The organism is Streptomyces sp. NPDC057565 (assembly GCF_042801455.1).
Taxonomy (GTDB): domain Bacteria; phylum Actinomycetota; class Actinomycetes; order Streptomycetales; family Streptomycetaceae; genus Streptomyces; species Streptomyces yanii.
Genome location: NZ_JBHVFU010000048.1, coordinates 1 through 56,712, shown reverse-complemented (window position 1 = coordinate 56,712; position 56,712 = coordinate 1). Strand labels below are relative to the sequence as shown.

Annotated in this window: 51 protein-coding genes (1 of these 51 only partly in view); 39 read left to right on the top strand and 12 right to left on the bottom strand. The window is 70.9% G+C overall.

Annotated elements, in window-relative coordinates:
- A protein-coding gene (locus tag ACFU8W_RS40630) for a tetratricopeptide repeat protein (protein WP_384048879.1) crosses the window boundary here: on the top strand, positions 1 to 295 show its final stretch. 413 nt of this gene lie to the left of the window's left edge; the window shows 295 of its 708 coding nt (coding positions 414–708); the start codon falls outside the window, past its left edge; it ends in the stop codon at positions 293 to 295.
- 70 nt (positions 296 to 365) lie between these two features.
- Here the strand turns inward: ACFU8W_RS40630 and ACFU8W_RS40625 are convergent, their stop codons facing one another.
- On the bottom strand, positions 366 to 1,643 hold the full coding sequence (locus ACFU8W_RS40625) for a DUF1015 domain-containing protein (protein WP_384048876.1): 1,278 nt from the start codon (positions 1,641 to 1,643) through the stop codon (positions 366 to 368).
- Between the two features lie 72 nt (positions 1,644 to 1,715).
- Here ACFU8W_RS40625 and ACFU8W_RS40620 point away from each other — a divergent pair, with 72 nt between their 5' ends.
- The 4 genes from ACFU8W_RS40620 (at position 1,716) to ACFU8W_RS40605 (ending at position 5,933) form a co-directional block, all read left to right on the top strand.
- Complete coding sequence (locus tag ACFU8W_RS40620; protein WP_384048873.1) at positions 1,716 to 2,744, top strand: HAD hydrolase-like protein; 1,029 nt, start codon at positions 1,716 to 1,718, stop codon at positions 2,742 to 2,744.
- 275 nt (positions 2,745 to 3,019) lie between these two features.
- Positions 3,020 to 3,979, top strand: coding sequence for an iron chelate uptake ABC transporter family permease subunit (locus ACFU8W_RS40615; RefSeq protein WP_345513772.1), 960 nt, complete (start codon positions 3,020 to 3,022; stop codon positions 3,977 to 3,979).
- 5 nt (positions 3,980 to 3,984) lie between these two features.
- The gene (locus tag ACFU8W_RS40610) at positions 3,985 to 5,046 is read left to right on the top strand and encodes an iron chelate uptake ABC transporter family permease subunit (protein WP_345513771.1); all 1,062 of its coding nucleotides are present in this window, start codon (positions 3,985 to 3,987) and stop codon (positions 5,044 to 5,046) included.
- A gap of 77 nt (positions 5,047 to 5,123) precedes the next feature.
- On the top strand, positions 5,124 to 5,933 hold the full coding sequence (locus ACFU8W_RS40605; RefSeq protein WP_384048891.1) for an ABC transporter ATP-binding protein: 810 nt from the start codon (positions 5,124 to 5,126) through the stop codon (positions 5,931 to 5,933).
- A gap of 137 nt (positions 5,934 to 6,070) precedes the next feature.
- On the opposite strand, the gene ACFU8W_RS40600 is transcribed toward ACFU8W_RS40605, so the two are convergent.
- On the bottom strand, positions 6,071 to 6,418 hold the full coding sequence (locus ACFU8W_RS40600) for an SCP2 sterol-binding domain-containing protein (RefSeq protein WP_266987247.1): 348 nt from the start codon (positions 6,416 to 6,418) through the stop codon (positions 6,071 to 6,073).
- A gap of 42 nt (positions 6,419 to 6,460) precedes the next feature.
- On the opposite strand from ACFU8W_RS40600, the gene ACFU8W_RS40595 reads away from it, so the two are divergent.
- The 6 genes from ACFU8W_RS40595 to ACFU8W_RS40570 all read left to right on the top strand — a co-directional run bounded on the left by ACFU8W_RS40595 (position 6,461) and on the right by ACFU8W_RS40570 (position 12,533).
- Positions 6,461 to 6,760, top strand: a complete 300-nt coding sequence (locus ACFU8W_RS40595) for a hypothetical protein (RefSeq protein ID WP_384048870.1) — start codon at positions 6,461 to 6,463, stop codon at positions 6,758 to 6,760.
- A gap of 7 nt (positions 6,761 to 6,767) precedes the next feature.
- A complete protein-coding gene (locus tag ACFU8W_RS40590) occupies positions 6,768 to 7,583 on the top strand; it encodes a TlyA family RNA methyltransferase (protein WP_266987249.1) in 816 nt (271 codons plus the stop codon).
- A complete protein-coding gene (locus tag ACFU8W_RS40585) occupies positions 7,580 to 8,485 on the top strand; it encodes an NAD kinase (RefSeq protein ID WP_384048867.1) in 906 nt (301 codons plus the stop codon). The genes ACFU8W_RS40590 and ACFU8W_RS40585 overlap by 4 nt, the downstream gene beginning before the upstream one ends.
- Positions 8,486 to 8,581: 96 nt before the next feature.
- Positions 8,582 to 10,327 (top strand): DNA repair protein RecN, encoded by a 1,746-nt coding sequence (gene recN, locus ACFU8W_RS40580; RefSeq protein WP_384048864.1) that lies wholly within the window; start codon positions 8,582 to 8,584, stop codon positions 10,325 to 10,327.
- Positions 10,328 to 10,467: 140 nt separating this feature from the next.
- A complete protein-coding gene (locus tag ACFU8W_RS40575) occupies positions 10,468 to 11,247 on the top strand; it encodes a hypothetical protein (RefSeq protein ID WP_384048861.1) in 780 nt (259 codons plus the stop codon).
- A 185-nt stretch (positions 11,248 to 11,432) separates the two neighbouring features.
- A complete protein-coding gene (locus ACFU8W_RS40570) occupies positions 11,433 to 12,533 on the top strand; it encodes a glycosyltransferase family 4 protein (RefSeq protein ID WP_384048858.1) in 1,101 nt (366 codons plus the stop codon).
- A gap of 39 nt (positions 12,534 to 12,572) precedes the next feature.
- On the opposite strand, the gene ACFU8W_RS40565 is transcribed toward ACFU8W_RS40570, so the two are convergent.
- The 3 genes from ACFU8W_RS40565 to ACFU8W_RS40555 form a co-directional block, all read right to left on the bottom strand.
- Positions 12,573 to 14,216 (bottom strand): PucR family transcriptional regulator, encoded by a 1,644-nt coding sequence (locus ACFU8W_RS40565; RefSeq protein WP_384048855.1) that lies wholly within the window; start codon positions 14,214 to 14,216, stop codon positions 12,573 to 12,575.
- 95 nt (positions 14,217 to 14,311) lie between these two features.
- Positions 14,312 to 15,730: an FAD-binding oxidoreductase gene (locus ACFU8W_RS40560; RefSeq protein ID WP_384048852.1), complete on the bottom strand. Its 1,419-nt coding sequence runs from the start codon at positions 15,728 to 15,730 to the stop codon at positions 14,312 to 14,314.
- A 106-nt stretch (positions 15,731 to 15,836) separates the two neighbouring features.
- Positions 15,837 to 17,639, bottom strand: coding sequence for a glycoside hydrolase family 15 protein (locus tag ACFU8W_RS40555; RefSeq protein ID WP_384048889.1), 1,803 nt, complete (start codon positions 17,637 to 17,639; stop codon positions 15,837 to 15,839).
- A 405-nt stretch (positions 17,640 to 18,044) separates the two neighbouring features.
- Between ACFU8W_RS40555 and ACFU8W_RS40550 the strand changes: the two genes are divergently transcribed.
- The 14 genes from ACFU8W_RS40550 to ACFU8W_RS40485 all read left to right on the top strand — a co-directional run bounded on the left by ACFU8W_RS40550 (position 18,045) and on the right by ACFU8W_RS40485 (position 33,629).
- Positions 18,045 to 19,730: a CTP synthase gene (locus tag ACFU8W_RS40550; RefSeq protein ID WP_345513642.1), complete on the top strand. Its 1,686-nt coding sequence runs from the start codon at positions 18,045 to 18,047 to the stop codon at positions 19,728 to 19,730.
- 88 nt (positions 19,731 to 19,818) lie between these two features.
- Positions 19,819 to 20,445, top strand: a complete 627-nt coding sequence (locus ACFU8W_RS40545) for an NUDIX hydrolase (RefSeq protein WP_345513641.1) — start codon at positions 19,819 to 19,821, stop codon at positions 20,443 to 20,445.
- A 176-nt stretch (positions 20,446 to 20,621) separates the two neighbouring features.
- A complete protein-coding gene (locus tag ACFU8W_RS40540; RefSeq protein ID WP_384048848.1) occupies positions 20,622 to 22,685 on the top strand; it encodes a tetratricopeptide repeat protein in 2,064 nt (687 codons plus the stop codon).
- Positions 22,686 to 22,828: 143 nt separating this feature from the next.
- Positions 22,829 to 23,944 (top strand): alanine dehydrogenase, encoded by a 1,116-nt coding sequence (gene ald / locus ACFU8W_RS40535; protein ID WP_266990837.1) that lies wholly within the window; start codon positions 22,829 to 22,831, stop codon positions 23,942 to 23,944.
- A gap of 368 nt (positions 23,945 to 24,312) precedes the next feature.
- Positions 24,313 to 25,431, top strand: a complete 1,119-nt coding sequence (locus ACFU8W_RS40530; protein WP_384048845.1) for a ParA family protein — start codon at positions 24,313 to 24,315, stop codon at positions 25,429 to 25,431.
- Positions 25,428 to 26,033 carry a hypothetical protein gene (locus ACFU8W_RS40525; protein WP_384048886.1) on the top strand — a complete coding sequence of 202 codons (606 nt, stop codon included), beginning with the start codon at positions 25,428 to 25,430 and terminating at the stop codon, positions 26,031 to 26,033. The genes ACFU8W_RS40530 and ACFU8W_RS40525 overlap by 4 nt, the downstream gene beginning before the upstream one ends.
- Before the next feature lie 144 nt (positions 26,034 to 26,177).
- A complete protein-coding gene (locus ACFU8W_RS40520) occupies positions 26,178 to 27,365 on the top strand; it encodes a segregation and condensation protein A (protein WP_384048843.1) in 1,188 nt (395 codons plus the stop codon).
- Positions 27,362 to 28,018: an SMC-Scp complex subunit ScpB gene (gene scpB, locus ACFU8W_RS40515; RefSeq protein WP_345513638.1), complete on the top strand. Its 657-nt coding sequence runs from the start codon at positions 27,362 to 27,364 to the stop codon at positions 28,016 to 28,018. The genes ACFU8W_RS40520 and scpB overlap by 4 nt, the downstream gene beginning before the upstream one ends.
- Positions 28,018 to 29,136, top strand: coding sequence for a pseudouridine synthase (locus tag ACFU8W_RS40510; RefSeq protein ID WP_384048839.1), 1,119 nt, complete (start codon positions 28,018 to 28,020; stop codon positions 29,134 to 29,136). Before scpB ends, ACFU8W_RS40510 begins: the two co-directional genes overlap by 1 nt.
- Before the next feature lie 194 nt (positions 29,137 to 29,330).
- Positions 29,331 to 29,984, top strand: a complete 654-nt coding sequence (gene pnuC, locus ACFU8W_RS40505) for a nicotinamide riboside transporter PnuC (RefSeq protein ID WP_384048836.1) — start codon at positions 29,331 to 29,333, stop codon at positions 29,982 to 29,984.
- On the top strand, positions 29,981 to 31,060 hold the full coding sequence (locus ACFU8W_RS40500) for an AAA family ATPase (RefSeq protein ID WP_384048833.1): 1,080 nt from the start codon (positions 29,981 to 29,983) through the stop codon (positions 31,058 to 31,060). Before pnuC ends, ACFU8W_RS40500 begins: the two co-directional genes overlap by 4 nt.
- On the top strand, positions 31,057 to 31,788 hold the full coding sequence (locus ACFU8W_RS40495; RefSeq protein ID WP_266987277.1) for an NUDIX domain-containing protein: 732 nt from the start codon (positions 31,057 to 31,059) through the stop codon (positions 31,786 to 31,788). The genes ACFU8W_RS40500 and ACFU8W_RS40495 overlap by 4 nt, the downstream gene beginning before the upstream one ends.
- A complete protein-coding gene (locus ACFU8W_RS40490; protein ID WP_384048829.1) occupies positions 31,785 to 32,807 on the top strand; it encodes an ADP-ribosylglycohydrolase family protein in 1,023 nt (340 codons plus the stop codon). The genes ACFU8W_RS40495 and ACFU8W_RS40490 overlap by 4 nt, the downstream gene beginning before the upstream one ends.
- Positions 32,808 to 32,810: 3 nt before the next feature.
- Positions 32,811 to 33,629, top strand: a complete 819-nt coding sequence (locus ACFU8W_RS40485) for a DNA polymerase beta superfamily protein (RefSeq protein ID WP_384048826.1) — start codon at positions 32,811 to 32,813, stop codon at positions 33,627 to 33,629.
- A gap of 254 nt (positions 33,630 to 33,883) precedes the next feature.
- Here the strand turns inward: ACFU8W_RS40485 and ACFU8W_RS40480 are convergent, their stop codons facing one another.
- Both ACFU8W_RS40480 and ACFU8W_RS40475 read right to left on the bottom strand, forming a co-directional pair.
- The gene (locus ACFU8W_RS40480; protein WP_345513633.1) at positions 33,884 to 34,588 is read right to left on the bottom strand and encodes a DNA polymerase beta superfamily protein; all 705 of its coding nucleotides are present in this window, start codon (positions 34,586 to 34,588) and stop codon (positions 33,884 to 33,886) included.
- Positions 34,589 to 34,841: 253 nt separating this feature from the next.
- The gene (locus ACFU8W_RS40475) at positions 34,842 to 35,306 is read right to left on the bottom strand and encodes a Rieske (2Fe-2S) protein (protein WP_384048823.1); all 465 of its coding nucleotides are present in this window, start codon (positions 35,304 to 35,306) and stop codon (positions 34,842 to 34,844) included.
- 355 nt (positions 35,307 to 35,661) lie between these two features.
- Between ACFU8W_RS40475 and aroH the strand changes: the two genes are divergently transcribed.
- From aroH to der, 5 genes are all read left to right on the top strand, one after another.
- Positions 35,662 to 36,024 carry a chorismate mutase gene (gene aroH / locus ACFU8W_RS40470; protein WP_266987286.1) on the top strand — a complete coding sequence of 121 codons (363 nt, stop codon included), beginning with the start codon at positions 35,662 to 35,664 and terminating at the stop codon, positions 36,022 to 36,024.
- Positions 36,021 to 37,106 (top strand): prephenate dehydrogenase, encoded by a 1,086-nt coding sequence (locus tag ACFU8W_RS40465; RefSeq protein ID WP_384048820.1) that lies wholly within the window; start codon positions 36,021 to 36,023, stop codon positions 37,104 to 37,106. The genes aroH and ACFU8W_RS40465 overlap by 4 nt, the downstream gene beginning before the upstream one ends.
- 158 nt (positions 37,107 to 37,264) lie before the next feature.
- On the top strand, positions 37,265 to 37,981 hold the full coding sequence (cmk, locus tag ACFU8W_RS40460) for a (d)CMP kinase (protein WP_345513630.1): 717 nt from the start codon (positions 37,265 to 37,267) through the stop codon (positions 37,979 to 37,981).
- Complete coding sequence (locus tag ACFU8W_RS40455; RefSeq protein ID WP_327247158.1) at positions 37,978 to 38,634, top strand: lysophospholipid acyltransferase family protein; 657 nt, start codon at positions 37,978 to 37,980, stop codon at positions 38,632 to 38,634. The genes cmk and ACFU8W_RS40455 overlap by 4 nt, the downstream gene beginning before the upstream one ends.
- Before the next feature lie 67 nt (positions 38,635 to 38,701).
- Complete coding sequence (gene der, locus ACFU8W_RS40450; RefSeq protein ID WP_384048815.1) at positions 38,702 to 40,171, top strand: ribosome biogenesis GTPase Der; 1,470 nt, start codon at positions 38,702 to 38,704, stop codon at positions 40,169 to 40,171.
- Positions 40,172 to 40,281: 110 nt separating this feature from the next.
- Here der and ACFU8W_RS40445 read toward each other — a convergent pair whose 3' ends face one another.
- Both ACFU8W_RS40445 and ACFU8W_RS40440 read right to left on the bottom strand, forming a co-directional pair.
- The gene (locus tag ACFU8W_RS40445; RefSeq protein ID WP_384048812.1) at positions 40,282 to 40,608 is read right to left on the bottom strand and encodes a hypothetical protein; all 327 of its coding nucleotides are present in this window, start codon (positions 40,606 to 40,608) and stop codon (positions 40,282 to 40,284) included.
- A gap of 137 nt (positions 40,609 to 40,745) precedes the next feature.
- Entirely contained in the window at positions 40,746 to 41,528 is a 783-nt protein-coding gene (locus ACFU8W_RS40440; protein ID WP_384048808.1) for a hypothetical protein, read from the bottom strand.
- 355 nt (positions 41,529 to 41,883) lie between these two features.
- On the opposite strand from ACFU8W_RS40440, the gene ACFU8W_RS40435 reads away from it, so the two are divergent.
- The 4 genes from ACFU8W_RS40435 (at position 41,884) to ACFU8W_RS40420 (ending at position 45,712) form a co-directional block, all read left to right on the top strand.
- Complete coding sequence (locus ACFU8W_RS40435) at positions 41,884 to 43,167, top strand: glycosyltransferase (RefSeq protein WP_345513625.1); 1,284 nt, start codon at positions 41,884 to 41,886, stop codon at positions 43,165 to 43,167.
- Positions 43,164 to 44,051: a transferase gene (locus ACFU8W_RS40430; protein WP_384048804.1), complete on the top strand. Its 888-nt coding sequence runs from the start codon at positions 43,164 to 43,166 to the stop codon at positions 44,049 to 44,051. The genes ACFU8W_RS40435 and ACFU8W_RS40430 overlap by 4 nt, the downstream gene beginning before the upstream one ends.
- A 47-nt stretch (positions 44,052 to 44,098) precedes the next feature.
- Complete coding sequence (locus ACFU8W_RS40425; protein WP_384048801.1) at positions 44,099 to 45,058, top strand: helix-turn-helix transcriptional regulator; 960 nt, start codon at positions 44,099 to 44,101, stop codon at positions 45,056 to 45,058.
- Positions 45,059 to 45,496: 438 nt separating this feature from the next.
- Entirely contained in the window at positions 45,497 to 45,712 is a 216-nt protein-coding gene (locus ACFU8W_RS40420) for an I78 family peptidase inhibitor (protein ID WP_345513621.1), read from the top strand.
- Between the two features lie 95 nt (positions 45,713 to 45,807).
- Here ACFU8W_RS40420 and ACFU8W_RS40415 read toward each other — a convergent pair whose 3' ends face one another.
- Positions 45,808 to 46,839 carry a phosphatase PAP2 family protein gene (locus ACFU8W_RS40415; RefSeq protein WP_384048797.1) on the bottom strand — a complete coding sequence of 344 codons (1,032 nt, stop codon included), beginning with the start codon at positions 46,837 to 46,839 and terminating at the stop codon, positions 45,808 to 45,810.
- A 488-nt stretch (positions 46,840 to 47,327) separates the two neighbouring features.
- On the opposite strand from ACFU8W_RS40415, the gene ACFU8W_RS40410 reads away from it, so the two are divergent.
- Together ACFU8W_RS40410 and ACFU8W_RS40405 are read left to right on the top strand one after the other, a co-directional pair.
- Positions 47,328 to 49,052, top strand: coding sequence for an MFS transporter (locus ACFU8W_RS40410; RefSeq protein ID WP_384048794.1), 1,725 nt, complete (start codon positions 47,328 to 47,330; stop codon positions 49,050 to 49,052).
- A 73-nt stretch (positions 49,053 to 49,125) separates the two neighbouring features.
- Positions 49,126 to 50,382, top strand: a complete 1,257-nt coding sequence (locus tag ACFU8W_RS40405; protein ID WP_384048791.1) for an acyl-CoA dehydrogenase family protein — start codon at positions 49,126 to 49,128, stop codon at positions 50,380 to 50,382.
- Between the two features lie 41 nt (positions 50,383 to 50,423).
- Here ACFU8W_RS40405 and ACFU8W_RS40400 read toward each other — a convergent pair whose 3' ends face one another.
- Positions 50,424 to 50,867, bottom strand: coding sequence for a cell division protein SepF (locus ACFU8W_RS40400; protein WP_327247169.1), 444 nt, complete (start codon positions 50,865 to 50,867; stop codon positions 50,424 to 50,426).
- A 308-nt stretch (positions 50,868 to 51,175) separates the two neighbouring features.
- On the opposite strand from ACFU8W_RS40400, the gene ACFU8W_RS40395 reads away from it, so the two are divergent.
- Positions 51,176 to 52,393: a DUF5685 family protein gene (locus ACFU8W_RS40395; RefSeq protein ID WP_384048788.1), complete on the top strand. Its 1,218-nt coding sequence runs from the start codon at positions 51,176 to 51,178 to the stop codon at positions 52,391 to 52,393.
- Positions 52,394 to 52,426: 33 nt separating this feature from the next.
- Here ACFU8W_RS40395 and ACFU8W_RS40390 read toward each other — a convergent pair whose 3' ends face one another.
- Complete coding sequence (locus ACFU8W_RS40390; RefSeq protein ID WP_384048882.1) at positions 52,427 to 53,371, bottom strand: ABC transporter substrate-binding protein; 945 nt, start codon at positions 53,369 to 53,371, stop codon at positions 52,427 to 52,429.
- Positions 53,372 to 53,877: 506 nt separating this feature from the next.
- Between ACFU8W_RS40390 and ACFU8W_RS40385 the strand changes: the two genes are divergently transcribed.
- Both ACFU8W_RS40385 and ACFU8W_RS40380 read left to right on the top strand, forming a co-directional pair.
- Complete coding sequence (locus ACFU8W_RS40385) at positions 53,878 to 54,777, top strand: amino acid ABC transporter permease (protein WP_384048785.1); 900 nt, start codon at positions 53,878 to 53,880, stop codon at positions 54,775 to 54,777.
- Positions 54,774 to 56,624, top strand: a complete 1,851-nt coding sequence (locus tag ACFU8W_RS40380) for an FAD/NAD(P)-binding protein (RefSeq protein WP_384048782.1) — start codon at positions 54,774 to 54,776, stop codon at positions 56,622 to 56,624. The genes ACFU8W_RS40385 and ACFU8W_RS40380 overlap by 4 nt, the downstream gene beginning before the upstream one ends.
- Positions 56,625 to 56,712 lie beyond the last annotated feature (88 nt).

Below are 56,712 nucleotides of genomic sequence, written 5' to 3'. Positions count from 1 at the left end.
GAGCTCCGAGCTCGCATCGAGTGCCGTGCACCCGTGGACGCCGCGACTGCGCTATGCGTACGCCGATGCGCTGCTGGCCGCGGGGCGCGAGGACGAGGCGCGTGAGTGGTTCGCGAAGGCCCTGGAGGCCGACAAGGACGGTGCCACCGACGCGTCGGACCGGCTCGCCGAGCTGGACGGTGTCGAGTTCGTCGACGCTCTCGGTGAGAGCGACGACGAGGAGACGGTCGAGGCCGAAGCCGGCACCGACACTGATGCCGATGATGCGGATGAGGACGGGTCGGCGAAGGCGTAGGACATGAGAGAGGGCGGCATCCCGCAAGGGATGCCGCCCTCTTTTTTGTGTCCTGCGTCCGTGCCCGTCGTCAGTCGAGGGCGAGGCTCCGCAGGACCAGGCCCGTGGCCGACTTGGGGCCGAACGAGGTCGACTTGCGGGGCATGGTGACTCCCTGTCGGGCCAGGTCCCGGACGACTTCTTCGCGCACCGGATGCATCAGGACCGCGGTGGCGTTGCGGCGCTCGGCCTGCTCCACGGCTGCCTCGGTGTCGTGTATGTACGCGATGCGTTCCGGGCTGTCGGGGATCTGCCACACATGGTCGAGCAGCGTCGCGTGCAGCACCGTCGCATCGAGAGTGCGCCAGGCGAGTGGGCGGTCGGCCGGGATCGTGCGGGCCAGCAGTGCCTCGTCCGGGCGGTCGACGAGATGGAAGCGGCCGTCGCCTGCCAGCAGGAAGGCGTTGCCCTCGGCGGCTGCCTCGGCGAGGGCGTCGAGGGCAACGGGGAGTGGTTCCTCGATGTCGCGGACGCGGAAGGTGCCGTTCAACGCGGCCAGGGCGTCGGCGACGGGGAGGCGGTGCAGCAGCCGGTGGATGGCGCGGACCCGGAGCGGGTAGCGGGCCGTGTCGACGAGGAGGACCAGGCCGAAGTCCCAGGGGCCCGGGTCGGTGTGTTCCTGCTGCAGCCGGAGGTAGGTGGCCCAGCGGTGGTGGCCGTCGGCGATGAGCGCCTGGTGGCGGGCGAGGTCGGTCTCGATCTCGGACCGGTCGGCCGGGTCGGTGACCGCCCAGAGCCGGTGCCGGTAGCCGTCCTCGGTGGTCGTCGCGAGCAGCGGCGGCCGGTGGATGGTGCGCTCGATCACAGCGGTCGCGCCGGTCGGGTCGCCCTCGCTGCGGTAGGTGAGCAGGAGCGGTTCCAGGTGGGCGGCTGTGGTGCGCATCAGGTTGGCGCGATCCTCGACGACATGGGCCATGACGTCCTCGTGCGGCAGGACGATGCCGTCGGCGGGGGAGGAGAGCGCCAGTGCTCCCACAATGCCGCGCTGCAGGATCTCGCCGCTGCGCTGCTCGTAGACGTAGAGCGCGGGCTCGCTCTCGGGGACCAGTATGCCCTCGTCGAGCCAGCGGTTCAGAGTCTCGGCGGCCTGCTCCTGGCGGGCGGCGGGCGTGTCGGCCTGCGGCAGGATCAACCTGACGATGTTGTGCGGGTCCGCCGATTCCAGGTGGTGCAGCCCGTCCGGGCGCACGACGACGTCGTACGGCGGTGAGGTCACCGCCGCGAGACTGCCGACCCGCTCGGGGACGTAGCGAAGACCGCGGAACGGGATCAGGCGCAGTCCCTGGCCGGTGGGACCTGGTGTCTTCATTTCTGCATCGTATGTGCGTTGCGGCGATGCGCGATGATCGGGGGAGAAGCATGCAATGAGGAGCGTAAAGATATGAGTCAGGTGAGCAGGACCCGGCCGAGCGGGATCAGCACTGCGCTGAGCGAGGCGTACGACACGGCTCTGCTGGATCTTGACGGGGTGGTGTACGCGGGCGGCCACGCGATCGTGCATGCCGTCGATTCGCTGGGCGTCGCGCGGGACCGCGGAATGCATCTCGCGTACGTGACCAACAATGCGCTGCGTACGCCGGCTGCGGTGGCGGACCATCTGACCGAGCTCGGGGTGCCGGCCGAGCCCGCCGACGTGATCACCTCGGCGCAGGCGGTGGCCCGGCTGATGGCCGATCAGCTGCCTGCCGGGGCTCGCGTGCTGGTGGTCGGGGGTGAGGGGCTGAAGGTCGCGCTGGAGGAGCGCGGGCTGGTGCCGGTGGAGTCGGCGGACGACGAGCCGGTGGCGGTGGCGCAGGGGTACGGCGGTCCCGACATGGCGTGGGGGCGGTTCGCTGAGGCTGCGTACGCGATCAACCGTGGGGTGCCGTGGTTCGCGTCCAACACCGATCTGACGATTCCGAGCGCCCGGGGGATCGCGCCGGGCAATGGTGCGGCGGTCGAGGTCGTACGGATCGCCACCGGTGCCGAGCCGCAGGTCGCCGGGAAGCCGCTGCCGCCGATGCACCGTGAGACCGTGCTGCGGACCGGGGCGGAGCGGCCGCTGGTGGTCGGGGACCGGCTGGACACGGACATCGAGGGTGCGTTCAACGGTGGAGTGGACTCACTGCTGGTGCTCACCGGGGTGACGGACGCGGCACAGCTGGTGGCGGCCGAACCGAAGCACCGGCCGACATATGTGGATGCGGATCTGCGGGGACTGCTCACCGGGCAGCCCGAGGTGACGGAGAACGGCGGTGGGTTCGGCTGCGGTGGCTGGACGGCCGTGGTGCGCGGCGACGAGCTGGCGCTGGAGGGCGACGGGGATGTGCTCGACGGGCTGCGGGCGCTGTGCGGGGCCGCCTGGTCGTACGCCGGTGAGGGGGCGTGCCGGCTTGACGCGGGGAAGGCGGTGGCCAGGCTCGGGCTGTAGTCCGGCGGCAGCCGGACGACGCTGCGCGCGGGGCGTGGGCAACTGGGCGGGAGGGGCCGGGAGTTCGCCGGGGCGACGGATCCTTGCGGGATGAATCGGGCGTATGCGGCGTTCCGTTGTGTACGGGGAGCCGGGCGGCTCGACAACTTAAGAGGGTAGGCTAACCTAACCTCGTGTTGGTCGAGAGTCCGCCAGAGCCGAGCGCAGGTCCCAGGGCCGTGCCGGTGACATCCGCGCCCCCCGGGCGCCATGCGATCCGTGCCGCAGGGCTGTTGATGGCCGTGGTCGCGCTGGTGCTGGTATGCCTCGCGAGTGTCGCGATCGGTGCCAAGGCGCTGCCCCTCGCCGATGTCTGGCACGGTCTGTTCCACGCCTCGGGGACCCATGGCGATGTCCTCGTGCGGGAGGTGCGCATTCCGCGGACCGTGCTCGGGCTGATCGTCGGCACCGCGCTCGGCCTCGCCGGTGCGGTGATGCAGGCCCTGACCCGTAACCCACTGGCAGAACCCGGACTGCTCGGGGTCAACGCAGGAGCCTCGGCTGCTGTCGTGTCCGCGATCAGCTTCTTCGGCGTCACCTCGCTGACCGGGTACGTGTGGTTCGCCTTCCTCGGCGCCGCGGTCGTGTCGGTCGCGGTGTACCTGCTCGGTGGCAGCCGGTCCGCGACACCTGTACGCCTCGCCCTCGCCGGGACCGCGGCCAGCGCCGCGCTGTTCGGCTATGTCAACGCCGTACAGCTGCTGGACGCGGCGGCGCTCGACCGGCTGCGGTTCTGGACGGTCGGCTCGCTGGCCTCGGCGAACATGGAGACCGTCGGCAAGGTGTGGCCGTTCATCGCGGTCGGTGTCGTCCTCGCACTGCTCATCGCCCGGCCGCTGAACGCCCTGGAGATGGGCGACGACACCGCCAGGGCGCTCGGCGCCCACCTGACCCGCACCCGCGTCCTCGCGATGCTCGCCGTCACTCTGCTGTGCGGGGCCGCGACCGCCGCGTGCGGGCCGATCGTCTTCATCGGGCTGATGATCCCGCACCTGGTGCGCGCGATCACCGGCCCCGACATGCGGTGGATCCTGCCGTACGCGGCCGTGCTCGCGCCGGTGCTGCTGCTCGGCGCGGACGTGGTGGGGCGGGTGATCGCCCGGCCGTCCGAGCTGCAGGTCGGCATCGTCACCGCGCTGCTCGGCGGTCCCGTCTTCATCCATCTCGTACGCCGCAAGAGGATGGCCCAGCTGTGACGACCATGAAGACCCGTACGAAGGGCGGGGCCGGCACGGTTCGGGCCGTACGGACCGGCGGGGGGCTCTCCTTCCGGGTGGACGTCCGGGCGTTCGTGGTGATCGTGCTCCTCGCCGCCGTGGCAGCCGGGGCCGGGATCGTGCTCATCGGCAGCGGCGACTACACGATGACACCCGGCGAGGTCGTCAGCACGCTGTTCGGACACGGCACCTTCCAGCAGGAGTTCATCGTCACGGACCTGCGCCTGCCACGGGTCCTCGTCGGGCTCCTGGTCGGGGCGGCGCTCGGGGTCGGCGGTGCCGTGTTCCAGACCATCTCCCGCAACCCGCTCGGCAGCCCCGACGTGCTCGGCTTCGGCCAGGGTGCCACCGTCGGTGCGCTGACCGTGATCGTCCTCTTCCAGGGCGGGGCCGCCGCGGTCGCGGGCGGCGCCGTGGTCGGCGGGCTGCTCACCGGCGCCGCGGTGTACCTGCTGGCGTGGAAACGAGGGGTCCACGGATACCGGCTGGTGCTCGTCGGTATCGGCGCGGCCGCGATGCTCACCGCCGCCACCCAATATCTGATCACCAAGGCCAACCTGGTGGACGCAACCCGCGCCGTCGTCTGGATGACCGGCTCGCTGGACGGGCGCGACTGGGCGCAGGTCCGGCCGCTGCTGGTGGTGTGCGGCCTGCTCATTCCGTTGGTGCTCGGGCACGGGCGGGCGCTGCGCATGATGGAGATGGGCGACGACGCCGCGTACGCCCTGGGGGTACGGGTGGAACGCACCCGGCTCGTCCTGATGGGCTGCGCCGTGCTGCTCGTCGCCGTCGCCACCGCCGCCGCCGGCCCCATCGCCTTCGTTTCGCTGAGCGCCCCGCAGCTGGCCCGCCGGCTCACTCGCTCGCCCGGGCCCAATCTGGCGCCCGCCGCCTTCATGGGGGCCGCGCTGCTGCTCGTCGCCGACTGGATTGCGATGGACTCCTTCGGCGACCGGCAGCTGCCGGTCGGTGTTGTCACCGGCGTGCTGGGTGGCTGCTACCTGCTGTGGCTGCTCGTCTCCGAGCGCAGAGCGGGGCGGATATGAGAACCCGTCGGACGGTGAATCCGCCCCGTAGGACCAGCCCATCGATGACCCATCCCACCGACTCCCGGAGTACGACCATGCAGCGCCTCACCGCGGATTCGGTGACCCTCGGCTACGACCAGCGGGTCATCGCGGAGAACCTCTCGGTCGAGATCCCCGACAACTCGTTCACCGTGATCGTCGGCCCCAATGCCTGTGGGAAGTCCACGCTGCTGCGGGCACTGTCCCGGATGCTCAGGCCGAGCCGGGGGCAGGTGCTGCTGGACGGGCAGACGATCCATGCGATGCCCGCGAAGAAGGTTGCGAAGACCCTGGGGCTGCTGCCGCAGTCCTCGATCGCACCCGACGGCATCACCGTCGCGGACCTGGTAGCACGCGGGCGGTATCCGCATCAGGGGCTGCTGCGGCAGTGGTCGCCAGACGACGAACGCATTGTCGAGGAATCGATGGTGTCGACCGGTGTCCGCGAGCTGGCCGATCGCTATGTCGACGAACTGTCCGGCGGCCAGCGGCAGCGTGTCTGGATCGCGATGGCGCTTGCGCAGGAGACGCCGCTGCTGCTGCTCGACGAGCCGACGACGTACCTCGACATTCAGCACCAGATCGATGTCCTCGACCTGTGCGCGGAGCTGCATGAGACACGCGGGCGGACGTTGGTCGCCGTGCTCCACGACCTGAACCACGCCGCGCGCTACGCCACGCATCTGATTGCCATGCGCGGCGGCGAGGTCATTGCCGAGGGGGCGCCGGGAGACGTGGTCACGGCGGAGCTGGTGGAGCGGGTGTTCGGGCTGCGGTGCCAGGTGATCGAGGATCCGGAGACGGGGACGCCGTTGGTGGTGCCGGCCGCACGGGGCGCGCGCGTCGTGGATTCGGTGGGGGCCTGAGCGGGATCGCGCTGCCCGTCGGCGCGCTCTGTCCTCAATGGCCGGACGGGCTTGATTCCGCGGGCGTGATCGGTCAGCGCGGCCGGCTTGATGGTGTGGGTGTGGCCGGTTGCCCCAGTGGACTGGGGGTGGGTGTACTACAGCAGTGTTCTGAGGCGCATGAGGTCTCGGAGGCTTGCTTCCAGCCGGACCCGGCCCGAGGCCCAGGCCTTTGCGAAGTTCAGGTTCCCGTTCACCATGGCCACCAGGTCGTCGCCGTTCATCGCGAGCCGGATCTCGGCCTTCTCGCTCGGCGGGCCCTCGATCGTGTCGAGTACCTGGATCCGGCCATCCTTGAGACGGCCGGTGAAGGTGATACCGAGATCCTTGATGTGACAGCTCAGCGAGCGGTCCAGGGCAGCCGCGCTGCGCACGTCGCCCTCGGCCGTCGCGAGGTTGTCGGAAAGTCTGTCGAGTGCGCTGCGGCACTCCGCCATGGTCGCCATCGTGACTGACGGTACCCCAGGCCTTCGCGGTAGCGTTTCCGCATGAGCGACTTGATGCCGGAAGCCGGGGCTGCGCCCGGGGAGTCGGTGGAGACGGCCGGCCCCGCACCCGAGCCCGCAGCCCCCGCCCCCCTGGGCGTCACGCGCACCCCCACCGGGCACGCCGAGGTGGACGCGGGTCTGGAGCGGCTGGCCGATGCGGACCACCTCCCGGCGGAGGGACACATCAAGGTGTACGAGGATGTACACCGTGGGCTGCGCGATGCGCTGACCGCGCTGGATGCCCGACCCGCACCCGCACCGGTACCCGCACCGATGCCCCCGTACAACAACAGGAGCTGAACCGAACGTGGCAGGAGTGGCACGTCGCCGCCTCGACGCCGAACTGGTACGCCGAAAGCTCGCCCGCTCACGCGAGCATGCGAGCCAGCTGATCGCCGCAGGGCGGGTGACCGTCGGCGGCAACACCGCGACCAAACCAGCCACCCAGGTCGAGACCAGCGCCGCGGTCGTCGTCATCAAGGACGACAGCGACCCCGAGTACGTCTCGCGCGGCGGGCACAAGCTCGCGGGCGCCCTCGCCGCCTTCGTACCCCTCGGGCTGAAGGTCGAGGGACGGCGGGCGCTGGACGCAGGGGCGTCGACCGGTGGATTCACCGACGTGCTGCTGCGGGCCGGAGCCGGTCATGTCGTCGCCGTCGACGTGGGCTACGGGCAGCTCGCCTGGTCGCTGCAGTCCGATGAACGCGTCACCGTCAAGGACCGCACCAACGTACGTGAATTGACGCTGGAGGCGATCGACGGCGAGGCGGTGGACCTGGTGGTCGGCGATCTGTCGTTCATCCCGCTGGGGCTCGTCCTGCCTGCTCTGGCGCGCTGTGCCGCCCCCGACGCGGACCTGGTCCTGATGGTCAAGCCGCAGTTCGAGGTCGGCAAGGAGCGGCTGGGCAGCGGCGGCGTGGTACGCAGCCCCGAGCTGCGGGCCGAAGCGGTACGGGAGGTCGCGCGCCGGGCCTGGGGGCTGGGACTCGGAGTGCGCGGAGTGACCGCGAGCCCACTGCCCGGGCCTTCCGGCAATGTCGAGTATTTTCTCTGGCTGCGGGCCGGAGCGCCTGAGCTGGATCCCGCGGATGTCGACCGTGCAGTGGCGGAGGGGCCTCGTTGACGACGAATGCGGCACGAACAGTCTTTCTTTTGGCGCATACCGGCCGGCCGGCCGCGATCCGCAGCGCCGAGCTCGTGGTGCAGGGGCTGCTGCGCAGCGGACTCGGGGTACGGGTCCTTGCCGCGGAGGCCGCCGACCTGCCGCTCCCGACGGCCGTGGAGACGGTCGACGACGCGACGCCCGCGGCGGTCGACGGCTGTGAGCTGCTGATCGTCCTCGGCGGGGACGGGACGCTGCTGCGCGGCGCCGAGATCTCCCGGGCCTCCGGGGTGCCGATGCTCGGCGTCAACCTCGGCCGGGTCGGCTTCCTCGCCGAGGCCGAGCGGGACGACCTGGACAAGGTGGTCGACCGGGTCGTCACCCGGGCGTACCGGGTCGAGGAGCGCATGACGATCGACGTCCTCGTGCACAGCAACGGCGACGTCGTCCACACCGACTGGGCGATGAACGAAGCGGCCGTGCAGAAGGTGTCGCCCGAGCGGATGCTCGAAGTCGTCCTGGAGATCGACGGGCGCCCGGTCACCGGCTTCGGCTGCGACGGCATCGTCTGTGCGACGCCGACCGGCTCCACCGCGTACGCCTTCTCGGCGGGCGGGCCGGTGGTGTGGCCGGAGGTCGAGGCGCTGCTGATGGTCCCGATCAGCGCCCACGCCCTGTTCGCCAAGCCGCTGGTGACGTCGCCGACCTCGGTGCTCGCCGTCGAGGTCCAGCCGCACACGCCGCACGGGGTGCTGTGGTGCGACGGGCGCAGGACCGTGGAGCTGCCGGCCGGAGCGCGGGTCGAGGTGCGGCGCGGCGCCGTGCCCGTACGGCTGGCGCGGTTGCACCAGGCCTCGTTCACGGACCGGCTGGTGGCGAAGTTCGCGTTGCCCGTCTCGGGGTGGCGGGGCGCGCCCCACTGATCGCCTCGGTGCCGCAGATCTCGGCCCTCCGGCGCACGGGAGAGTGAATCCGCGGCCGGGGCCCGTCGCACACCGGGGTCCGGACCTCGTAAGGTCGTGTCCGTGTTGGAGGAGATGCGGATACGGTCGCTCGGAGTCATCGACGACGCGGTGGTGGAGCTGTCACCCGGGTTCACCGCGGTGACGGGCGAGACCGGCGCGGGCAAGACCATGGTCGTCACCAGCCTGGGGCTGCTGCTCGGCGGGCGCGCCGACCCCGCCCTGGTGCGGATCGGTGCCAAGGCTGCCGTCGTCGAGGGACGGATCACGGTGTCCGCCGGTGACGCGGCCGCGGTACGGGCCGAGGAGGCCGGGGCCGAAATCGACGAGGGTGCGCTGCTGATCAGCCGTACCGTTTCCGCGGAGGGGCGCTCGCGGGCCCATCTCGGCGGACGGTCCGTGCCGGTGGGCGTCCTCACCGAACTCGCCGACGAACTCGTCGCCGTGCACGGCCAGACAGACCAGCAGGGGCTGCTCAAGCCCGCGCGGCAGCGGCAGGCCCTGGACCGGTATGCGGGCGACGGCGTCGCCGTGCCCCACGCCAAGTACGCGGCGGCGTACCGGCGGCTGCGGGCCGTCGTCACGGAGCTCGACGAGCTGACCACGCGCGCCCGCGAACGAGCCCAGGAAGCGGATCTGCTGCGCTTCGGACTGGGCGAGATCGCCGGCGTCGAACCGCTGCCCGGCGAGGACACCGATCTCGCCGCCGAGGCCGAACGGCTCGGTCACGCCGAAGCGCTTGCCTCCGCGGCCGCCCTGGCGCACGCCGCGCTCGCGGGCAACCCGGAGGACCAGGAGGGCGTCGACGCGACGACCGTCGTCGCCGCGGCCGGGCGGTCGCTCGACGCCGTCCGCGCCCACGACCCGGCGCTCGCCGCGCTCGCCGACCGGATCGGCGAGATCTCCATCCTGCTCGCCGATGTGGCGGGCGAACTGGCCGGGTACGCCGACCAGCTGGACGCCGACCCGCTGCGGCTCGCCGCGGTGGAGGAGCGGCGCGCCGCGCTCACGGCGCTCACCCGCAAGTACGGCGAGGACATCGCCGCCGTTCTCGCCTGGGCCGAGGAGGGGGCCGACCGGCTCACCGAACTCGAGGGCGACGACGACCGGATCGGCGAGCTGACGGCCGAGCGGGACGCGCTGCGGGCCGAACTCTCCGGGCTCGGACAGGCACTGACCGATGCGCGAACGGCGGCGGCGGCACTCTTCGCCGAAGCGGTGACCGAGGAACTGGCCTCCCTCGCCATGCCGCACGCCCGGGTCTCCTTCGACATCCGGCAGACCGACGCGGCGGACGAGGCGTCCGGCATCGACATCGGCGGGCGGAGCGTGCTCTACGGTCTGTCCGGCGCCGACGAGGTGGAACTGCTGCTGGCCCCGCACCCCGGCGCCCAGCCCCGGCCGATCGCCAAGGGTGCGTCGGGCGGTGAGCTGTCCCGGGTGATGCTCGCCGTCGAGGTGGTGTTCGCGGGCTCCGACCCCGTACCCACGTACCTCTTCGACGAGGTCGACGCGGGCGTCGGCGGCAAGGCGGCCGTCGAGGTCGGGCGGCGGCTGGCGAAGCTCGCCAAGTCCGCGCAGGTGGTCGTCGTCACGCACCTGCCGCAGGTGGCGGCGTTCGCCGACCGGCAGCTGCTGGTCGAGAAGACGGTCGACGGCGCGGTGACCCGGAGCGGTGTCACGGTCCTGGAGGGCGAGGACCGGGTACGGGAGCTGTCCCGGATGCTTGCGGGGCAGGAGGACTCGGAGACGGCGCGGGCGCATGCGGAGGAGCTGCTGGCCGCGGCGCGGTCGGACGGGTAGGCGGCGGCGCACCGCTGTGCGGGGCGTCTTCGCCGTTCGGTGCGGGGACGGGCCGGCTTCGGTGTCTGCGGCGCGGTGTGCGGGCGGGCCTCGGCGCCCCTGCGTCCGAGTGCTCGGGGCGGACTCGTAGCCTGGCGGGCATGGGAGCAATGATCAGCAGGGTCGCCGCCGGTGCCGTCGCCGCCGGGGTCGCGGGCGGGGTGTACCGGGCGCTGCGGAGGCGGCCGCGCCCGGGGTGGTCGCGGACCAACTACGCGGGGCACACCGTCGATCTGTATGCCGGGCCCGCCGTCGCACTCGGTGCCGCCGCCGGGGCCGCCGTGCTCCCACTGCCGCCCCGCACCCGGACCGCCGCCGCCCTCGCCGTGCTGGCCACCGGGGGCTGTGGGGCGTACGACGACTTCGCCGGCGCCGACGATCCGCGCCGCGGGTTCCGCGCCCATCTCACCGCGCTGCGGCACGGCGAGGTGACCAGTGGCGCCGTGAAGCTCTTCGGCATCGGGGCGGCCGGGCTCGCTGCGGGCGCGCTGCTGAAGGAACGGCCCGTCGACCGGATCCTCGCCGGTGTCGTGATCGCGGGAACCGCTCATCTCGTCAACCTGACGGACCTGCGGCCGGGCGTCGCGACCGCCACCGTGCTCGCCCTCGGGACCCCGGGGCTGGTCCGGGGCGGACTCGGTGCCGCGCCGATGGGGGCCGTGGCAGCCCTCGCCGCCGAGGAGCTGGGGGAACGCACCATGATCGGGGACGCGGGGGCGCACGCCCTGGGCGCGGCCGTCGGTCTCGCGATCGTTGCAGGCAACGGCCGCGGCGGGCTCGCCGCCCATGCGGCGGGGGTCCTGGCCGCGGCGGTGTACGGGGACCGGATCAGCGGGCTCGCCCGGCGCTGTCGGATCGGTGACGTGCTGTCGGGGCGTTGACGCGTCGCCGCGTCGCCGGCGTGGCACTATCGCACGGTTGTCCTCACCCGTTCGGGTGGTAACGCACGCCCGGTTGTCGCTGTGTACACCGGAACCACGGCTCCGAGGTGCCGGAGCGTGCGTACGGACTGGCATCCTTGGCGGTGCACATACCGCCGACTCGGTAGCCCCGGGAGCCATTCAACGTGTCACAGCTGCGTACGGTCCAAGTCCTGGGCGGCGGCAGTGCGGGCAGCAGCGCTCACGTCAGCTCGCTGGCCGCGGGGCTGGTGGCGAGAGGCGTACGCGTCACCGTCTGCGCCCCGGCCGAACTGGACCGCGCCTACGACTTCTCCGGCACGGGGGTCCGCTTCGTCCCCGTACCGCGGCGCAGCGACCCCGCCGCCGTCGCCGCCCTGCGGGGCGCCTGCGTGGGGGCGGACGTGGTCCATGCGCACGGGCTGCACGCCGCCGTACGCACGGGTCTTGCGCTCGGTGGGCGGCGCACCCCCCTGGTTCTGACCTGGCACACCCGGGCGTACGCCGAAGGTGCTCGCAGCCGGCTGCTCCACCTTCTGGAACGAAGGGCCGCCCGGGCGGCGGCCGTTGTGCTCGGTACGTCGTCGGACCTGGTCGACCGGGCGCGGCGACGGGGCGCGCGCGACGCGAGACTCGCGCCGATCGCCATCCCCCTGTCGCGCGTTCCCTCCGCTGCCCGCGGCGATGGCAAGGCGCGGGCCGAACTCGGAGTGGTGGGGCGACCGTTACTCGTCTCCGTCGGCAGTCTCGTACCGCATCACGGGTACGACACGCTGCTCGACGCGGCACGGATGTGGCGTCAACTCGACCCCGTGCCCCTGCTGGTCATCGCGGGGGAGGGGCGGGAGCGGGGTGCGCTCCAGCGGCGGATCCGGGACGAGGAACTGCCCGTCAGACTGATCGGGAGCCGCGACGACGTCGCCGGGCTTCTCGCCGCCGCCGATCTGGCCCTGTTGCCCAGTCGATGGGAGGCGCGGTCGCTGGTGGCGCAGGCGGCGCTGCGGATGGGGGTGCCGTTGGTCGCCACGGCGGTGGGCGGGATGCCCGAACTGGTCGGGGACGCGGCGGAACTTGTGCCGTACGGCAACGCGGAGGCCATGGCGCGGGTCGTGATACGGCTGCTGGGGGACCCGGCGGCTCGGGAGCGGATGGCCGGCACGGGGTGTGTGCAGGCGGCGAGTTGGCCCACGGAGGACGACACGATCGCGCAAGTCCTCAGTGTGTACGACGAGTTGGCTCAGCCGTTGGCGATCGGGCGGGGGTGGTGAGGTGGCGGCGGGGACGCCGGAGCCTCCCGCGGCCTCCTCTCAGTCGCCCGACGCCCCCGGTTTGGCGTGGCGGCGGGCTCTCAGGGCCAGGCTCAGAGCCAGGACCGTCTGGGGGTCGTCCAAGTCCGTGCCCAGCAGCTCGCCGATGCGGGCCAGGCGGTTGTAGAGGGTCTGGCGGTTCAGGTGCAGTTCGCGGGCCGTCTCCGCCTTGCGGCCCGCGTGGGCGAGATACGACTCCAGGGTGGGCAGCAGCGGCGGGCGCGAGGTGCGGTCGTGATCGCGCAGCGGACCGATCGCCCGTTCCACGAATGCCGCCAGGTCCGGATGGTCCCGCAGTCGCCACAGCAGCAGGTCGATGTCCAGGCGCCGGGCGTCGTACCAGGGCCGGTTGCTGAGCCCCTGCGCCGCCGTCGCCGTCTCCGCCGCGTGCCGCAGCCCGGCCCCGGCCGCCGCCCAGCCGCCCGCGACCCCGACCACCACGACCGGCGGATGAGAGCCCGCCCGCTCCAGCCCGGCCCGCTCGACGCCGGCCCGCAGCGCCGCCGCGACCCGGTCGGCCACCGCCGTACGCTCCGACTCGGACCGCAGGCCGACCAGCAGCGGAACCCTGCCCTCCACGGGGCGTACGCCGAGCAGCACCGGCACGCCCACCGATGACAGCTCCTCCAGGACCGCGCGCGCCAGCAGCGCCCAGTTGCCCGACGGGGACAGCTCGGGGGCCAGTCGCATCACCACCGGCAGCAGCGGCGCCCCGCCCGGCTTGAAGCCCAGTACACGGGCCTGCGCGGGTGCGTCCTCCGGTGTGATCCGGCCCTCCGCGAGGTCCGTCAGGAAGTCGCCGCGGCCGCGCGCGGCGAGTTCCTCCTCCTGGCGGGCCTGCATCAGCACCACGGCGAGGATGCCCGCCGCCCGCTCCGCCGCCATCCGGTGCACCGTCACCAGCGGCCCGGACACCGCGAGGAGCACCAGCCTGGCCCGTACCGAGCCGGACCCGGGGCCGCCGCCCGGCACATCCACCAGCACCGCACCCGTGGGCGGTGCCTCGCGGGCCGCCCGGCCGCCGCGCATCCCGTCCCACACCTGGAGCGGATCGGCGGAGACCGGACCGGACTCGGTGCCCGCCGCGTACAGCAGCTGGCCGTCCGCCGTCTCAAGGAAGACCGGGTTGGCGGTGAAGTCCGCCAGAATGCCGAGCACCTGCGGGACCCCGCCGCCGCCGAGCAGCGCCTCCGTGCACCGCCGGTGCACGTCCTCGGCCTGCCGCAGCAGCGCGTAATGGCCGTTGACGATCTCGGTGTGGATCTCCTCGGTCACCGTCACGAACGGCACCTCGCGGTGCAGCTGCACGAGCGGCAGACCGGCTGCCCGCGCGGCGTCCACGATCGAGGCGGGCAGTCTGCTGAAGCGCGGCCCGAGCTCCACCACCAGGGCGGCGATCCCGCGGTCGGCGAGCCTGCGCACGAAGGTGCGCTGCTCGGCGGGGCGGGTGCCGAGCCCCAGACCGGTGGTGAGCAGCAGCTCACCGCCCTTGAGGAGGGACGCGATGTTCGGGACCTCGCCCGCGTGCACCCAGCGCACCGTGCGGTTCAGCCGGTCCGCGCCGGCCACCACCTCGGGGAGTCCGCTGCGCAGCCCCGGCAGTTCCAGGGCGCGCTGCACGGTGATTCCGCCTTGGTTCTCCACTGGTTCTGGCCTCGTGCTTCCGTTCGGGTCGGGCGGGCTGTCGCCCTGGTCAGGAAGGTACCGGCCGGATGCTGCGGAGCCGTCCTCGGGGGAGTTCACCGGGCGGCGGCAGGCTCGACGTTGTGGTTGAGGTGGAACACGTTGTCAGGGTCGTACGCGGCCTTGACCGCGGCGAGCCGGGCGTAGTTCTCGGCGCCGAGTCCGGCGACGATTCGGCCCGAGCCCTCGCGCCCGATGAAGTTGAGGTAGACGGCGCCGGTGGACCAGGGGCGCACATCGGCGCGCACCTGACGTACCCACTGGCGGCCGCGCTCGTCGTCGGACGGGCTCTCCCAGATGCCGAACGGGTGCACGGCCCAGCGGGCGCTGCGCCACGGCAGCGGGTACTCGGCGGGGCCGCGGGCCACCGCGCCGCCCATCGGGAAGAGGACGTGCTGCGAAGCGGAGGGGACGGGCATGTCGGCGACGTGGGAGCAGAACAGGTCCACCGCTTCGTCGGGGAAGGCGTCCAGGTACTCGGCGGACCAGTAGTTCCGCATCCCGGGCGGGTCGTCGAGCATGCACTGCAGATCCGCGTACGGGATGTCGGTGATCACCTCGGACTCGTGGTCGAGGGCGAGCAGCGGCCCGGTCAGATCCCGGGCCCGGGCCGACGGCCCGGTACAGGTGAGCAGGACTCCGCAGACGAGTGTGCCGACCAGATGCTCCGGTACGAAGTCCTCGGGCGGCGCGGTGATGTAGAGAAGGGCGCCGCCGGCCTCGTCCGGCGCGGAGGCCATCAGGTCCCGGTACGCACGCAGCACTTCGGGACCGGCCTCGGGGCGGTACAGCAGCAGCGCGAAGGACATCTCCGGCAGTTCGTGCAGGTCGAGGGTGAGCGAGGTGGCGACGCCGAAGTTGCCGCCGCCGCCGTGCAGCGCCCAGAACAGTTCAGGGTTCTCGTCGAGGCTCGCGTGGACGGTGCTGCCGTCCGCGGTCACCAGCTCGGCGGCCAGCAGGTTGTCGCAGGCCAGACCGAATTTCCGCTCCAGCCAGCCGGAGCCGCCGCCCAGTGTGAAGCCGCCCACGCCTGTGGTGGAGGCCCGGCCACCGGTGGTCGCCAGACCGTACGGCTGGGTTGCCCGGTCGAGATCGCTCATGGTCGCGCCGCCGCCGACGCGTGCCGCCTGGTCGCTCGGGGAGACCGTCACGCTGTTCATGCGGCGGAGGTCGACCACCAGTCCGCCGTCGGTGAGTGACATGCCCGCGACGCTGTGGCCGCCACCACGGACCGCGATCTCCAGGCCGTGCTCACGGGCGAACCGGACCGACAGCGCCACGTCCGCCTCCGACGCGCACTGGGCGACCACTGCGGGCCGCCGGTCGATCATGCCGTTGAAGATCATGCGCGCCTCGTCGTATCCGGCGTCCCCGGGTGCGAAGGCTTCGCCGGTGAGGTCGCGGCGGAGACCGTCCACGGCGAGGCGCGTCGTACCGGTGATGTCGCTGGTGCCGGTGGTGCTGCGGGGCGTCATGATGCCCCCTTCCGAGGGCGTGACAGGTCCGTTCCATCGTAGGGCGGTGCTCCCGGGCGGCACCGGCCCGGGAGCACCGCTCAGCCACGCATTCGGCGGCCGACGGTCAGCCGACGTAGGCGCCGCTCGCCGTCAGCCTCAGCGCCGTGTCGATCAGCGGCACATGGCTGAACGCCTGCGGGAAGTTCCCCACCTGCCGTTGCAGCCGCGGATCCCACTCCTCCGCGAGCAGCCCCAGGTCGTTGCGGAGCGAGAGCAGCCGCTCGAAGAGCTGGCGTGCCTCGTCGACCCGTCCGATCATCGCCAGGTCGTCGGCCAGCCAGAACGAGCACGCCAGGAACGCGCCCTCGTCGCCCTCGAGACCGTCGACGCCGGCGTCCTCGCCCTTGGTGGGGTAGCGCAGCACGAAGCCGTCCTCAGTGGACAGCTCGCGCTGGATCGCCTCGATCGTGCCGATGACCCGCTTGTCGTCCGGCGGCAGGAAGCCCATCTGCGGGATCAGCAGCAGCGACGCGTCGAGCTCCCTCGACCCGTAGGACTGGGTGAAGGTGTTGCGTTCCTTGTCGTAGCCGTTCTCGCAGACAGCGCGGTGGATGTCGTCGCGCAGCTCCCGCCACCGCTCCAGGGGGCCCTCGGTGTCCCCGGACTCGATCAGCTTGATGGTGCGGTCGACGGCGACCCAGGCCATGACTTTGGAGTGGACGAAGTGACGGCGCGGCCCGCGCACCTCCCAGATGCCCTCGTCCGGTTCGTCCCAGTGGTTCTCCAGGTACGAGATCAGCTTGAGCTGGAGCCCCGTCGCGTAGTCGTTGCGGGTCAGGCCCGTCATGTGGGCGAGGTGCAGCGCCTCGGTGACCTCGCCGTACACATCGAGCTGCAGCTGGCCCGCCGCGCCGTTGCCGACCCGGACCGGGCCTGAGTTCTCGTAACCGGGCAGCCAGTCCAGCTCGGCCTCGCCCAGCTCGCGCTCGCCCGCGATGCCGTACATGATCTGCAGGTTCTCCGGGTCACCCGCGACGGCCCGCAGCAGCCACTCGCGCCAGGCGCGGGCCTCCTCGCGGTAGCCGGTACGCAGCAGCGAGGAGAGGGTGATCGCCGCGTCGCGCAGCCAGGTGTAGCGATAGTCCCAGTTCCGCGAGCCGCCGATGTCCTCCGGCAGGGAGGTGGTCGGGGCGGCGACGATGCCGCCGGTCGGCGCGTACGTCAGCGCCTTCAGGGTGATCAGGGAGCGGACCACCGCCTCGCGGTAGGGGCCGTGGTACGTGCACTGCTCGACCCACTCGCGCCAGAAGTCCTCCGTCGCCTCCAGCGATCCCTCGGGGTCCGGCAGCCCGGGCGGCTCGTGGTGCGAGGGCTGCCAGCTGATGGTGAAGGCGATCCGGTCCCCGGGTGCGACGGTGAAGTCGGAGTACGTCGTCAGGTTCTCGCCGTACGTGTCGGCGGGTGTGTCCAGCCAGACGGAGTCCGGGCCGGCGACCGCGACCGTACGGCCGTCGACCTTGTGCACCCAGGGGATGACCCGCCCGTAGCTGAACCGCATGCGCAGCTCGGAGCGCATCGGCACCCGGCCGCTGATCCCTTCCACGATCCGGATCAGTTGCGGTGCGCCGTCACGGGGGGGCATGAAATCGGTCACGCGGACCGTGCCGCGCGGCGTGTCCCACTCCGACTCCAGGATGAGGGAGTCCCCGCGGTAACGCCGCCGGTCCGCCGCCGGTGGCTCCGCCCCGGTCGCGAACGCGGGGCCCAGGCGCCAGAAGCCGTGCTCCTCGGTACCCAACAGTCCCGCGAAGATGGCATGCGAGTCGAAGCGGGGCAGGCACAGCCAGTCCGCTGTGCCGTCCCGGCAGACCAGGGCAGCGGTCTGCATGTCTCCGATGAGTGCGTAATCCTCGATGCGCCCGGCCACGTGCATCTCCAGTCGAACGGCCATGTCGCCCCGTGGGGCGCTTACTGCGGGTAAAGAGGTCGTTGCAAGGGGTCGTTGTGGTGAGCCGACGGCTCCAACGCCTCGCCCGGGGCGAGTGTCCGAGCAGGATACGACGCACGTCCATGATCCGCGCGACGGTCCCGGCAACACGTCTGCGTCGAACGGGTGGGGCGTGAACAGGGTGCGGTGATTCTGTGCGGCGAGTGTGCCGGGCGTGGCCGGAAGCGGGCTCCCCCGGTCGCTGATACCCTGGTAGCCCGTGGACGGTGGTCGTCAGCAACAGCGGACGAGGCCCCCGAACCGCAGCGACGGCACCTCCGAATCTCCGGACGGCAAAGCCGGTACGCACCTCAAGATCCGCGACCACGGGAGCCCCCTTTGGCTATGCAGCCCACATCCACGACGACCAAGCACATCTTCGTCACCGGGGGTGTCGCCTCATCCCTCGGCAAGGGTCTGACTGCCTCCAGCCTGGGTGCCCTGCTCAAGGCACGGGGCCTTCGGGTCACCATGCAGAAGCTCGACCCCTACCTGAACGTCGACCCGGGCACGATGAACCCGTTCCAGCACGGCGAGGTGTTCGTCACCAACGACGGCGCCGAGACCGACCTGGACATCGGCCACTACGAGCGCTTCCTCGACGTCGACCTCGACGGCTCCGCCAACGTCACGACCGGCCAGGTGTACTCGCAGGTCATCGCCAAGGAGCGGCGCGGCGAGTACCTCGGTGACACCGTGCAGGTCATCCCGCACATCACCAACGAGATCAAGCACCGCATCCGCCGCATGGCCACCGACGACGTCGACGTCGTCATCACCGAGGTCGGCGGCACGGTCGGCGACATCGAGTCGCTGCCGTTCCTGGAGACGGTCCGCCAGGTCCGTCACGAGGTCGGCCGGGACAACGTCTTCGTCGTGCACATCTCGCTGCTGCCGTACATCGGCCCGTCCGGCGAGCTCAAGACCAAGCCCACCCAGCACTCCGTCGCGGCGCTGCGCAACATCGGTATCCAGCCGGACGCCATCGTGCTGCGCGCCGACCGTGACGTACCGACCGCCATCAAGCGCAAGATCTCGCTGATGTGCGACGTCGACGAAGCCGCTGTGGTGGCCTGTGTGGACGCCAAGTCGATCTACGATATCCCCAAGGTGCTGCACACCGAGGGTCTGGACGCGTACGTGGTGCGCAAGCTCGACCTGCCGTTCCGCGATGTCGACTGGACCACCTGGGACGACCTGCTGGACCGCGTCCACAACCCCGACCACGAGGTCACCGTCGCGCTCGTCGGCAAGTACATCGACCTGCCCGACGCGTACCTCTCCGTCACCGAGGCCATCCGGGCCGGCGGCTTCGCGAACAAGGCCCGGGTCAAGGTCAAGTGGGTCGCCTCCGACGACTGCAAGACCCCGGCCGGTGCCGCCAAGCAGCTCTCCGACGTCGACGCGATCTGCGTCCCCGGCGGCTTCGGCGACCGCGGTGTCAACGGCAAGATCGGCGCCATTCAGTACGCCCGTGAGAACAAGGTGCCGCTGCTCGGCCTCTGCCTCGGCCTGCAGTGCATCGTGATCGAGGCGGCGCGCAACCTCGCCGAGATCCCCGACGCCAACTCCACCGAGTTCGACGCCGCCACCTCGCACCCCGTCATCTCGACGATGGAGGAGCAGCTCGCCTACGTCGAGGGCGCGGGCGACCTGGGCGGCACCATGCGGCTCGGCCTGTACCCGGCGAAGCTCGCGGAGGGCTCGCTGGTCCGTGAGGCGTACGACGACCAGCCGTACGTGGAGGAGCGTCACCGCCACCGCTACGAGGTCAACAACGCCTACCGCGCCGAGCTGGAGAAGAAGGCCGGTCTGGTTTTCTCCGGCACCTCGCCGGACAACAAGCTCGTCGAGTACGTCGAGTACCCGCGCGAGATCCACCCCTACCTGGTCGCCACCCAGGCGCACCCGGAGCTCCGTTCCCGCCCGACCCGCCCGCACCCGCTCTTCGCGGGCCTGGTGAAGGCGGCCGTCGAGCGCAAGACGGGCGCCGGGGCAGACAGCAAGCAGGGCGCCACGGCGGGCAAGTAGTCCGGCGGCAGGCAGGCATTACCGTTGACCGGGGTACGGATCGATCGAGGATCCGTACCCCGGTTTCTGTTTTTGTGGGAGGACGTAGATGGTTATCCAGGACACGCCCGAGGAGTGGCAGGTCACCGCGACCGAGACCCCCTTCACGGGCAACAAGACCAGCGTCCGCACCGATGACGTGGTGATGCCCGACGGAGCGGTCGTCCGCCGCGACTACCAGGTCCATCCCGGGTCGGTCGCCGTGCTCGCACTCGACGACGCGGGCCGGGTCCTTGTCCTTCGGCAGTACCGGCACCCCGTGCGCCACAAGCTCTGGGAGATCCCCGCCGGACTGCTCGACGTCCCCGGTGAGAACCCGCTGCACGCGGCGCAGCGCGAGCTCTACGAGGAGGCGTACGCCAAGGCCGAGGACTGGCGGGTGCTGACCGACGTCTACACCACGCCCGGCGGCTGCGACGAAGCCGTACGGATCTTCCTCGCCCGGAACCTCTCCGAGGCGGACGGCGAGCGTTTCGCGGTCTCCGAGGAGGAGGCCGACATGGAGCTGGCACGGGTGGAGCTGCAGGAGCTCGTACGGGGGGTGCTCGCCGGGGAGCTGCACAACAACTGCCTCGTGGTGGGCGTCCTCGCGCTCGCGGCGGTGCTCGCCGGTGACGGAATCGATTCGTTGCGGCCGGCCGAGGCGCCGTGGCCGGCCCGGCCGTTCGAGGTCTGACGGTCCGCCGGTCCATTCGGGACGCAGATAAGTCTTCCGATCGGACGGGCTGGTGATCCGATCGGGGGACGCCCCCGCCACGCTCCACACTGAGGGCGCACACGCCTGAACTACGCTCGGAATGCCCTGACCGGATTCCCGGCGGGCAACGCGTGCAGCGAAGTGGAGCGTGGCCCGTGACGGATCAGGCGGTGGACACCAGCGGCCCGGCGACGGCAGCGGGTACCGAGGAGCCGTCCGGTGCCGCACTACCCCGATTCTTCGGCCGCGAACGCGAGTTGAAGGAACTGAGGGCCGATATCGAACGGGCCGGGCTGGACACCTTGGCCGGCCGCAAGACCGCCCGTGCCCGGGTCCTGCTGATCGCCGGACGCCCCGGCTCCGGACGCACCGCACTCGCCGAGGAACTCACCCGCGGACTCATGGACTCCGGCGACTACCCCGACGGGCTGCTCCGGGTCAGGCTCACCGAATCCGGCGGCGTCCCTGTTCCCACCGAGCGCACGGCACGTGAACTCCTCGACCAACTGGACGTCACCGGCCCGCCCGGCGCGGACGGTGACGAACTGTCCGAGATGGTCCGCGAGGCCCTCGCCGCGCGGAGCGCCCTGCTGCTGCTCGACGACGCGGCCGACGCCGAGCAGGTCGACCCGCTGCTGCCGGACAACCCGGACTGCCTCGTCGTCGCCACCGCGCAGGGCCCGCTGACCGGCATTCCCGGCGTCCGGCCCTGCACCGTCGGCGGCCTCGACGCGGGCTCCGCCGTCCAGCTGCTGTCCCGCGACATCGGCCAGGTCAGGATCACCGTCGACCCGCGGACCGCCGAGACCCTCGCCGAGGAGTGCGGCGGGCAGCCGGCCGCCCTCGTCATGATCGGCGGCTGGCTCGCCACCCATCCGATGGCATCGGTCGCCGACGTCACCAAGCAGCTGCACGAGCTGCCGGACGACGACGAGCAGTCCACCGGCGCCCGCCCGCTGGCCCGTGCCTTCCGGCTGGTCCACGAGTCCCTGCCGCCGCCCGCCGCCCGGATACTGCGCCTGCTCGCGCTCGCCCCTGGCGGACTCGCCGACGCCCACACCGCCTCCGCGCTGGCCGGCTGTTCGGTCTCGGCCGCCCAGACGACCCTCGACGACTTCGTCAGGCTGGGCCTGCTGCGGACCAATGGTGCGGAGCTGTCGCAGTACGAGGTCCCCGGCTGCCTCGTCCCGCTGCTGCGCGCCCTGCTGGCGGACCGGGACCGGCCGGCCGAGATCCAGCTGGCCCGGGCCCGGATGCTGGAGCGGACCGTACGGCAGCTGCAGTCCTGCCGGGCGGTCACGGAGCCGGAGGGCTCCCCGGCCCGCAAGAAGCTCGCCGGGCTGCCGCGCTCGCTGCGCTTCCCGCATCCCGAAGCGGCTGCCGCCTGGCTGCGTATCCGCCGGCCCGCTCTGCTGGCTTCCGCCCGGATCGCCGTCGAGGACGGTGAACTCGACACCCTGGCAAGGCGGTTGGTGGCCGCGCTGGTGCGGGCGCTGGCTGTGCACCAGGGTACCGAGGCCGCCGCCCCCGATCTGTACGGGCTGCACGGACTGGTCCTGGCCGTCGCCGAGCGGCGCGAGCTGCACCGTGAGCAGGCTGCCGCGCTGCTCAATCTCGCCGATCTGGATGCCAGGACAGGGCGTACGAAGGAGGCGCTGGCCCGATACCGGGCCGCGCTGGACGCCGGACGGGCGGCGAAGGATCCGTACGCGACCGGCAGGGCGATGGAATCCGTAGGCGGCGCCTATGCCGAGCTGGGGGACTTCCACCGGGCCTCCGACTGGTTCGGCCGGGCGCTCGCCCAGCGGCTCACCCAGGGCGAGCGTGCCGACGAGGCGCGGTTGTACGGGCGGCTCGGCGCCGTCCACACCTATGCCGGGCGGTACGGCGAGGCGCTGCGGAACTGGCGGGCCGCGGCGGCCGGATACCGCAGGCTCGGGGACCTGCCCGCCCAGGCGCGGGCGCTCAGTGAGGCCGCGCGGGTGCAGGAGTACGCGGGGCGGCCGCAGGAGTCGCTGCAGACCTGCCAGGAGGCCGTGGAGTGGGCGCGGCAGGCCAAGGACGTACGCCTGCAGGCGGCGCTGGAGCTCCGGCTGGCCGACACCCTCGAACGGCTCGGAGACCCCGCTGCGGCCCGGCTGCACCGCGGAATGGCGGACAGACTACTCGGAGAGAAGGGCCCTACCTACGAAATCCGCAGTGCGTCGGCAGAAAATTAATGCTTTGTAAGGCTAGACAGCGGGAAACCCTTCATTAGACTGGCTCTGCCGCGGACCTCCGTGGTGTCTCCATTTACACTAAGTGTGTCCGGGTATGTACCGCCATGCCCGAGTAACCCTCTGAGTCAAGGACCGTGATCGACGTGAAGGTCGGCATCCCCCGCGAAGTCAAGAACAACGAGTTCCGCGTGGCCATCACGCCCGCCGGTGTGCATGAGCTCGTCCGCAACGGCCACCAGGTCGTCGTCGAGCAGAACGCCGGCGCCGGGTCCTCGATCACGGACGAGGAGTACGCCGCCGCCGGGGCGCAGATCCTGCCCACCGCCGACGAGGTCTGGGCCACCGCCGACCTGCTGCTGAAGGTCAAGGAGCCGGTCGCCGAGGAGTACCACCGCCTCCGCAAGGACCAGACGCTCTTCACCTACCTGCACCTCGCCGCCTCCCGCGAGTGCACGGACGCGCTGCTGGAGTCCGGCACCACTGCCATCGCGTACGAGACCGTCGAGACCGCGAACCGCGCACTCCCGCTGCTCGCCCCGATGTCCGAGGTTGCGGGCCGCCTGGCCCCCCAGGTCGGTGCCTACCACCTGATGCGCTCGGTCGGCGGCCGTGGTGTGCTGCCGGGCGGCGTCCCGGGCACGGCCCCCGGTGAGGCCGTCGTCATCGGCGGCGGCGTCTCCGGCTGGAACGCCACGCAGATCGCCGTCGGTCTCGGCTTCCACGTCACGCTGCTCGACAAGGACATCAACAAGCTGCGCGAGGCCGACAAGGTCTTCGGCACCAAGGTCAAGACCGTCGTCTCCAACGCCTTCGAGCTGGAGAAGGCCGTCGTCGAGGCCGACCTCGTCATCGGCGCCGTGCTGATCCCCGGCGCGAAGGCCCCGAAGCTGGTCACCAACGAGCTCGTCGCCAAGATGAAGCCCGGAAGTGTACTTGTCGACATTGCAATCGATCAGGGTGGTTGCTTCGAGGACTCGCACCCGACGACGCACGCCGACCCGACCTTCACGGTCCACAACTCGGTCTTCTACTGCGTCGCCAACATGCCCGGCGCGGTGCCGAACACCTCCACGTACGCGCTCACCAACGCGACGCTGCCGTACATCCTGGAGCTCGCCAACCGCGGCTGGGTCGAGGCGCTGCGTCGCGACGCCGCGCTCGCCAAGGGCCTCAACACCCATGAGGGCCAGGTCGTTTACCGCGAGGTGGCGGAGGCGCACGGCCTTGAGCACGTCGAGCTGAGCACGCTTCTCGGCTGACGAGTCAACACATCCCGTCAACCCTGCACGTCCGGCCGGACCTTGCCGAGCAAGGTCCGGCCGGACGTGTGTCGGCCCCCGTGAGGCCGTTGTCCAACTCGCGCCGAACGTAACCCTTTACCCGTTTCGTACCGTTGTGAAATGTGCGCCGGAGTGACTGCACACCCTTGACAGGGGGGTGTTCGATTGCCGACACATCGGGCCGGGTCCGGCGGATTGTGTTGCTGCGAACCGGTGACACGCCATAGAGTCGCCAATCGTCGGCATGGTGTCACGCTGACCTATCGATAAGTTTCCTGGTCACTTCCAAGGAGGTAAGACGACTTGTGAATGAGTCGACATTTACTCCCGGGGGTGTTCAACCAGGGATGCCTGCACGGGGCCAGAGCCCGATCGGGCTGGAGGCTGTCGGCTCCGTCGCTGTCCGCACCTTCGCCACCCACCAGCACATGACGACAGCCCCCCAGATGATGGACGGCCTAAACGTGAACGCCATGGCCGGCAACGAGAGTGGCCGAGAGACCGCCCACTTCGCCGACTTCGACGAGGTGCCCAAGGGGCACTTCTACGACCCCGACGCCGAGTACGAGCCCGATCCGGAGTACGCGGCCACCCTCGCGCCCGACGCTGCCCGCCAGCGCCGCGAGCGGATCGGCCCGACCGGTCGGCCCCTGCCCTACTTCCCGATCCCGGGTCCGCTGACCGACCACGGTCCCGCGAAGATCATCGCGATGTGCAACCAGAAGGGCGGCGTCGGCAAGACCACGTCGACCATCAACCTGGGTGCCGCACTCGCGGAGTACGGACGCCGTGTCCTGCTCGTCGACTTCGACCCGCAGGGCGCCCTGTCCGTCGGTCTCGGCGTCAACCCGATGGAGCTCGACCTCACGGTCTACAACCTGCTCATGGAGCGGGGCATGTCGGCCGACGAGGTCCTCCTGAAGACCGCCGTGCCCAACATGGATCTGCTGCCGAGCAACATCGACCTGTCGGCTGCCGAAGTGCAGCTGGTCAGCGAGGTGGCCCGGGAGTCCACGCTGCAGCGCGCCCTGAAGCCGCTGATGGCCGACTACGACTACATCGTGATCGACTGTCAGCCCTCGCTGGGCCTGCTCACTGTGAACGCCCTGACGGCCGCTCACAAGGTGATAGTGCCGCTCGAGTGCGAGTTCTTCGCGCTGCGCGGTGTGGCGCTGCTCACCGAGACCATCGAGAAGGTCCAGGAGCGGCTCAACCCGGAGCTGGAGCTCGACGGCATCCTTGCGACCATGTACGACTCCCGTACGGTGCACAGCCGCGAGGTGCTCGCGCGGGTCGTCGAGGCCTTCGACGAGCACGTCTACCACACGGTGATCGGGCGCACGGTGCGATTCCCGGAGACCACGGTCGCGGGTGAGCCCATCACCACGTACGCCTCCAACTCGGTCGGTGCCGCCGCCTATCGCCAGCTCGCCAGGGAGGTGCTCGCCCGGTGTCACGCCGAGTGAGTCTGCCCGGGGCCGACGAACTGTTCCGTACCACCGGGGGGATGGGGCTGCAGTCCTCGTCCCCCGTGGACCGGCGGCGCAAGGCGAACGGCGAGGCGCGGGTGCCGGCTCCGGCCGGTGAGAACGAGACTGCGGCGGACAGCTCCGGAGCGACCGGGGGAGCGGCCGAGGCCGGCGCCGTTCCCTCCCAGGAGGAGCACGCGTCGGCGGACGCCGACGCGGGGGATTCCCGCAGCCGCGGTGACGACGGCGACCGGGTGGCCGTGGCCGCACAGGCGGCTCGCCGCCCCTCGGCCGCCTTCCCTTCCGCCGCCGGGCAGCAGGAGGCCGTTCCGGTCGTCCAGCAGCAGCGCAGGCGCGGAGGCGGGCGCGGGGCGAACCGGCGGCCGAGCGGCCGGGAACGCCACGACGAGAAGATCACCGTCTATGTCTCCGCCGAGGAACTGATGGACCTCGAGCACGCGCGGCTCGTGCTGCGCGGTGAGCACGGGCTCGCCGTCGACCGCGGCCGGATCGTCCGTGAGGCGGTCGCGGTGGTCCTCGCGGACCTGGAGGCGCGGGGCGACGCGAGCATCCTCGTACGGCGGCTGCGCGGCCGCTGACCGGCGGGGCGCCGGTAGCCTGCCCGGAGAGCCGCGCTGCTCGGCGGGCGGACCGTACCGTAGCGGTCACCGCCGACCGGTGGTCCGGCCCGTCCTGAACGGGCTGCCGCCCGCCGCCCGTATCCCGCCGCACTCTGGACCTCCATGCCGACGAACGACGAGCCCGCCCGCACGCCTCGGCGCCCCCTGGGGCGCGGTCCGGGGGGTCGGCCTGCGCCGGGCACGGAGGAGCCGTCGGCGACCGGGGGGCCGCGGGAGGACGACGCCCCGGTCGTGCCGCCTGCCGCGCCCCTCCCCGTCACCGTGAGCACGGAGTCCTCGGCGGCCGCACATGGCGACGTGAGGTCGGCGCACGGCGACGGGGCGACCGTGGCGGACAGGCACGGCACCGCGTCCGCGGATGCCGGTGGCCCCGCTGCCGCCACAGAACCTGCGGAGATCGCAGTGCCTGCGGAGCCCGAGGAGCCCGCAGAGCCCGCGGAGCTGGAGCCGCCGGATCCCGCTGGGCCCACGGACCCCGCTGAACCCGCGGGCGACGGGCGGTTCACCGTTCGGCTCGCCAACTTCGAGGGGCCGTTCGATCTTCTTCTGCAGCTCATCTCCAAGCACAGGCTCGATGTGACCGAAGTCGCTCTCTCCAAGGTCACGGATGAGTTCATGGCCCACATCCGGGCCATGGGACCGGACTGGGATCTCGACCAGACCACCGAGTTCCTCGTCGTCGCCGCGACCCTGCTCGATCTCAAGGCGGCCCGTCTGCTGCCCGCCGCCGAGGTCGAGGACGAGGCGGATCTCGCGCTGCTCGAAGCGCGCGATCTGCTCTTCGCGCGGCTCCTGCAGTACCGCGCGTACAAACGCATCGCGGAGATCTTCAGCGCCCGGCTGGAGTCCGAGGGACGGCGTTTTCCGCGGACCGTCGGGCTGGAGCCGCACCATGCCGAGCTGCTGCCCGAGGTGGTGATCAGCATCGGCGCCGAGGGGTTCGCCAGGCTCGCCGTGAAGGCGATGCAGCCCAAGCCCAGGCCGCAGGTGTATGTCGATCACATCCACGCCCCGCTGGTCAGCGTGCGGGAGCAGGCCGAGATCGTGGTGGCGCGGCTGCGGGAGGCGGGGGAGACCAGTTTCCGGCAGCTCACCGAGGACGCCGCGGACACCCTCACCGTCGTCGCCCGGTTCCTCGCGCTGCTGGAGCTGTACCGGGAGAAGGCCGTCACCCTCGACCAGGAGGAGGCGCTCGGCGAGCTCATGGTGCGCTGGACCGGGGGAGCGGATGCCGCACCGAGCGTGACGGACGAGTTCGACCAGGACGTACAGGAGGACGCAGAGGCATGAGTGAGCACAGCGAGCAGGACGGCATCGGCGTCACTGTCGCGGATCTTGAGCTCAAGCCCGCCCTGGAGGCGGTCCTGATGGTCGTCGACGAGCCCGCCACCGAGGAACACCTGGCCAAGGTGTTGCAGCGGCCCCGGCGGGCCGTCGCCGACGCGCTGCGGGAACTGGCCGACGAGTACACCGTGCAGCGCCGCGGTTTCGATCTCCGGCTGGTCGCGGGCGGCTGGCGCTTCTACACGCGCCCGGAGTACGCGGAGGCCGTCGAGGGCTTCGTGCTGGACGGCCAGCAGGCCCGGCTCACCCAGGCGGCTCTGGAGACCCTGGCAGTGGTCGCGTACCGGCAGCCGGTCAGCCGCTCACGCGTCTCCGCGGTGCGCGGTGTGAACTGTGACGGCGTGATGCGGACCCTCTTGCAGAGGGGCCTGGTCGAGGAGGCGGGCGCGGAACCCGAAACAGGTGCGATCCTGTACAGGACGACGAACTACTTTCTGGAGCGGATGGGCCTGCGTGGCCTGGATGAGCTCCCGGAGCTCGCGCCCTTCCTCCCCGAGGCGGACGCGATCGAGGCTGAGACGCTAGAGGGTGTGCCGTCGTTCGATCCGGACGCACCGGACACCCCGGATACTCACGCAGACGACAAGACGGAATTTTGATGCGAAGCAGTGGCAGGAACAGCGGAAGCGGCAGCGGCAAGAGCGGCGGCAACCGGAACCCCCGGGGTGGCGGCGCCGGGCGTGACGACCGGCAGGGCCAGCGTCCCCGCCGGCCCCGGCCCGAGGAGCGCCGCTACGACGTGGGCGGCACGACCGGTGCCGGTGAGAAGAGCGGCGACGGCCCCCGCAAGGGCCGCGGAGCCGCGGCGCGCGGTGGCGCCAAGGGCGGGCCGAAGACCGCGCAGGGCGGCGGCAGGAGCGGCGGCCCGCGGCGTGGACCGCAGGGCGCCCCGTCCCGTCCGCGCGAGCTCGACGCCAAGATCGAACAGCGCAACCGGGACAGGTACGCGAACAAGCCCGACATCAGGACGCCCAAGACGTTCCCGGGAGCCGAGCAGGAGGGTGAGCGCCTGCAGAAGGTCCTCGCCCGAGCCGGCATGGGCTCGCGCCGCGCGTGCGAGGAGCTGATCGAGCAGTCCCGTGTCGAGGTCAACGGGCAGATCGTCGTCGAGCAGGGCATGCGCGTCGATGTGCACAAGGACGAGATCAAGGTCGACGGTCTGACCGTCGCCGCCCAGTCGTATCTCTTCTTCGCGCTGAACAAGCCCGCCGGTGTCGTCTCCTCGATGGAGGACCCGGACGGCCGCCAGTGCCTCGGCGACTACGTCACCAATCGTGAGACGCGTCTCTTCCACGTCGGCCGGCTGGACACCGAGACCGAGGGCATCATCCTGCTCACCAACCACGGCGAGCTGGCCCACCGTCTCACCCACCCCAAGTACGGCGTGAAGAAGACCTACCTGGCAGCCATCCAGGGACCGCTCCCGCGCGAGCTGGGCAAGCGCCTCAAGGACGGCATCCAGCTGGAGGACGGGTACGCCCGCGCCGACCACTTCCGGGTCGTCGAGAACACCGGCAAGAACTACCTGGTCGAGGTGACCCTCCACGAGGGCCGCAAGCACATCGTCCGCCGGATGCTGGCCGAGGCGGGCTTCCCGGTCGAGCGGCTCGTACGGACGTCCTTCGGGCCGATCCCGCTGGGCGACCAGAAGTCCGGATGGCTCCGCCGCCTCACCAACACCGAGGTGGGCATGCTGATGCGGGAGGTCGGTCTCTAGTTCCCCTCCCGGCAAGCTTTGCCCCGTCGCAAGCATTGCCGGTCACGGCACTGGAGTCCCCTTCGCCCGCGGCTCCGTCCGCTCTCCGGCCCGCGGCCGGTTCCTGTCTTCGATTTTCGAACAGGAATCGGTCGCGGGCCTTTTGCTGCCGCCGTTGCGCCTTTATAGTCAGGTTGACTATTAAGGAGGCGGGTGTGAGTCTCGCGGACATCCTCGATCCCCTGCAGCAACCCCTGGTGACGGTCCTGGACACCCCGGTCAGCTGGACCGAGGTCCTCGGCTTCGGCAGTGGAGCGCTGTGCGTCTGGCTCGTGGCCCGTCAGCACCTCGCCAACTGGCCGATCGGCATCGCCAACAACCTCTTCTTCATCCTGCTGTTCACCCAGTCCGGTCTGTACGCCGACGCCGGCCTGCAGATCGTCTTCATCACCCTTGCCGTGTACGGCTGGTGGACCTGGACCCACGGGGGTGGACCGGGTTCGTCCGCCCTGCCGGTGCGCAGTACCACGCGCACCGAATGGGCCTGGCTGTGCGCCGCAGGGGTGGCGGGGACCCTCGCGCTGACCGTCCTCCTCGACCGGGCCACCGACTCGACCGTGCCGTTCTGGGACGCCCTGACGACCGCGCTGTCGCTGGCGGCGACGTACGGGCAGTGCCGGAAGCTGGTCGAGTCGTGGTGGCTCTGGATCGCCGCCGATGTGGTGTACATCCCGCTCTACGCGTACAAGGAGCTCTATCTGACATCCCTGCTGTACGTCGGGTTCCTGACGCTGTGTCTGGTCGGACTGCGCAACTGGAAACTTGATCTCACCGTGCGACGGCGGGAGTTGGCGGAGGTGGCCCGATGAAGCGGTTCGCGCACGGCCTCGTGCTCGGCAAGTTCTATCCGCCGCACGCCGGCCATCACCACCTCGTCCGCACCGCCCAGGACCGCTGCGAGCGGCTGACCGTCCTGGTCTGCGCCGCCTCCGTCGAGTCCGTCCCGCTCGCCGATCGCGTCGCCTGGATGCGGGAGGTGCATCCGGACGTACGGGTCGTCGGCGCCGTCGACGACACCCGGATGGATCTCCACGACCCGGCGATCTGGGACGCCCACATGGCCGTCTTCACCGAGGCCGTCCCAGAACCGGTCGACGCCGTCTTCACCTCGGAGTCGTACGGGGACGAACTGGCCCGCCGCTTCGGTGCCGAATCCGTCTGCGTCGATCCCGAGCGCACGGTCTTTCCGGTCTCCGGCACCGCCGTCCGGGAGGACCCGGTGGGCTGCTGGGACTTCCTCGAGCCGCCCGTACGGGCCGCGCTCACCCGCCGGATCGTCGTCCTCGGCGCCGAGTCCACCGGAACCACCACGATGGCCCGCGCCCTCGCCGACCACTACCGGCGACGCGGCGGCGTCTGGGCACAGACCCGGTACGTCGCCGAGTACGGGCGGGAGTTCAGCGAACAGAAGCTGGCCGCACTGCGCGCCCGGTGGCCCCAGGCGCAGTGGGAGGACGTCGCCTTCACCACCGACGACTTCCCGCTGATCGCCGAGGCGCAGAATGCCAAGGAGGAGGCCGCCGCCCGGACCGGGTCCCCGGTGCTCATCTGCGACACCGACTCCTTCGCCACCACTGTCTGGCACGAACGGTACGTCGGCGGCCGCAACCCGCTCGTCGAGGCGACCGCCGACCGGGTCGGCCACCACCTGTGGCTGCTCACCGACCACGACGGCGTCGCCTTCGAGGACGACGGGCTGCGCGACGGCGAGGAGCTGCGGCCCTGGATGACCGACCGGTTCCGGACCGAACTCACCCGCACCGGAAGGACGTTCGTCGAGCTGACCGGGACGCATGAGAAGCGCTTGGAGGCCGCGCTCACCGCTGTCGACGCGCTGCTCGCCGCAGGCTGGAACTTCGCCGAACCCCTCCCGGAGCGACGATGAGCACCGCCCCGGAGGGCTACGACCCGCATGCCTTCGAGCCGTTCGCCGTCACCGTCGACCTCGCGGTCTTCACGGTCCGCGGCGGACGGCTGCACGTCCTGCTCGTCGAACGCGGCGAGGACCCGTACAAGGGTCACTGGGCGCTGCCCGGCGGCTTCGTCCTGCCCCGTGAGTCCGCCGAGTCCGCCGCCCGCCGGGAGCTCGCGGAGGAGACCGGGCTGACCGAGTCCACCGTCTCCGCCCTCCACCTGGAACAGCTGCGCACCTACAGCGACCCGGATCGCGACCCCAGGATGCGGGTCGTCTCCGTCGCGTACGCCGCGCTCGTCCCCGACCTGCCGGAGCCGCGCGGCGGCGGGGACGCGGCCAACGCCCGCTGGTGGGACGCCGGAGCACTCGGCGCGCTCGCCTTCGACCACGACCGCATCCTCGCCGACGCACACGACAGGATCGGCGCCAAGCTCGAATACACGTGCCTTGCCACCGCCTTCTGCCCGGCCGAGTTCACCCTGGGCGAGCTCCAGCAGGTGTACGAGACCGTCTGGGGCGTCGAGCTCGACCGACCCAACTTCCGGCGCAAGGTCCTCACCACGCCCGGCTTCGTCCAGGCCGTGGAGGGATCACCGCGCCGCACCGGCGGGCGGGGGAAACCGGCCGCCCTGTACCGGGCGGGTGCCGCCACCGCCCTGCACCCTCCACTGCTGCGACCGGAAGGAAGAAGCACATGATCGTGACCAGGACCATCACCAAAGGCGCTGCCACCGGTGCGCTGACCGGGCTCGCGCTCGGTGACGCGCTGGGCTTCCCGACCGAATTCAACAACGTGCCCTCGATCCTCGCCAAGTGCGGGCCGTGGCGGCAGATGCGGCTGCCGCGTCCCGCGATCGTCTCCGACGACACCCAGATGACGCTGGCCCTCGCGCGGGGCATCCGCACCGCCATGGACCGGGGACTGCTCACCGCGCTGCGGCTGACCCGGCCGGTACGCGAAGAATTCGTCGAGTGGTACCACTCACCGGACAACAACCGCGCCCCCGGCCGCACCTGCATGACCGCCTGCCGGCTGCTCGACAGCGACCGGCTCTGGCAGGAGGCCAGCCAGACCGGCTCCAAGGGCTGCGGCGCCAATATGCGGGTGGCGCCCGTCGGACTCGTACCCGGGCTGAGCGAGGAACAGCGCTCCGGCGCGGCGCAGTTGCAGGCCGCCCTCACGCATGGACATCCCACGGCGCTCGCCGCCTCCGACCTGATGGCGCGCGCGGTGTACCTGCTGGCGCAGGGCGCGGAGCCGACGGGGCTGATCGGGCAGCTGCGCTCGTACGCGTACGAGAACAGCAACCGTTACCTCTCGCGCTGGCTCGGCGACCTGTGGCGGTACGCGGGCGACGACTCCGGCGAGAGCTACATCCGGCGCGGCTGGGACGAGTGCCTGACCGCACTGGCCCGGGTGCAGGACGCCCTGCGCGACCCGTCACCGGAGGACGACCCGTGCGAGACGACCGGCGACGGCTGGATCGCCGAGGACGCCCTCGCCACGGCCCTGCACTGCTTCCTGCTGTTCCCCGACGAACCGGTCACAGCCCTGCGCCGGGCCGCCTGCACGCGCGGCGACTCCGACTCGATCGGCTGCCTGACCGGGGCGCTGGCCGGGGCACATCTGGGGGCCTCGGCCTGGCCCAAGGAGTGGTCGGAGCGGATCGAGTACCGCAGCGATCTGCTGTCGCTGGGGGCGCTCTGGGACTCTTGATCCATGCGCACGAAGACGATGCACCTGCACGAGGCCGGGCTGCCGGTCACGGACTTCGGCCCGGTACTGGCCGAGGAACCCGGACCGCTGCTGTTCGCCACGGTCTCCGGGGCGCATCTGTACGGGTTTCCGTCCCGGGACTCGGATGTGGACCTGCGGGGGGTCCACCTCCTGCCGACGGAGGATCTCGTCGGGCTGCGCGAGCCGGAGGAGACACGTTCGCGGATGTGGGACCGGGACGGGATCGAGATGGATCTCGTCACACACGACCTGCGGAAGTTCGTCCGGCTGATGCTGAAGCCGAACGGATATGTGCTGGAGCAGCTGCTCTCGCCGCTGGTGGTGCACACGAGTGAGCTGCATGCGGAACTGATGGAGCTTGCGCCCCGGGTGGTGACCCGCAACCATGCCCACCACTACCGGGGGTTCGCGAAGACGCAGTGGCGGCTGTACGAGGGCACCCGTGAACTGAAACCGCTGCTCTACACGTTCCGGGCGCTGCTGACCGGCATCCATCTGATGCGCAGCGGCGAGGTACGGGCGCACCTGCCGACCCTGCTGGGGGAGGTGGCGGCGCCGGGGTATCTGCCGGAGCTGATCGCGGCCAAGGCGGAGGCGGAGCACGGGGGCGCCGAGGGTGTGGACGGCGCGGTGGTGTCCGGCGACGTGGAGGCACTGCACCGGGTGCTCGACGAGGCGCAGGAGGAGTCGGGGCTGCCGGAGACGGCCGGGCGTGCGGCGTTCGACGGGCTGCATCAGCTCGTGGTGCGTGCGCGGTTGACCGGAGGCGGGGCTCTGTCCTCGATCTCCCCCTTGGCCTAAAAGCCATGAGGGACCCCCCTCTCGACGGGCGTGAGGGCGGCTCGTCCGCGAGGTGCTGTCGCACGGGGTTACCCCGCCGGGGACGGCCCGTGGTGACCGGGTGCCCCTCCGGGGCGACGTCCCGGGCGACGAACGTTCCGGCGCGACGCAGGGGAGCCCGGGTTCTGCCTCATCTCCCTGCGGGGACTTCCGTGCGCGGCCCCGGACCGGCCGTCACGCGGCAGCGGAGCGGTGATGGTTGCGGGCCGGCCCGTTCAGTCGGTGCCGGGTGACAGCGCCGACGTTCGGCGGGTACGAATCAGGAAGTCCTGCACCCGGGACCGGTCCGGCTCCGGTGGGAGCGGGGAGCCCGTTGCCGCCTCGTCGTTCTCCTCGGCCAGGCGGGTCATCCGGCGTTCGACCTCCGACCAGGGAACCTCGCCGCGCTTCACCGCGAGCAGGTCCTCCCGGGCAGCGCCCACGTCGACCGTCAGCTCTCCCGTACGCAGCAGATCCCGGCCACTCGCCAGCAGCCGCAGCAGATGCATGGCGTGCTTCCAGCGCGGCGCACCGTGACTACGGACATCCGCCTCCAGCTTCCTGCGCTGGCCCAGCGCGTAGCGGACGAAGGTCCGGTGGGCGAGACGGGACAGGAACGCGTCGCGCAGGGAGAGGAGTTCGCGGCCGACGGGGGTGACCCGTTCCACCAGGGGGGAGTGCAGGCACTCCAGGACATTGGGGTTGGCGATCAGCGCCAGCTCGCAGAAGCGCTCCAGTTCCCAGGAGAACTGCTCCTCCGCCGGGCCCTCGACGTGTGTCGGCGGTTTCTCGAACCGCCAGAAGAGGGGGGTCGGCGCCAGAAAGACACCGCGCCGGTCGGTGTCACTGTCCTCCGTGGCGAGCCCGAACGCGCGTGAGCCCATCACACAGGAGTAGATCGTGTGGTCGCGTACGAGGGCCTCGGCGTCCGGGGATGTCATGCGGGTGAGCGTACGTGAGGGTCAATGCGTCGCGGTCGGGGAGCCGTGGTGCCGGCATCGGCCGCATGACGGTGATCCGAAAGGCCCGGCGCGCACCCCTCCGGTGAGCGCGACGACGTGGCCCGCCGAACCGGACGCGCTGCGGGGGCAGCGCGTACGCCGATGTCGCCGAGGCCGCGTTCGCGGACGCCCGCGGACTTCCCTGACGTGACCGTCCCGGCGGGGGCTTCGGCTCGCGCCGGGACGGTCGGTGTCATACGAGCCGGATGGTGTCACCGGTGACGGTGATCCGTTCGACGGGCAGCGGGCCCGGCGCGGGGCCGGCCACGACCGCCGCGTCCGTGATGCGGTACTTGCTGCCGTGGCAGGGGCAGTTGATGGTGCCGTCACTGACCGAGTCGACGGTGCAACCCGCATGGGCGCAGATGGCGGAGAAGCCCTTGAACTCGCCCTCCTTGGGCTGGGTCACCACCACCTTCTGCTCCTGGAAGATCGTGCCACCGCCGACGGGGATGTCCGAGGTCTTGGCGAGAACGGTGCCGCTCGCGGTGGAACCTTTCGGCGCCGTGGTGCTTGCCTTGGTACTCGGGGTGACGCCCGGTGAGGTCTTCGGTGCGGATGCCGTGCTGCTTTCGTCTCCGGACGAGCCGCAAGCGGTCACCAGCCCGGCGGCGCCCGCCGCGGCTGCCGTGAGGACCGTCCTTCGTCGTGCGTCCATGGCTTGCTCCCTCTGTGGTGGCCGCGACCGGGTGAGCCGTCTGCTCCCGGCATGGGCATCGTGACCCCGCGGACGCCGAGGGCCTAACAACCTGGCGGCAGACTCGCCCGAGTGGCAGAAGCACCTGTTCCGGCCGTCATTGTCGATATTCCATCCCTCTTCCGAGGGCAGAACCATGGAAGGAAACGACCTGGGCAGCTTGCGTGTCTCACGGACAGAGCACCTCGGTCGTCTGCCGCCCCGCCCCTCTAGGCTGAAAACGCGCAGGTTGGCACCGAGCAGGCGCGACAACCATGCAGCGGCACGAAGAACAACGGCACGAAGAACAACGGCACGAAGAAGTGAGGAGCCAGACGTGGCGGTACGAGCGGTCCGTGGAGCTGTCCAGCTGGACCGGGACGAGGCCGGACACATGGACGAGCGGGTCAGCGGCCTGCTCACCGCCATCCTGGAGCGCAACAGCCTCGTCGCGGACGACCTGATCAGCATCTGGTTCACGGCCACCCCCGATCTGCACAGCGACTTCCCGGCCGCCGCCGCACGCGGCATCGGCATTGTCGACGTACCGCTGATCTGCGCCCAGGAGCTGGACGTCGAAGGGGCGATGCCCCGCGTGGTGCGCATCCTCGCCCATGTCGAGACATACCTCTCCAAGTCCGAGATCGCGCACGTCTACCTCGGCGCCACCGCCTCCCTCCGCAAGGACATCGCCCAGTGAGAACCGCCGTCGTCATCGGAACCGGCCTGGTCGGCACCTCCGCAGCCCTCGCCCTCGCCGGGCGCGGCGTCCACGTCCACCTCCTCGACCACGACCCGGCGTCCGCCCGCACCGCGGCCGCGCTCGGCGCCGGTACGGACGAGGCGCCCGAGGGCCGCGTCGACCTGGCCGTCATCGCCGTACCGCCTGCCCATGTGGCCTCGGTGCTCGCCACCGCCATGCGGGACGACATCGCCCGCGGCTACCTCGACGTCGCCAGCGTCAAGGGCGGCCCCCGCCGCGAGCTGGAAGCCCTCGGCGTCGACCTCACGCCGTACATCGGTACGCACCCGATGGCCGGCAAGGAGCGTTCGGGCCCCCTCGCCGCCACCGCCGACCTCTTCGAGGGGCGCCCCTGGGTCCTCACCCCGACCCGCGACACCGACACCGAGGTCCTCAACCTCGCCCTGGAACTCGTCGCACTCTGCCGCGCCGTTCCGGTCGTCATGGACGCCGACGCCCACGACCGGGCCGTCGCCCTCGTCTCCCACACCCCGCAGCTGATCTCGTCGATGGTCGCCGCCCGCCTGGAGGAGGCCGACGAGACGGCCGTACGCCTCTGCGGCCAGGGCATCAGGGACGTCACCCGGATCGCCGCCTCCGACCCCCGGATGTGGGTGGAGATCCTCTCCGCCAACCCCGGACCGGTCGCCGATGTGCTCGCCGGGGTCGCCGCCGACCTCGACGAGACGGTACAGGCCCTGCGCAGCCTCCAGACCGGCGACGAGCACAAGCGCCGCGAAGGCACCGACTCCATCGAGGACGTGCTGCGGCGCGGCAACGCGGGCCGCGTCAGGGTCCCCGGGAAGCACGGGGCGGCCCCTGCGTCGTACGAGATCGTGGCCGTGCTCATCAGCGACCGGCCGGGCGAACTGGCCAGGATCTTCGCGGACGCGGGCAGGGCCGGGATCAACGTCGAGGACGTCCGCATCGATCACGCCACCGGGCAGCAGGCGGGTCTGGTGCAGCTGATGGTCGAGCCGAGTGCGGCCCCCGTACTGGCCACGGCGCTGCGCGAACGGGGCTGGTCGATTCGCCAGTAGGTGGCGTCCCGCGCCTCATGGCCGGACGCCCCCGGGTCCGCAGTGGCCAGGCCCGGGGGCAGTTGTCCACAGGGTGCAAAGGCCCGTCCGGACACTCGGTAACCTTGAGCGGGGCGGGTTCGCGCGTCCCCGTCCCGCCCACCCCGAGTACCAGGAAGGTGTCCACCACCGTGGAAACCGCAAGCGCCGCCGCCCGGACGGCCCCGGCCGCAGTGATCGTTGCCATAGACGGCCCGTCCGGCACCGGTAAGTCGAGCACGTCGAAGGCCGTCGCCGCCCAGCTCGGCCTGAGCTACCTGGACACCGGCGCCCAGTACCGGGCGATCACCTGGTGGATGCTGAACAACGGCATCGACGTGCAGAACGTCGCGGAGGTCGCGACCGCCGCGGACAAGCCCGTCATCGTCTCGGGCACGGACCCGGCCGCCCCGACGATCACGGTCGACGGCGAGGACGCCGCGGGCCCGATCCGTACGCCGGAGGTCACCTCCAGGGTCAGCGCCGTCAGCGCGGTCCCCGAGGTGCGGGCCCGGATCACCGAGCTGCAGCGGTCCATCGCCGCCGGCGCCGAGGTCGGCATCGTCGTCGAGGGCCGTGACATCGGCACGACCGTGCTGCCCGACGCCGACCTCAAGATCTTCCTGACCGCCTCCCCGGAGGCCCGCGCGGCCCGCCGCAGCGGAGAGCTCAAGGGCTCCGATCTCGCCACCACCAAGGAGGCGCTGATCAAGCGGGACACCGCGGACTCCAGCCGGAAGACCTCGCCGCTCGCCAAGGCGGACGACGCGGTCGAGGTGGACACGACCGAGCTGACCCTGCAGCAGGTCATCGAGTGCGTCGTCACCCTCGTCGAGGAGAAGCGGGCCGCGAAGTGACCCCTGCCACGGGCACGCCCACGCTGCGTGGAGCGGCGGTCGGGCGCGGGATCGGCATCGGGCTGATGTACGGGCTGTGGAAGCCCCGCGTCCTCGGTGCGTGGCGGGTACCCGCCTCCGGACCCGTCATACTCGCGGTGAACCACTCCCACAACATCGACGGGCCGATGCTGATGGGCACCGCGCCCCGGCCCGTGCACTTCCTGATCAAGAAAGAGGCGTTCGTCGGCCCCCTCGACCCGTTCCTGCGCGGAATCGGTCAGCTGAAGGTGGACCGTACGAGCGCCGACCGCACCGCCATCACGCACGCCCTGGGGGTCCTGCAGAACGGCGGGGTGCTGGGGATCTTTCCCGAGGGCACCAGGGGTGAAGGAGACTTCGCCTCGCTGCGGGCCGGACTCGCGTACTTCGCGGTACGCAGCGGGGCGCCGATCGTCCCCGTGGCCGTCCTGGGAAGCACCGAGCGCCGTGGGCGGTTGATATCGGCACTGCCGCCGTTGCGCAGCCGGGTCGATGTCGTCTTCGGCGACGCCTTCGAAACCGGTGACGGGAGTGGCCGGCGCACCCGGAAGGCGCTCGACGAGGCGACGGTACGGATCCAGGAGCGGCTGACCTCGCACCTGGACAGGGCCAGGCGCTTCACCGGGCGCTAAGTAAGACTTGAGTAGTGGGCCGCGTGATCGTGGTCCATCGATGATGATGCAAAGAGGAACGGACTTCATGAACGACCAGATTCACTCCGGCGGCTCGGACCACGAGCACGGAGCGCTTGGCGACGCCGAGTACGCGGAGTTCATGGAGCTCGCCGCGCAGGAGGGTTTCGACGTCGAGGACGTCGAGGGCGCGATCGACGAGGCCGGTCACGGACCGCTGCCCGTCCTCGCGGTCGTCGGCCGCCCCAATGTCGGCAAGTCGACCCTGGTGAACCGGATCATCGGCCGCCGCGAGGCGGTCGTCGAGGACAAGCCCGGGGTCACCCGGGACCGGGTCACCTACGAGGCCGAATGGGCCGGCCGCCGCTTCAAGGTGGTCGACACCGGCGGCTGGGAGCAGGACGTGCTGGGCATCGACGCCTCCGTCGCCGCCCAGGCCGAGTACGCGATCGAGGCGTCCGACGCGGTCGTCTTCGTCGTCGACTCGACCGTCGGCGCGACCGACACCGACGAGGCCGTCGTCAAGCTGCTGCGCCGGGCCGGGAAGCCTGTCGTCCTGTGCGCCAACAAGGTCGACGGCCAGAGCGGCGAGGCCGACGCCACCGCGCTGTGGTCGCTCGGTCTCGGTGAGCCGCACCCGGTCTCGTCGCTGCACGGCCGCGGCACCGGCGATCTGCTCGACGCCGTCCTCGAAGCACTGCCCGAGGCTCCGGCCCAGCGCTTCGGCACCGCCCTCGGCGGACCGCGCCGCATCGCCCTCATCGGCCGTCCGAACGTCGGCAAGTCCTCGCTGCTGAACAAGGTGGCGAACGAGGACCGGGTCGTCGTCAACGAAATGGCCGGCACCACCCGTGACCCGGTCGACGAGCTGATCGAGCTCGGCGGCATCACCTGGAAGTTCATCGACACGGCCGGCATCCGCCGCCGCGTCCACCTCCAGGAGGGCGCGGACTACTACGCCTCGCTGCGCACCGCGGCCGCCGTCGAGAAGGCCGAGGTCGCCGTCGTCCTGATCGACGCCAGCGAGTCCATCAGCGTGCAGGACCAGCGCATCATCACCATGGCCGTGGAGGCCGGGCGTGCGATGGTGATCGCGTACAACAAGTGGGACACCCTCGACGAGGAGCGCCGCTACTACCTGGAGCGCGAGATCGAGACGGAGCTCGCGCAGGTCGCGTGGGCACCGCGGGTCAATGTCTCGGCTGTCACCGGCCGGCACATGGAGAAGCTGGTCCCGGCGATCCAGACCGCGCTCGAAGGCTGGGAGACGCGTGTTCCCACCGGTCGGCTGAACGCCTTCCTCGGCGAGATCGTCGCCGCCCACCCGCACCCGGTCCGTGGCGGAAAGCAGCCGCGCATCCTCTTCGGCACCCAGGCCGGCACCAAGCCGCCGCGCTTCGTGCTCTTCGCCTCCGGCTTCCTGGAGCACGGTTACCGTCGCTTCGTCGAGCGCCGACTGCGCGAGGAGTTCGGCTTCGACGGCACCCCGATCCACATCTCGGTGCGGGTCCGCGAGAAGCGCGGCCGCAAGAAGTGACGTCCGGGTCGGCCCGCTGACTGACCGGCCGACCGACTGTCCGTCCGTGCCGGACATGACGAAGCCCCGCACCGTTCCTGTTGTGAGCGGTGCGGGGCTTCGTCGTACGGTCAGGCTCCCCCGGAGCCCGGTGGCAGCGCCGCCGGGGCGGTGCGCCCGGCGTGACGGCCGACCCGCTGCCAGGAGCCGGGGTTTCCGGTGCGCGGACTCTGACCGGAGGGGCCGGTGGCGCCGCCGGAGTGGCTCGGATGGCCGGAGTGGAGGCTCAGCGGAGTGCGGGCGCCGAACGGACCCGTACCGAAGGCCATGAAGGCCAGATTTTCCTCGCCGCTCCGATCACCTGGCAGCGCTCGGAACGACCGGCGGTACTCGGAGTACAACGCGTCGTAGATCGGGGTGTGGGACTGGCCGCCCGAAGGCTCCCGCGACGGGCGCATGGCAGGGATCGGGCTCGGGCGCTGGTGGGAGGGGTCGTATGAGTGCACGTACGTGCCAACGACCCCACCGGCTGTCGGATGCGGGCCCGGCGAAGAAATAGCTGTTCGCTGCGGGTGCGAGGAGCGTGCGGACATGATCAGGTCCCGGCCAGCGGCATCGCCGCCGCGACCAGGAGACCGCCGGCCGCGGCCTTCTCCAGTGCGTCGCGCAGCAGGTCCTCGCGGGGCTGCTGGCCGATCGATCCGGCCGGGGCGGCGAAGACGAGAACGGTCTGCGATTTGTTGGCCGCGGTCCGCCAGCCCTCGGTGACCTGCAGCGGGGCGTGCGCCTGCCACCAGGCGACGGGGGCGCCGCCGCCCGTGCCCGGCTGCAGCACGGCGTGCAGCTGTCCCATGGCGAGCAGGATCGACCAGCCGTGCAGCAGGGCGGGCAGCCTGTCCATCCCGTGGGCCTGCTGGAAGCCCTGTTCCAGCAGGAGCTGCAGGAACTCGTCGCCTCGGCTGCCGTCCGTACCGGGGCGGGCGATCGCGCCTGTCGGTTCGACGACCAGCGCCGGGTGGAGCTCGTCGTCGATCAGGACGAGACCGCTGGTGACGCCGAGGACGGCCTGGCCGGGCATGAGCCCCTCCGGGCCCTCCGGCTCGCTGCCGGTGATGCTGCGCACGGCGCCCTGCAGCTGCTCCTCCGAGACCTGGACGACCTGGGAGGGGATGCAGGTCGCGTGCGCGAAGGCGAGCACGGCGGTCTCGTCGCCGACGAACAGCACCGTGCTGGTGCGCTCCTGCTCGGAATCGCCAGGGGTACGGCAGGAGGTGCAGTCGTAGCTGCCCGGGGCGTTGTCGCCGACGAGCAACCGATCGGCTTCGGCATCGCCGATCTCGGCGCGTACGTCCTCGCTGACGTCGAGCATGCGCGGCACGGGTGGCTCCTCGAACTCGGTACGTGCGCCGGGCGGTTCCCGGCTCATGAAGAGACAACGGGCGATCCGTGGCCGGGGTCACGCGCGAAAGGGAACGGAATCGAACCGTCCGGCGCGGCGGGTGAATCGGAGCCCCGAAGGGTTTACTTTCGGTCAATACTCGCTGATTGGTGGCACATTGATCTGCCTGGCCCGACGAGCGACCGGTTCGACAGCAGGTCGACAAATCATGAAATAGGGGAACATAGAAGTGGCTGAAACTCGTCGATACCTTGAGTAAACCGGCGATCGGTTCTCACCGTCATGACAGGTGGAGCCCGCAGCAGATCGGTCGAACCGGGGGACACGGCGAGTCATGCACATTTCGTTTCTGCTCCACAACGCCTACGGGGTCGGGGGCACCATCCGCACGACGTTCAACCTCGCCGGGCAACTGGCCGAGCACCATGACATCGAGATCGTGTCGGTCTTCCGTCACCGCGAAGCCCCCGCGCTGGGCGCCCCCGCCGGCGTACGGATGAGTCACCTCGTCGACCTGCGCAAGAAGAGCCCCACGTACGACGGCGACACGATCGAGCACACCAGACCCGCCGCCGTCTTCGCCCGCGGCGACAGCCGGTACCGGCAGTACAGCCGACTCACCGACGCACGGGTGGCGGACCATCTGCGCTCCCTGGAGGCGGATGTCGTCGTCGGCACCCGCCCCGGGCTCAATGTCCAGATCACCCGGCAGGCCAGACGCGGTCCGGTCCGGATCGGGCAGGAGCACCTCACCCTCGACAGCCACAGCTACCGGCTGCGCCGTGAGATCGGCCACCGCTACACGCTGCTCGACGCGATCACGACCGTCACCGAGGCTGACGCACACGCCTACCGGACCGGGCTGCGGCTGCCCGGCGTACGTATCGAGTCCATCCCCAACGGGGTGCCCGAGCCGGTGGTCGCACCCGCCGACTGCGACAGCAAGTGGGTGATCGCCGCGGGGCGGCTGCACAAGGTGAAGCGGTACGACGTGCTGGTCCGCGCGTTCGCCGACGTGGTAGCCGTCCGCCCCGACTGGCGTCTTCGCATCTACGGCGGCGGCGACGCGACCGGCGACGAACGGCAGGCACTGCACACGCTCATCGGCCAACTGGGCCTGCACAACCATGTGTTCCTGATGGGCTCGGTCAACCCGCTGGAGGCCGAGTGGCCCAAGGGGGCGATCGCCGCGGTCACCTCGGACCGAGAGTCCTTCGGGATGACGATCGTCGAGGCGATGCGCTGCGGCCTGCCGGTCGTCGCCACCGACTGCCCGCACGGCCCCCGCGAGATCATCGATGACGGCAACGACGGACGGCTGGTGCCGGTCGGGGACGCGGCCGCGGTCGCGGACGCCGTGCTCGGCCTGATCGACGACGACGGAACACGGCACCGGATGGGACGCGCCGCCCGCGCCGCATCGCGACGGTTCGACCCCGCGCTGATCGCCGAACGCCACGAAGGGCTCTACACCGAACTCATCGGGCGCGGCGGGCGCCACCACTCGCACAGCGCCCTGCGCACCGGCGTGCACAGGGCCCGCGGCGCGGTGCTGGACGGCATGTACGCGCTGCGCCACAAGGCCGGCGATGCGCTCCGCAAGGGGAGGGCCGCGTGACTGTGCCCGCGCTGCGGCCGACACCGCCCGCCGAATCCACTGCCGGCCGCGTCGCCGACTGCGTCGCCGACGCCGACGGCCGGATCACCTTCGGTCTCCTCCGGGACCGCCGGGAGGGAGGGGCAGCGGGAGCCGTCCTGTTCCTGCGCCTGCGCGGTACGAAGGGGAGGAGCGACCGGACGGCCGAGGACGTGCGGCTGCCCCTGAGCCCGGACGGTGACGGGCGGCTGCGCGCCGTGCTGCCGGGCACGAAGGAGCTTGCCGAGGGCCGCTGGGACGCCTGGGTGCAGCAGCCGGGCACGGACGGCGAGACGGCTGTCGAACCCGGCGTCAGGGATCTGCGGGCCCTGGTCGACCGCACGCCCGGCCCCGGTGGCACAGTCGGCGGGGTCGTGGTCCGCATCCCGTACCCGACCGCCGACGGCCGGCTCGCCGTGCGCTGCTGGGTTCGCGCGCCGCACGCGGAGGCCGGGCCGATCACCTTCGGTCCGGCCGCGATGACCGTCGACGGGACGCTGTACGGGGCGGAGCTCGGCGACGACGCGTGCGTGGAGGCGCGGACGGCCGGCCATCCCGAGCGGAGCTGCCGGGCGCCCGTGACCGGCAGGAACGGGAGTTTCACCTTCAGCCTCCCGTACGACCTGCCGACCGCCGGACGGGTGACCGCGCCGCAGCTGTGGGAACTGTGGCTGCTCCCCGGCGGGCCGAGCGGGAGCGGTACCGGCGGGATCAGGATCTCGCGCATCCTCGACGACATCTGGGACCGCAAGAAGATCTTCGTCTACCCGCCTCGAGCCACCACGGGGGACGTCCTCGCCGCTCCCTGCTACTCGGCCGACAACGACCTCTGTCTACGGCTGGAGCCGGTCCGACGGCACGACTGACGGGATCGAGGACAGCAACTGTCCTCGACCACTGGCAGACTCGCCCCATGTTGGAGACCTCGGCACGACTGCTGCGCCTGCTCTCACTCCTGCAGGCCCACCGGGACTGGTCCGGAGCCGATCTCGCCGAACGGCTCGGGGTGACCCCCCGGACCGTCCGGCGGGACGTCGACAAACTGCGCGAGCTCGGCTATCCGGTCAACGCCAGCCCCGGCACCGGCGGCGGCTATCAGCTCGGCGCGGGGGCCGAGCTGCCGCCGTTGCTCCTCGATGACGAGGAAGCGGTCGCGGTGGCGGTCGGGCTGCGTACCGCGGCCGGTCACGGCGTCGAGGGCATCGGGGAGACCTCCGTACGCGCACTCGCCAAACTCGAGCAGGTCCTGCCGAACCGGCTCCGCCGCCGGGTCGGCGCCCTGAGCGCCTTCACTGTGCCCATGATGCGCGGACCCGGCGCCTCCACCGTCGACCCGGGCGTCCTCACCGAGCTGGCCGGGGCCTGTCGGGACAGCGAGCGGCTGCGCTTCGCCTACCGGTCCCACGGCGGCTCCGTATCGCGCCGGACCGTCGAACCGCACCGGCTGGTGTGCACCGAGCGCCGCTGGTACCTGGTCGCCTGGGACCTGGAGCGCGCGGACTGGCGCACCTTCCGGGCGGACCGGATCACCCCCACGCCGCCGCACGGTCCCCGCTTCGTTCCGCGCCGCCCGCCCGCCGAGGACCTGGCCGCCTATGTCTCGGAGGGCGTCTCCATCTCTGCGTACGCGACGCATGCGGTGATCCGGCTGAAGGTGCCGGTCGAGCTGGCCGCGGAGCGCATCTCGCCGTCCTCCGGAGTGCTGGAGGCGATCGACGCGGACAGCTGCCTGCTGCGCACCGGTGCGGCGAGCCTCGACGTCCTGGTGATCCACGTGATGCTCATGGGCTTCGACTTCGAGGTTGTCGAACCGCAGGAGCTCACCGAAGCCATCAGGGCGGCCCGGGACCGGCTCTCCCGGGCACTCGGCTGAAGGCAGCCGCGGACTTTCGACCGACCGCTCGCCCGGTGTGTCCGGCCGGTCAGGGCGGGCTTGTGTCCGGTATACGGGCGGATGCGAGCGGCGGCCCCGGTCCGATGGTGTGGATATTCCGACCAGAAGATAAGGCTGCCATAAGGAAGCGTGAATTCCCGATGGCGAGCCCGTTTTGAAATGCCTTACATGAAGGAAATTCCGACCATCGGGTATGTCATATTTCCTCGGGTTTTCCCAGCCGTTCAGTGATCGTTTGTAAGTGCGGGTGATTACTGTGCGTCGGGCTGAGAATCGCACGTTCGAGTGAAGCAGTGCGAGGGAAACGGCTGTCGTGATCCTGTGACACAAGCGTGACCGGTGGCGTACGTGAGGATGCGGTGCCGGGTGCCTGCGCCCGGCTTCCGTGCCCGTCCGGGGGCGCCTACGGTGAGTGGCATGGCACCTATCCCGACCCCTCCCGCCCAGCCCGATGACACGCCCGGCGCGTATGTCGGCCTCGCCGCAGAAGCCGCCGAGCGGAGGGCCCGTGCCCGCGGCTGGCGCACTGTCAGGGCTCTGCCGCCGGGGGCGATCATCACCATGGAGTACTTGGCCGGGCGGATCAACTTCGAGGTCGACAACGCCGTGGTGACCCGCTGCTGGGTCGGCTGAGACCTCTGTCATGAGCAAGGCCCCGACCGAGGGTCGGGGCCTTGACTGTGCGGAGGGAGGCTGTGCGTACCGCCCCCGCATCGGGGTGTGCTCCGTCAGCCCCCGGCCACCGGGCGGGCCGGGCTCGTGCCGCCTCGCGGCGATCGGTCCGCGTGCGGCGGGCGCCGACTGCCGGCCGGGGTGACCGGCGTCCGCTCCGAGCGCACCACGTGCGGCGTGTGGGCCCGCTGCCGTGTCCCTGCCGCCGGAGCGGCAGGTGCCGAGGCGGCAGGGCGACCGCCTGTGGCGACCGGTTCGAGCACCGGGTTCCCGCCCGCGCCGTCACCACTGTCCGGTTGCGGCAGCAGCACGGCCTGGGGCGCACCGGCCGCGACGGGCACGGGGAGAGCGGTCCGGCGGCGCGCACGCAACTGCTCGCGCACCGCGAAGATCCAGTCCTCGGTACGGGTGATCAACGGCTCGACCCACGGCAGGCCCAGCAGGATCAGCAGCCCCGCGGCCCAGCCGAGCAGCACATCGCTCAGCCAGTGCGTACCGAGATAGACGGTTGTGAGCCCGACCCCGAGCGAGACCACCGCCGATACGGCCGACAGGTAGCGCCTGGCCCGCGGCGTAGTGGCCAGGTAGGCGAGGATTCCCCAGGTCACCACGGCGTTGGCGGTGTGTCCGGACGGAAATATATCGCCGCCGGCGAAGAGCTCCGCGGAGCCGATCTGGGTCGCGTAGTGCGGGCCGAGCCGGCCCAGGCCGAGCTTGACGGCACCCACGGTCAGGTTGAGCAGCAGCAGCGAGGCGCCCAGGGTCAGCAGGGGCCGCAGAGTGTGCTGCCGCCAGGAGCGCCAGCCGAGCCAGCAGGCGACCATCACGGCCGTCGGGCCTCGCTGGCCGAGCACGACGTAGTAGTCGAGGAAGGCATGGATTCCGGGCCACTGCTGGTAGGGCCGGAAGAGCATGACCTTCCAGTCCAGGGTCACCAGCCAGGAGCCGATCAGCACGGCAACGACGATGGCGAGATAGAACGCCAACGTCCCGCCGAAGAGAGCGATGCGGTGACGGCTCATCCGCGGCGGCTCTATCTTCGGCGGTTCCGGCTCCCGGTCCAGCCGGGCAAAGATGTCGGTACGCACCCAATCGACGTTACAGCGAGTGAGTGCCTGATCCGGTCGTCCGGGCCGCTTTGTGATGACGATGTGATGTGGACTATGTCTCAGTCAGGTCAATATTTCGGACCCGTCAGTGAATCCCGGCGGCCTCGCGCTCTATTTCTTCCGCGCTTATTTCGGAAGAGTGTTTGAGTATCTCCGAATAAACGGCGAGCGGTGCAGGTATCCATTTCTCCGGCCGAGATGGGCGGGTGGACGGACGGTGCCCGGCCGGTCACGGAACGGTCACAAGTCGATGCCGGGGCCGGTCGGGCGCGGAGCCGGCGGGGCGACCGGCGTGGCGCATGCCACACCTCACGACCTGTCGGGGTATGAGATCGACCACGTGTGGTCACGTCGAACTCGCGTACGCTGACGGATCACTCGCCCGTCGATGCCGGGCCTGGAGGGGCAGTGCACGCTGCTTCCCCGGTTGGCCTGCCGAGCGCGAGGGACCTTTGGGAGGTACATGCATGTCCGGGACGACCACAGCCCGATTCCGGCTGCGCGCAGCCGCCGACGGTGCCAATCGATGGGTCGTCCTGGTCGTCCTCTGCCTCAGTCTTTTGCTCGTGGCGCTCGACGCGACGGTGCTCCACGTCGCCGTACCCGCCGTCACCGAGGATCTGCGGCCCAGCGCCGTCGGTCTGCTGTGGATCGTGGACGCCTATCCACTGGTCTGCGCCTCGCTGCTGATCCTCTTCGGCACCCTCGGTGACCGGGTCGGCCGCCGCCGCATCCTGCTGCTCGGCTACGCGCTCTTCGGCGTGGCCTCCGCGATCGCCGCGGTGGCGGACAGTCCCGGCGTACTGATAGCGGCGCGCGCCCTGCTGGGTGTAGGCGGCGCGATGATCATGCCCGCGACGCTCTCCATCCTCCGCCAGGTCTTCCCCGACCGGCGCGAGCGAGCCGTCGCCATCGGGGTGTGGACCGCGGTCGCCGCCGTCGGCGCGGCCACCGGACCGGTCATCGGCGGCTTCCTCGTGGAGCACTTCTGGTGGGGCTCGGTCTTTCTGATCAACATCCCGCTGATGGCGCTGATCCTGCCGGTCGGCCGACTGCTGCTGCCCGAATCGCGGGGCAGCGACGACGGCCCCTGGGATGTGCTCGGCGCGCTGATGGCCGCGGCCGGAGTGCTCGGGGTGGTCCTCGGTGTGAAGCGCGCGGGCACCGGCGAGGGCGTCTTCGGCCCCGCCACCCTCGTACCGCTGCTGCTCGGGGCGGCGCTGCTCGTCGCGTTCGTCCGTCGGCAGAAACGCCGTACGCATCCACTGATCGACATCGCGATGTTCGCGCGGCCCGCGTTCTCCACCGCGGTCGGCTGCATCGTCATCGCCATGCTGGCCCTGGTCGGTCTGGAACTGATCGCCGTCCAGTATCTGCAGCTGGTCCTGGGCCTCAGCCCCCTGGAGACCGGCCTGCGGCTGCTGCCGCTCACCTTCGCCGCGATGGCCGCGGGTGCGACCGGCTCGTACACCCTGCGCCGGGTCGGACCGCGCCGGATGGTCGGCTGGGGCTTCGTGCTCACCGCCGCCTCGGTGCTGATCCTGACCCTGATGGGGCAGCACGACCGGCCCGCCCTGCTGACCGTGGCGTTCGTCGTGCTCGGCTTCGGGCTCCAGTCCACGCTCTTCGGGGCGTACGAATCGATGCTCAGCGAGGCCCCGGCGGACCGGGCGGGTGGCGCGGCGGCCATCGGCGAAACCTCGTACCAGCTGGGCGCGGGCATGGGAATCGCCCTGCTGGGCAGCGTCATGAACGCCGCCTACACGCCCGGACTGGCCAAGCTCTCCGGAGCGGGGGTCCCCGCCGAGGCGTCCGCCGCCGCCTCTCACTCACTGGGCGAGGCCTATCAGGTCGCCTCGCAGCTGGACGGTCCGCTGGGCGGGGTGCTGCGGAGCACGGCCCGGCATGCCTTCATCAACGGGCTGCATGTCACGCTGCTGGTCAGTGCGGGTCTGCTGCTGGTGGGCGCGCTTGCCGCGCTGCGACTGCCGCGGGTGATGGAGTGCCCGCCGGTGGAGATCTGCGAACCCCGCGAAGCCGCCGAGGCGGCCGTGGCCGTGGAGGCGCGAGGGCCTCGCGCGTTCCCTGCTCCCCAGGGCGCCCCGGTCCAGGGTCCGCCGAAAGGGTCGCTCTCGGTGCCCGCCCGGCGGCAACCCGCCGAGGCCACCGGCTCTGGACGCGCGGCACACTGAGCCGTAACGTCAGCACGACGCCATAACTAACACTGCTAGTTTTAGTATCGTGCGAGCCGCCGGAGGCACCCTCATGTCCACCCCATCTCCCGCGAAGCCGTCGAAGCTCCCGCCCTTCGACCCCGGCGACCCGATCGGCATCGACGATCTGCTCAGCCCCGAGGACCTCGCGATCCGCTCCACCGTCCGCGCCTGGGCCGCCGACCGGATCCTGCCGTACATTGCCGAGTGGTACGAGAACGGCGAGCTGCCCGGCATCCGTGAGCTCGCCCGCGAACTCGGCTCGATCGGCGCCCTCGGCATGTCCCTGCAGGGATACGGCTGTGCGGGCGCCACCGCCGTCCAGTACGGACTGGCCTGCCTGGAGCTCGAAGCGGCGGACTCCGGGATCCGCTCACTCGTCTCCGTGCAGGGCTCCCTCGCCATGTACGCCATTCACCGCTTCGGCTCCGAGGAGCAGAAGCAGCAGTGGCTGCCGGGCATGGCGGCCGGCGAGATCATCGGCTGCTTCGGACTCACCGAGCCGGATCACGGCTCCGACCCGGCCGGGATGCGGATGCACGCCAAGCGCGTCAAAGGGGGCACCTCAAGCTCGGGCGGAGCCGGGAGCGGGGGAGACTGGGTGCTCAGCGGCCGCAAGATGTGGATCACCAACGGCTCCGTGGCCGGGGTCGCCGTCGTCTGGGCGCAGACCGACGAGGGCAGCGGCAGCAGCGGCATCCGCGGCTTCGTCGTGCCGACGGACACCCCCGGCTTCTCCGCGCCCGAGATCAAGCACAAGTGGTCGCTGCGTGCCTCGGTCACCAGCGAGCTGGTCCTCGACGAGGTGCGGCTGCCCGCCGACGCCGTACTCCCCGGGGCCACCGGCCTGCGCGGACCGCTCAGCTGCCTCAGTCATGCCCGCTACGGCATCGTCTGGGGGGCCATGGGTGCGGCGCGGTCCAGCTTCGAGGCAGCGGTCGACTACGCGAAGACCCGGGAACAGTTCGGCAAGCCGATCGGTGGTTTCCAGCTCACTCAGGCCAAGCTCGCGGACATGGCCGTCGAACTGCACAAGGGCATCCTGCTCGCCCACCATCTGGGCCGTCGGCTGGACGCGGGCAGGCTCCGCCCGGAACAGGTCAGTTTCGGAAAGCTCAACAATGTGCGGGAGGCCATCGAGATCTGCCGCACCTCGCGCACGATCCTCGGCGCCAACGGGATCTCGCTCGAATACCCGGTGATGCGGCATGCGACGAATCTGGAGTCGGTGCTCACGTACGAGGGCACCGTGGAGATGCACCAGCTGGTGCTGGGCAAGGCGCTCACCGGCCTGGACGCATTCCGGTAGAACGGGGGACGCCGGCCGGACCGATCCGGAGAGCGCCCTGCTCAGCTCTGGTTGAAGAAGCCGTCGGCCGGTCGGCCGACGGCTTCGCCGTTGAGCACCCGGGTGTCGGCCGGGGTCAGCAGGAAGACCCGGGTGGCCACGCGGTCGATCGAACCGCGCAGTCCGAAGATCAGCCCCGCGGCGAAGTCCACGACACGCTTCGCGTCGGCAGGGTCCATGGCCGTGAGGTTGATGATCACTGGGACGCCGTCCCGGAAGAGCTCGCCGATGGCGCGCGCGTCCCGGAAGCTGTCCGGGGTGACCGTGGCGATCCGGCGGCCCGTTTCCTCGGCGGCCTCGGAGACCACCTGCACCCGTGGGTCGGTCACCCAGGCATTGCCGGTCCCGGTCCTTGCACCCTCGGCGTACTCGTCGTCGTCGTAGTAACGCTCGTCGTTGTCCTCTACGAGGCCCAGCCAGGCACTCGCCTTGCGCACCGATCCCATGGACGCCTCCTCTCACCGCGGTTCCTTGGTGTTCCGCATCTCTTTCGTATCCCTATGGTCGACCATGATGCGGATCGTGCGCCAAGTGGATAGTCGGCGCGCAGGCGATTCGTGACGTTACTGGTGCAGAAGATGTGGCGATTCGTCAGGTTTCCTCCCGTATCGGACCCCTGGGGAAAAGAAAATATGATGCTCCGGCCCGTACGGGTGACACGGGGGACGTACGGGTGAACGGGTCACTCGATACGATGCCCGTCGCGCACCCGCACGAGCGCTGCGCATGGCTGAACGGCTCTCGGGGGATTGTCGTGTTCGGAATAGTCAGGCCCTGTACCCATCGGTTGTCCGAGGGGCTCAGGACCGCGTGGATGGCTCATCTCTGCGGGCTCTGTCTCGCACTTCGCTCGAACCACGGTCAGTTCGCCCGGATCGTCACGAACTACGACGGCCTGATCGTCTCGGTCCTGACGGAGGCTCAGGCGGAGCGCACCACGGGCCGGTGGCGCACCGCGGGTCCCTGCCCGCTGCGCGCCATGCGGACCGCGCCGGTCGCCCGCGGCGAAGGTGCCAGGCTCGCCGCCGCCGTCTCGCTGGTGCTGGCCTCGGCAAAGGTGCGGGACCACGTCGCCGACCGGGACGGGCTGTTGAAGCGCCGCCCGGTCGCCGCAGCCGCCCGCCGGGTCGCCGCGGGCTGGGACAGGGCCGGGGCGCGCACCGGTGCACAGTTGGGCTTCGACACCGCGGTCCTCGTCGACGCCGTCGATCGGCAGACCGGCATCGAGCGGCTCGCGGGGCTCGGCACCCCGCTGCTGACGGTCACCGAGCCCACCGAGACGGCCACCGCGGCGGCCTTCGCCCACACCGCCGTACTCGCGGGCAAGCCGCAGAACGCCGAGCCGCTCGCCGAGGCCGGGCGGCTCTTCGGGCGGCTGGCCCATCTGCTGGATGCCGTGGAGGACCAGGAAGCTGACACGGTTTCGGGCGCCTGGAACCCGCTCACCGCCACCGGTACCTCGCGCGCCGAGGCCCGGCGGCTGTGCGACGACGCGCTGCGCGGCGTACGGCTGGCGCTGCGCGACGTCGAATTCACCGATGACAAGCTGGCGCATGTGCTGCTCGTGCATGAACTGCGCCGGTCGGTGGACCGCGCGTTCGCCACGGAGACGTGCTCCCATCAGGCGGATACGCACCGGGCCGGTGGACACGGCGTCACCGGGTCCTTCGGGCCGCCGCCCGGCAATCCGTACGCACCGAACGCCCCCGGCAGCCCGTTCGGCCCGCCGTCGCCCCCGCCGGAGCCGCCGCGCGACCGGCGCGGGCTGATCGCGGGCTGTCTGGTGTGGGCGGGACTCGCCTGCACCTGCCAGATGTGCTGCGGGACCTTCGAGGACCCGTGGAGCCGGCAGCGCCGCGAGGGTCTGTGCAGCCAATGCGACTGCTGCGATGCCTGCGACTGCTGCAGCAACTGCGCTGACTGCTGCAGCAACTGCGACTGCTGCGACTGCGACTGCGGGTGCGACTGCTGAGCCACGCTTCGGGCGCGGCTCGGCAGCCCCGGGTCACTTGATCTCGGGCGGTGAGATCTGCGAGGTCTCGATCGCCGACGCGCCGATGCCCCACTTCTTCAGGATGCGGTCGTACGTCCCGTCCGCCTTGAGCCCGTTGACCGCTGCCTGAAAAGCGGGCGCCAGCGGAGTGCCCTTCTTGAACGCGAAGCCGACGTCGAGCCGCTTGAACTCGTTGAGGAAGCGCACGCCCTCCTGCCGGCCCACCGCGTAGCGCAACCCGTTGATGGTCGACATCACCACGTCGCTGCGACCCTGCTGGAGCGAGGCCCAGATGGCGCCCGGATCGGAGTAGGTCTTCACGTCGTACGGCTTCTTGCCCCCGTCGGCGCACCGGTGTCTGTTCTCCTCCAGCGTCACTTCGAACGTGGTGCCCGCGGTGGTGCCCACGGTCAGGCCGCAGAGCTGGGTGAGATCGGTGACCTTCGTCAGCTTGCTGTCGTCCCGGACCGCGAAGCCCTGCCCGTCATTGAGGTACGTGACGAAGTCGATCGTCCTGCGCCGCTCGTCGGTGACCCCGAAGTTCCCGGTCCCCAGGTTGTACTTCCCGCTGTCCAGAGCGGGCAGGATCGCCTCGAAGGCGGCTGTCTCGCGCTTCAGCCTGAGCCCCAGTGCCCTGGCAGCGGCGTCCGCGATGTCGATGTCGGTACCGGCCACGGTCTTCCCGTCCGGCAGATAGGTGGCGCCCGGCGGCGAGCCGACGCTGGAGGCAATGGTCAGTGTGCCGGAGGCGCGGACACCGGCGGGGAGCAGTGCTGCCGCGGCCTGGTTCTTCCTCACCGAGGACACGACGTCCTGCGTGGGGATCTTCTCCTTGGCAGCGGCGGTCCCGGCCGCGCCGGCCGGTGCGGCCGCCGGGTCGCCCGACCCGCACGCGGTGAGAGCAAGGGCGGCAACGGTGATCAGCGCGACGGCAGCGGTGTGCCGGGTACGGGGCATGAGGTTCTCCGGGTCGTCGACCGTGAACAGGCAGTCGGGCAGCGCGAAAACACACGCCACGGCAGCACGGCCACGGTCGGGGCGAAGGAAGAGCGGATGGCGTTCGGAACAGCGAACGGCGAAGAGCGATCAGGCGAGGGGAGGGTGCAGCGATGTTGTGTACGCGAAAACACGCAGGGAACAGTGCTCAGGCGCCGGACAGGGCACGAGGCACAGAAACGAGGAACCGCAGGGGGTCAGCTCAACAGGAAGAGGACCACACGCGACCGAAGTCGATGTGGGAGCGCTTGACCAGCCACTGCTGCGAATGCATGGCCCCAGTGGAACAGGCGATCCGTGGTCCGTCAACCGAGGTGAGACGTACGGCTCACAGTGTGGACAAGCTTGACAGCGCGTCATGAACAAGGCTTATCTCAGAGACGGATCGCGCTGAGGGGCCCGGTCCGCGTTGTGTTGTGCGTGAAGGCACGTCCCGTGTTCGATCTCTGCATCCACGGAGCCTTCGCATGTCTGCGCAGACAGATGCATTCCCTCAACCACGTCCGGCCCCACTCCCGAAGGACCCGGTCCCGCTCTCGAAGCGCAGCGACACGGGCCATGACGCCGAACAGCTGCGGATCGTCCCGGTGCGCCGAACAGGCCAGTGGACGGCGGCCGTTGCGGTCCTGGTGCTTCTTGCCCTGGCGCTGAGCTCGGTCTTCCGCAACGACGCCTTCCAGTGGGAAGTCGTCGGCGACTACTTCACCACCGCATCGGTCCTGCGCGGTCTCGGTCTCACCCTCTGGCTGACAGTGCTCGTCATGGTGCTCGGCTTCGCCCTCGGGACACTGCTGGCCGTACTCAGGCTCTCCACCAACCGTGTTCTCCAAGGGGTCAGTTGGGGCTACGTATGGCTTTTCAGATCCACTCCGATCCTGGTCCAGCTGCTCTTCTGGTTCAACATCGGAGCGCTCTACCCGCAGATTCTCGGTGTCCGTACGGTCAACCTCCTCGGACCCGTCACGGTCGCCGTCATCGGGCTCACCCTCCATGAGGCCGCCTACGCGGCGGAGGTCGTCCGCGGCGGCATCCTCTCCGTCGAGCGCGGGCAGATCGAGGCCGCCCAGTCGCTGGGTCTCGGTGCCTGGCGTCGGTTGCGCAGGATCGTGCTGCCGCAGGCGATGCGTTCCATCGTCCCGCCCGCCGGGAACATGCTGATCGGCACCCTCAAAGGCACCTCGATCGTCAGCGTCATCGCCGTGCAGGACCTGCTGTACTCGGTGCAGCTCGTGTACCACCGCACCTACCAGGTCATCCCGCTGCTGCTGGTCGCCACCCTCTGGTACGTGGCCGTCACCTCGCTGCTCGGCATCGGCCAGCACTACATCGAACGGCACTACGCGCGCGGCACGGCGGGTGCCCGATGAGCGAGCGGCCCACTCTCGTGGTGGTCGGCGCCGGACCGCGCGGCACCGGCCTCATCGAGCGCATCGCCGCCAACGCCCCCGAGCTGTACGAGGGCCGGCAGCTCGACATCCATCTCGTCGACCCGCACCCGCCCGGCGGCGGCCGGATCTGGCGGCGCGACCAGTCCCCGCTGCTGTGGATGAACTCCATGGCCGAGGACGTCACCATGTTCACCGACGACACGGTCCAGCAGGAGGGGCCGATACGGCCGGGGCCCGCACTGCACGCCTGGGCGGCGGACGTCCGCGAAGGACGGGTCACTGTCCGGGCGGAACCGGAACTCCTCGCTGAAATACGGGCATTGGGTGGCCAGGACTTCCCCAGCAGGCGGCTGCAGAGCGCCTATCTGGGCTGGGTGTACGAGCAGGCGGTGTCCACGCTCCCGCAGGGCATCACCGTGCACGAGCACCGCGGCCGCGCCCTGCGCGTCACCGGTCCGCGTGGCGGCCGGCAGCGCGTCTGGCTGCAGGGGCGCGACGAACCGCTGACGGCCGACCTCGTCGTGCTCACCATCGGCCACCTCGATGCCGAACCGGCCCCCGAGCACGTCGAACTCGCGGAGTTCGCGGAGCGGCACGGGCTCGTCCACCTGCCGCCCGACTTCACGGCCGACAGTGATCTCTCGGTCCTGCAAGCGGGCGAACCGGTCATCGTCCGGGGCTTCGGGCTCGCCTTCATCGATCTGATGGTGCTCCTCACCGAGGGGCGCGGCGGACGGTACGAGAACGGCGCGTACCTGCCCTCAGGCAAGGAACCCGTGCTGTACGTCGGGTCGCGGCGCGGAGTCCCGTACCACTCGAAGATCGGCTACGGCTGGCAGGGCGAACGTCCGCCGCTGCCGCGCTTCCTCGGCCCGGACCGGACCGAGGAGCTGCTGAGCCGGTCCGAGCCGCTCGACTTCCGGCGCGATGTATGGCCACTTGTCGACAAAGAGCTCGGGTATGCCCACTACCACCGGCTCTTCACCGCCCATGCCGAGCGCACGACGGTCGACTGGCCGGTCTTCGAGGAGAAGTACGCGGCCGCCGACGCGGACAGCCCCGAACTGCACGCCCTCATAGCCGCCGCGGTTCCCGACCCCGCCGACCGGCTCGACCTCGACGCGCTCGACCGCCCCCTGGACAAAGTGCGCTACCCGTCGTACGACGCGCTCCAGCAAGGACTGCGCGACTACATCACCGCCGACCTCGACCGTCGCCACGACCCCGCCCACAGCGAGGACCTCGCCGTCTTCCTCGGGCTGCTGACCGCCTACGGGCAGTTGATGCGGCTCGGTGACATCGGCAGCTGGTGGCACGGCTTCTTCAGCTACCTCGCATCCGGCCCGCCGGGCCCCCGGCTGCACCAGCTGCTCGCCCTCTCCAGGGCCGGTGTCGTCCGCTTCCTCGGCGCCGGAACGACCGTCGAGGCGGACGAGGAGCGGGGCATCTTCCGGGCCGGCAGCGCCACCGTGCCGGGGGAGTGGATCGAGGCCCGCGCACTCGTCGAGGCCCGGCTGCCGGAGCCGTCCCTGGAACGCACCCGCAGCCCGATCCTTCAGGCGCTGTACGAGGACGGGGCCGCCGCCACCGCCACCGGACTGCTCTCCGTCCACCCCGACGACGGCCGGATCCTGGGCCGCGACGGACGCCCCCACCCCCGCCGCTTCGCCCTCGGTCCTCACACCACCGCACGGGCGAGCGGCGCCTTCACCCGGCCGCGCACCGGCGGCCCGGCGTTCCGACAGAACGACGCCACCGCCCGCACGGCGCTCACGTTCCTCCGTGACCTGCTCTGTAGCGGCGGCAGCGATCGCCTCAGCGCCTAATGGGAGCTGTCGGGTCGTAGAGACTCGGTGCCGTAGCCGCCAGCAGGTGAGCACTTTCATCGCCGGAACCACTGCGAGTTCTGTGGTC

Excerpts from the sequence above, each read along its gene's own strand:
- ACFU8W_RS40625 (WP_384048876.1), bottom strand. The coding sequence starts at position 1,643 with ATGAAGACACCAGGTCCCACCGGCCAGGGACTGCGCCTGATCCCGTTC.
- ACFU8W_RS40620 (WP_384048873.1), top strand. The coding sequence starts at position 1,716 with ATGAGTCAGGTGAGCAGGACCCGGCCGAGCGGGATCAGCACTGCGCTG.
- ACFU8W_RS40615 (WP_345513772.1), top strand. The coding sequence starts at position 3,020 with ATGGCCGTGGTCGCGCTGGTGCTGGTATGCCTCGCGAGTGTCGCGATC.
- ACFU8W_RS40610 (WP_345513771.1), top strand. The coding sequence starts at position 3,985 with ATGAAGACCCGTACGAAGGGCGGGGCCGGCACGGTTCGGGCCGTACGG.
- ACFU8W_RS40605 (WP_384048891.1), top strand. The coding sequence starts at position 5,124 with ATGCAGCGCCTCACCGCGGATTCGGTGACCCTCGGCTACGACCAGCGG.
- ACFU8W_RS40600 (WP_266987247.1), bottom strand. The coding sequence starts at position 6,418 with ATGGCGACCATGGCGGAGTGCCGCAGCGCACTCGACAGACTTTCCGAC.
- ACFU8W_RS40595 (WP_384048870.1), top strand. The coding sequence starts at position 6,461 with ATGAGCGACTTGATGCCGGAAGCCGGGGCTGCGCCCGGGGAGTCGGTG.
- ACFU8W_RS40575 (WP_384048861.1), top strand. The coding sequence starts at position 10,468 with ATGGGAGCAATGATCAGCAGGGTCGCCGCCGGTGCCGTCGCCGCCGGG.
- ACFU8W_RS40560 (WP_384048852.1), bottom strand. The coding sequence starts at position 15,730 with ATGACGCCCCGCAGCACCACCGGCACCAGCGACATCACCGGTACGACG.
- ACFU8W_RS40550 (WP_345513642.1), top strand. The coding sequence starts at position 18,045 with ATGCAGCCCACATCCACGACGACCAAGCACATCTTCGTCACCGGGGGT.
- ACFU8W_RS40545 (WP_345513641.1), top strand. The coding sequence starts at position 19,819 with ATGGTTATCCAGGACACGCCCGAGGAGTGGCAGGTCACCGCGACCGAG.
- ACFU8W_RS40530 (WP_384048845.1), top strand. The coding sequence starts at position 24,313 with ATGCCTGCACGGGGCCAGAGCCCGATCGGGCTGGAGGCTGTCGGCTCC.
- ACFU8W_RS40520 (WP_384048843.1), top strand. The coding sequence starts at position 26,178 with ATGCCGACGAACGACGAGCCCGCCCGCACGCCTCGGCGCCCCCTGGGG.
- scpB (WP_345513638.1), top strand. The coding sequence starts at position 27,362 with ATGAGTGAGCACAGCGAGCAGGACGGCATCGGCGTCACTGTCGCGGAT.
- ACFU8W_RS40510 (WP_384048839.1), top strand. The coding sequence starts at position 28,018 with ATGCGAAGCAGTGGCAGGAACAGCGGAAGCGGCAGCGGCAAGAGCGGC.
- ACFU8W_RS40500 (WP_384048833.1), top strand. The coding sequence starts at position 29,981 with ATGAAGCGGTTCGCGCACGGCCTCGTGCTCGGCAAGTTCTATCCGCCG.
- ACFU8W_RS40495 (WP_266987277.1), top strand. The coding sequence starts at position 31,057 with ATGAGCACCGCCCCGGAGGGCTACGACCCGCATGCCTTCGAGCCGTTC.
- ACFU8W_RS40490 (WP_384048829.1), top strand. The coding sequence starts at position 31,785 with ATGATCGTGACCAGGACCATCACCAAAGGCGCTGCCACCGGTGCGCTG.
- ACFU8W_RS40485 (WP_384048826.1), top strand. The coding sequence starts at position 32,811 with ATGCGCACGAAGACGATGCACCTGCACGAGGCCGGGCTGCCGGTCACG.
- ACFU8W_RS40480 (WP_345513633.1), bottom strand. The coding sequence starts at position 34,588 with ATGACATCCCCGGACGCCGAGGCCCTCGTACGCGACCACACGATCTAC.
- ACFU8W_RS40475 (WP_384048823.1), bottom strand. The coding sequence starts at position 35,306 with ATGGACGCACGACGAAGGACGGTCCTCACGGCAGCCGCGGCGGGCGCC.
- der (WP_384048815.1), top strand. The coding sequence starts at position 38,702 with ATGAACGACCAGATTCACTCCGGCGGCTCGGACCACGAGCACGGAGCG.
- ACFU8W_RS40445 (WP_384048812.1), bottom strand. The coding sequence starts at position 40,608 with ATGCGCCCGTCGCGGGAGCCTTCGGGCGGCCAGTCCCACACCCCGATC.
- ACFU8W_RS40435 (WP_345513625.1), top strand. The coding sequence starts at position 41,884 with ATGCACATTTCGTTTCTGCTCCACAACGCCTACGGGGTCGGGGGCACC.
- ACFU8W_RS40425 (WP_384048801.1), top strand. The coding sequence starts at position 44,099 with ATGTTGGAGACCTCGGCACGACTGCTGCGCCTGCTCTCACTCCTGCAG.
- ACFU8W_RS40420 (WP_345513621.1), top strand. The coding sequence starts at position 45,497 with ATGGCACCTATCCCGACCCCTCCCGCCCAGCCCGATGACACGCCCGGC.
- ACFU8W_RS40410 (WP_384048794.1), top strand. The coding sequence starts at position 47,328 with ATGTCCGGGACGACCACAGCCCGATTCCGGCTGCGCGCAGCCGCCGAC.
- ACFU8W_RS40405 (WP_384048791.1), top strand. The coding sequence starts at position 49,126 with ATGTCCACCCCATCTCCCGCGAAGCCGTCGAAGCTCCCGCCCTTCGAC.
- ACFU8W_RS40400 (WP_327247169.1), bottom strand. The coding sequence starts at position 50,867 with ATGGGATCGGTGCGCAAGGCGAGTGCCTGGCTGGGCCTCGTAGAGGAC.
- ACFU8W_RS40390 (WP_384048882.1), bottom strand. The coding sequence starts at position 53,371 with ATGCCCCGTACCCGGCACACCGCTGCCGTCGCGCTGATCACCGTTGCC.
- ACFU8W_RS40385 (WP_384048785.1), top strand. The coding sequence starts at position 53,878 with ATGTCTGCGCAGACAGATGCATTCCCTCAACCACGTCCGGCCCCACTC.
- ACFU8W_RS40380 (WP_384048782.1), top strand. The coding sequence starts at position 54,774 with ATGAGCGAGCGGCCCACTCTCGTGGTGGTCGGCGCCGGACCGCGCGGC.